Below are 57,671 nucleotides of genomic sequence, written 5' to 3'. Positions count from 1 at the left end.
TTATAAGAAGAAATATTGAGTTTTTGGTTACCCTCAAGGGATTGTAAGTAATAAGGCGAAGCCTGCTGATGCACCTCACTTCCGCTATTGTTAACATTTCCCTTTTGCTGTTTAGATGGCCTGGGAGCAAGGTTGTCCGGCGTAGCATTGAGGGAAGCTGCTGAGTTACCCATTGACGTATTTATTTGCGTATTTTCAGCTGAATAACCTTTGGGGCTTTCGCTTCTGCTATACGCCGGCTTTAATTTAAAAAGCGCTAGCAAAGCAATACAAAGACCTACGCTCCCTAGAATCAAAATTATAACGAGCTGGTCGTTATCGGCTTCGTTATTAGACGTATGGACTCTGTCATTTGTTTCCAAAGGTTCCTCTGCTTTTGGTGGGGGCGTTGTTGGCTGAGGCACAGGTTGTGACTCTTGCTCTGGCTCCGGCGAAGGCTCAGACTCGGGAGTGGGTACAGGTACTGGCTGTGGCTCTGGAACTTCTAGAGGCGGGCTCCATGCTCCCGTCACACCAACTGCATCCATCGCTTGATGTACCGCTACCCACTCTTTTGAGCCTTTACCGTGCAAAGCTTCGGCGGCTAAAGCATACGCAAAGCGCGCATCTTCAAAGTTAGCATTTTGAACAAGTAATTTTGAAGCCGCTTGCGCAACAATGCGTACTGCTGGGTATAATCCTATGCCGGTTACGGTACTCGTACTGGAATGGCGTGGGTGCTTGCCCCCGTTAGCCATTAAAAAGAATGCCATATTCATTATGGAAGAGTTTATATGAACACCGCCTCGGTCTTTCTTTATCGGCCAATTCAGAAAGTCATTCATATGGTCTGGGTAGGCACTCTCTCCAAAACTCAGCGAACTAGGATCGGCTAAGTCTCTTTCTGGACCCGAAGGCATTCGTAATAACCAATACTCTCTGGGAATTTTAGTTGAATTTGTCTGCTTGTTAGCATGCTCTAACCAAATGCGAAAGGCGATGCCGATTGAGTCGGCTATAGATTCATTCAGCGCGCCTGATTGAAAAGAGTATTCCAGATTACTGCCGTTTGAAACAATGCCGTGTGCCAATTCATGCATGGTAATTTCAATGTAATTAAGCCCCTCTTTCGGCACATATAGTGACTGTTTTCTCGACATCCACATGGCATTGAATACATCGCCATAACACTGAATAGTAGGCATGCCCTTTAAAAAGTGAACGTTGATAAACATATTTAAGCGCAAGCCATTCCCATCAATACTATCCATACCGAGCACGGTATCCATAAACTCATAGGCATTACCTAGTAATGCAAATGCGGTTTCTACAGAATCATCATTACTAGGTGCGCTGCCTTCTGTTCGCGCATGGGTTTTCATTGCACGCGCTTCAACTCTATCGGTTAGCGGTGGGATAAGTGGAAATTTAACTTTGAATTCTTCACAAGCTGCGGAAAAGTTGTTGATTTGGCGGTGCATGGCAGTGTGAAATAAAGGCTCCCGGTCCAATTCTTTACCTGTGGTAGCATTGACAAATACACGTTGAGAAAGAGCGTAGCCAAACGAGGAGCTAAACTCTCCTTCAAATTCATAAGCCAAAATATGCTGGCCCTGCGGCGAAGGCCAATATACGAGCCTCGATGCTACATCAGCCCCATTTGCAATGCTTAGTGTTGATAGTGCTTGTTCACTATTAAATGTGGCGGTCGCTGGTTCTAAGGGCTCAATATTACTATGTGTGCCTAATATATATATAGGTTGATGTCGCGCATTTAAAACCAAACGAGATGCTGAATTAACTACCGGAACATTTTGATATGTTTGGTTTACTGCAACTATTTTAAAGGAATGTAGTTGCTGCTCTGAAGTGGTGTGAAGTGCGCTCTCTTTACTTAAATTAAATCGTTCTGATAAGACAGTTTTTACCCACTCTTGTCTTTCTGCCTGCGTACTAAGCGTTGATTGCTCTTCCAGTGATTGAGGCGCGCGGTTAATGCCAATTTTCTCCACGCCTAACGCAGGTGCTATTAGATAGAAGCAAATAAATGCCAAACATATACTACTAGTTATGGTTCCTATATACCTTGATTGGCGTTCATTTTGTTTCATCTACAAGGCCTTCAGAAATATGTAGGCTAATTTCTTCAACAATTAAGGCGTTACTGCTGTCTAGGAATAGCATTACCTGTTCACCGGTTGCTTTTTCAACTTCAGCGCGCCATACAAGTAAGTAGTTGTCTCCTTTTTTGAAAATGATGAGCTGGGCTTGCTGAAGCATCCTTAATGTCGATTTAACCTCGTCTTCCGCTAACGTAAATGCTTCGTCAGCTGACAGTGCCGGAGTGGTGTCTATATTAATATCGTTAAGCGTTTTGCTATTTATGCTGGCTATCTTGTTTTCACGAACAAGGGTAATTGTTTCGGCCCCATAAACAGGTAAGCCTTTGTAGAACTGCTGGAGTTTAATTACTTGACTATTACCTATCTCACGGCCGCGGTTGGCTACTTTAAGTTCATCGTCTTCACCTAAGTCGCCTTCTTCTCGAAGGGCTTCCACCGTTTTCTCGATAGCATCATCAATACTTGATACGGGAATATCTGGAGTGCTTCTTCGGGTTTCGATATTTCCTGAGTCAGCAGAAGATGTGTCGGTTCCTATGACTTCTTTTGATGACTTTTCACTAGACTCAAGTGGTAAGTTATCCTGTTGCTTAGACTGACTATTTGAGTCTGAGCGGGGTAGAGGTATAGGCGGGTTAGCTTCGGAACTGTTAGCATTGCTTGTCTTTTGATGTGGTAGTGACGCACTGTCGATGCTGATAGGTCGACTCAGGAAGTAATATCCTAATGTAATTAGGATGATGAGCACCCCCAGCCCTAGCAGTAATTTGTACTGACTATGTGAAGATTGCTCTGCCGTGTTTTTTACCGTGCTGCTCTTAACGTCACTGTGAAATTGTGTTGGATCAATATTCTCTTCTGTAGGAACTTCAACACGATTTGATTCCTTCTCAGCGGATTCCGGCTTTAGTAGTTCAGGCTCGGGCGATTTAATGCCATATTGTTCCTGGGGCGTTGGCCCTGAACCTGCAGTTTCTTCAGGCCACAGTTTTATTAATATGGCGGTGGTATTGTCATGTTGATTTTTGTTGGCTAATTGCTGCTGTATCAGGGTGTCTAAATCCTTGTCGCTTTCAATGTTTTCAAGTACTCCCCCTAATGATTGTTGAGTGAATAACTCCCAAAAACCATCAGAGCAAACCAAAAACACGTTACCGCTTGTCTCGTAACGTTCAATTAGGGGGGAAGGGGGCTCACTACCGCCTAAACTTGAATAAATTTTGTTTTGGTCTGGATGCGATGCAATTTCATCATCTGAAATATCGCCTTTTAATGCATGAAGTTGAGCGAGAGATTGATCTACGGTTCGTTTAACGAAGCTTTCGTTTTTAAACTGAAATGTTCGACAATCGCCCACATGCATCGACATGAAGATACTTTGTGCTAGGTTGACATAGAGCATGCAGACGAGGGATTGGGCTTGTGCGAATTCTTCAATTTGTGAATCTAGAATTGCACTATGTGCGGAAAATGCCAATTCGGTAAGAAAATTTTCGGGTTCTTCAATACTATCATTTTCATTCCACTTTTGTGTGCAGACATCAACCACTTTTTGTGCTGCAAACGCCCCCCCTTTATGGCCTCCCATGCCGTCTGCAACCACACATAAAAACTCGCCATATTGTGGTTTTATTAATACCGCATGAGCATCTTGATTCTCTTCGCGATGACCAATATGACTAGCAGAATAAACGCGAAACTTGTTGTACATATTTCTCTTCCTTAAGAAAAACCGCTATTGAAAAGTCACCGTCGAATCAAGCAACTCAGTAGATTTACTGCAGGCTTTATCAGTTTAAAAGAAAACAAGAGAAGGCTTGATAACTGAGAGAATTGCCTATGTTTCCCTAAAGAAAAATGAGGAAAAGACAAAAAAGAGGGAGCTGAAACTATCATATTTGTACCTGTCCTTGGCGCCATTGAAATCGCAATTCATTATTTTTGTAAGTGCGTAGAACAACGAAAAGGCCTAAATACTTTTCACTAGCGCTGTGTAGTATTGATCGTTTTCCATACAAATACTACTGATCAAAAAATAAATACATAGTGTTTATTTAAAAGATTGATTCGTTATTTTCTTTGGTGTATATCTTTTATTGTTGTTTAAATTTTGATCAGATGATGTGTTTTTAGTGACATCAAAAGATGTTGACAACTGCGCCATTAATTAGAAAGAAAGTTGCACACTAAGGGCAGTATAAAGTGCGACACACAATGCAAATATACAGGTAAGTATTTACCACTGCAGAGGGAAGAATGAGCAGTCAGGTGCACAAGCTCGCGTTACCAGCTGGTACGCAACTTCAACAGTATCAAATAGAGTCAGTCCTTGGGGTTGGTGGGTTTGGTATTGTCTATCAAGCGCGCCACACGCATCTTGATTCCTTGGTGGCCATTAAAGAATTTATGCCGCAGCACTGTGCTACTCGTGATGGTCAGACCGTGTACCCTCTAAGCCAGTCAGACGAACTAGAATTTGAAACCGGTATTCAAAAATTTCTCGATGAAGCAAAGCAGCTCGTCCAGTTTGATGACCACCCCAACATTATTCGCTGCAAAGACTTCTTCAAATACAATGGAACGGCGTATCTAGTAATGAATTTAGAGCGAGGAAAAGAACTCGCTCAGATTCTTAAAGCCCACACAGCACAAGAATGTCCACTCACTGAAGCGCAAATAATAAAACTAATGATACCTGTGCTAGAAGGCTTGCAGTATATACACGACCAAGGTGTATTACATAGAGATATTAAGCCCGCTAATATCTTTGTTCGCTCAAGTGACGAGCGCCCATTGTTGATTGACTTTGGAGCTGCAAAACAAAACTTTGGCCACACGCAGAAGTCTGAAAATCAAATGCAAACTTATGGGTATGCTCCGTTAGAGCAGGTAGGTTCAGAGGGCGATCTAGGCCCTTGGACGGATATTCACGCAGTTGGTGCGATGATGTGGCGAATTGTTCTTAATGCCAACCCTCCCCGGGTTGAAGACCGTACCGCTCGAGTATTGCAAGGCCAAGCAGATCCTGCCCTAACCCGACTGGATGAAGTTAAAGAGCAATTCTCTGAAAATTTTATTAATACAATTAAAAAAGCAATATCAATTCGTATTAGTGAACGTTTTCAAACTGCTAATGAACTTATAGCTGCGTTACAAGGTGTACCCGTAACACCACACTTTGGGCTAGACGGCCAACAAACTACTCGGTTAGATTCATCGGCCTCAGCGTCTCAGTTTCCACCAAGCTATCCATCGCATGTTGCACATCCGCAGGACACCCATTCCAATCCTAGTTCACCCAAGTCACATAGCGCATCGGGGCCAAACATGGCAGGGTTTTCTACGTCTCAACCTATATCTGCTACTGGTAACTCGGGGGACAGTCCGGGGCCCGTTCCCAACAATGCTGGGGCGAACACGAATCAACATCAATCGACAACTCCCCCCACTAAAAATAACTTCAAAATGTGGGTCGGCGCGCTTTGTGCGGCGGTTGTCGTTCTGCTAGGCGGCTTTTATGGCTTGCAGTCGAGCAAAAGTAGCACTGGTTATAGTCAGATTTTAGTAAACGAAGAAATCGATATTATTTACTCTCTGATCACCAAAGCAGAGATGGATAACGACAGCAATACTATTGAAAACCGCATGCTATGTGCAATGGAAGAAATCGATGATATGGATGATGCTGGAACGAGAAATATTGAGCTACTTCGTTCTGGCATTGAAAACCGAACGCTAAATATTGAAAAGAATTTAGCGAAAGCCAGAGAACGGGCTGCCGATTTAGTATCTCGTCATCAATCAAACTCACAACATATTAATAATGTCTTCGACGAAGTCATAAAGTCGAGTAAACAAAAAGGGAAGTACGATAAAGCAGAATACCTAGCGTCGTTAAAGTTACTTGTCCAAGAAGCTTCTAAATTAAATGAAAAGAGCGAAGTCATTGAGTTACTAGAAAAACGAATAACCGTTGCTCCTAAAGCTTGCGGTTAAAGCCAGCCTAGAAATACGAACTTGAAAGACGTTTGTCAATTTAATAGGGATTTAAAAATGAATACGTTAAACAAAGTAGTACCAGTGACCATTGCATGCTTACTCATGACAGGGTGTGCAAATACAGCAGAAAGCTTGATGGGGGCTTTAACACCAGAAAGTAATCAAAGTAACACTAGCGAAGGCGGCATGGACTTCAGCTCGTTTGACGTAAGTTCGCCCGTTGAAGAGTTGGGTAAAAAAGATATTAGTACTTCACGAACGGTGGGCCAAATCATCGGTGCGATTGTGGGCGGCTATGCGTGTTATAAGAAATTTGGCGGAAATAAATTGCTTATGGCTGGTTGTGCTGGCATTGGCGGTATTGCCGGAGATCAGTTAGGGAAATATATAGGTGAAGCGATTGCAGTTAGACGTATGAATTATGCCAGTAACTATGAGTTTCTAGAGTCAGAAATAGAAGCGTCTGAAAATGCGATTCAAACCCGAGAAGAAGAGTTAGCAAAAACTAAGCAAAACATTTCAACGATGGAAGAAAGAATTGATTTACTTAAAAGTAAAGCATCACTCACTGAAGCAGAAATAGCAGAGGCACAAGCATTGCTTGCGGAAGGTAAAGCTTTACGGGCTGAAAATCAACTACTCGAAGACCGCTATACCGATACGCTTTCATATTTGAACAGTGCACTTGAAGACAGTGAAGAAGAAATTGCGTCACTCACCGAAGATAAAGCCAAGACACAAGAGGCCCATGAGGAGTTACTTGCCAAGCGAGATCAACTTTCCATGCAACTGGCTGCCATCCAAACTCAATCTTCCCAATTAGATGAGCAAAACACTGCACTTAACAGCTTAATTGTAGGTTAAGGAGCCACGAAATGAACAAGTTATATAAATTAGGTGTGGTGCTACTTAGCATAGTAGTAGTGGGGTGTGCGGTTTCGGCAGATCCCACAGAACAAAGTACTAGTGATCGTATCTGGGCGAGTGTAAGTGGCTTAGATGAAAAAACTATTGCGAGTATGCAAGAGAAGCTCGATGGGTTAAATAGCCGGGTGAAGGGAATCGATGAAGAAGTTGATTACTATATGAGCCAGCTTTACTTGGTCAAAAAAGAGCTGTCTAGCTACGAACTTACCGAGCAACAACTCACCGATTTACAGTTGGAAATTGAGGAAGTTGAAAAGCAAACCTTAGCATTGAATCAGAAGAATAAAGACAGTGCACTACTCATTGAGCAAAAGAATGCACAACTACAGGAGAAAGAGGGGAGTAAGGATGAACTGGTTGAAGACCTAAGGCATTTAGATTCGCAAATTAATAGTGTTGAAAGTCAAGTCGGCATTGTTTCTACCGGTATAAAAGACATTGTTGCCATGCGAACCCGATATGCGTTGGAAGAGTGATATGGCGTTTGCAACTTACACAGTAGGTAGGTCGAGCCAAGCTGATATCTGTATTGCCGACCCGAGTATTTCTCGCATTCACATGGAAATAACTGTCACCAATGACGGGCGCTACTTTTGCGCAGATCGTATGTCGACTCACGGCACTTTTTTAAAAAAAAACGGCGAATGGAAGCCGCTTAAGCAAGGCTACATAGACGGAGCCGATTCCCTCGTGTTGGGAACGAAAAAAATTAAGCTCAGTAGCATTATAAATTCGCCCGCAGTGGCTGGCTTTTTAAAGCAAAAAGAAGTGAATGAAGATGTCGAGCCTATGTCATTTAAGCCTATTCGCAACACTGCTACGGGTGAAATTGAATCGTCCTCGTAAATAGCTAACATGAAACATGGATTGGTAAACGTTATGAATTTATTGGAATCAGACGAGCAGAAATATCGGGTTATTGTGGCTTTAGTCGCCATATTTATCACCATATTTGTGGTTGGCGTATTTGCATTAATACTTCCTGTCAGCGAAGCCAAAACCGGTCAAATAAACGTGGGCGACGTATTGTTCGATCGCAGCAGTGGTATGTTTCCCGCTACCTTACAAAACCTAATGTGGCTCATGTTCTTTATCGGGCTAGGCGAAATGTGGGTTAGGCACAATCGTTCAGCCAAAGAGTTAGAGCAGCTTAAGCTTTATATTTTGCCTGAAGAAGACGACGTTATGCTGAGGGCGAAAGATCTGGTACCTATTTATACCGGTATATGCGAGCGCAAAGTTGCTCAACACTTCTTTGTTCAACGGCTCACCAAACGGGTGATCCTGCAATTCCAAGGCAGTAATTCAGCCGACCAAGCCAACTCCTTAATGAATTCTAGCCTTGAGTTAATGCAGCATGAAATAGAGCTCAAATTTAATATGTTGCGATACCTTGTGTGGTTAATACCTACGCTGGGGTTTATCGGTACTGTGGTGGGTATTGCTTTAGCTTTATCGTCGGCGGCAGACATGCCCGATGTATCAGACACAGACGCGATTCGTGAATGGTTAGGGTTGTTGACCACAGATTTAGGCTTAGCGTTTAACACCACGTTAGTGGCGCTGATCATGTCTGCGGTATTGGTTTTCTTACTGCATATAGTGCAGGCCAGAGAAGAAATGGCACTTAATAGTGCCGGTCAATATTGTATGGATAATTTAATTAATAGACTTTACGAAAACAAATAGAGGTGCACCATGGCGATTAAACGAGGCCCAGATGGCGTTCCAGTTGATATGCCTTCAGTCATAGCTCCTGGAGGTACAGCTCCTAAAGGTACGGCTCCAACCGAACCTGAAACGCGCGCGAGTGGTATAGGTAGCAATACCGCTAATGATGGGCCAACGGTTACCACACCTTCTCCCACCAATACTATGCCATCAAGTACAAGGCCTTCAAGGCCTGCAACGTCTGGTTTAATATTTGATGAACCTTCAACAACTCCAGCCAACCGCCAGCATACGACATCACCTGCTGAGACCGTTGATATTCGAGAAAACGCTGAAATATCAGAACACGATGACATTGATGCACTACCCACTGTGGTAGGGGGAAACAGAAGACCTAGTGCGCCGCCAGTCAGTACGACTGAAACCGCCGCGCAGTCACCACATTTTATGCCTGACCCTATGCAAGACCCCATCTCTGGTTGGCTTGTGGTGGTAAAAGGGCCAGGTAAAGGGCACTTTTTAAAATTGGGCTTTGGTCAAAATAGTATTGGGCGAAGTGCATCTGAAAGAGTCAGTGTTGATTTTGGTGATGGGCAAGTATCAAGGGCTAATCATGCCACTATCTCTTACGATCCTAGGGGTAACCAGTTCTATATTCAGCCGGGCTCAGGTACCAATATGACCTATTTAGATAACCAGCCTTCGCCCGTACTGCAGCCCATGATATTACCTGCTTTTAGTCATATTTCTATTGGTGAAACCACACTGAGGTTTGTGCCTTTGTGTGGCGAAAACTTCACTTGGGAAAGTATGGAAGAGGATTAATCATGTATTCGGTTCAGGTGGCGTGGTCTCAAATAATTGGTGCTCGAAAAAGCCAACAAGACAGTGCCTCAGTAGTAACTTGGCCTAACGGTTTCCGGTTGTTGCTGTTAGCTGATGGGATGGGGGGGCATGTTGGAGGAGATATCGCCAGTAGCTTGGTTATCGATACATTCAAACAGCAATTTATTGAGAGCGATGAACAGGATATTAAGCAGCGTTTAATTAACGCGTTAGATGCGGCCAACCTTGCTATTTATCATCAGGTAAAAGAAAACCCTGAGTTATCAGGTATGGGGACCACGTTAATAGCGGCAGTTTTTGATGGCTTACATCTACAGTGGTTAAGTGTAGGAGACAGCCCAATGTGGTTACTGCGTAACAAAACGTTGGTGCGACTTAACGAAAACCATTCTATGTCGGAAGTCTTGGCTAGAAAAGTGGAGTTAGGCGAAATATCAAGCGAGGAAGCAAGGACATCACCGGTTCGCTCTCAATTACTCGAAGCAGTAATGGGCGGAAATATTGAACGGGTTGATGCGCCGGACGATTCTAGAGAGCTTAAACCAAATGATTTGCTTATTTTGGCTAGTGATGGGGTGGAAAGTTGTAGTGATGAAACCATTATCGGGGTATGCCAACAGTCTTCAAATGATAGTGCTGAGCTAACAATGGCACTGTTAAATGCGGTTAAAGCACAAGAACGACCCAAGCAAGACAACGCGACGCTTATTGTCATGCAGGTAAAAGAACCTGTTGTAAATGAGCCCGCTACGGTGCAGCCGGAAGCGGGTGAAACATTAGAAGAGCCATCTACCCATTAACTAAATCAACTGATAGATAAATTGAGGAATACGCTTGTGTATAGAGTAGGGATGTTTATTACACTTTGGGTAATTTTTACTTTGCCATCCTATGCCTTTACTACCGTTCCTATAGAGGTGCTTGATGATGGAAAAGTAGAGCAAACAGGCATTGCTACGCTGGTTGCAAACGAAACCATCATCATCAACCAAAAACTGCTGGCGCAAGGCAATCAGTATGTCGTCACCGACCCTACCAGTAAGGCAAAGTTGATAGCTGACCTATCAGCAAAAGATGAAAGCTTAGACTTAGCTATTCTACATGTGAATGGACTATCGGGTACCCCTGTGGTGGTGGCGAAAGAGAATACTGCCATTGGTAGCAAAATCTATTTGGTGAAGCTAAATGGACTCTCTACGGCAGGCACTCTTCACTCCATACTTCCTGTAAATAAAAGCCACCCTGAACAGCGCTGGCAGCATACGGCATTATTAACTGAAGGGGAGTTTGGTGCGCCGCTAGTGAACAACTGCCAAGAGCTATTAGGCGTGAGTGTTAGCGATACCAAAGGGGTATTCGACAAGCGCCTTAAACTGTCTTCATCATTTTCAGCCGCAACCAACTTAAGAACGCTAACAGCGTTCCTTACTAAGCACAACATAGATTTCACAGAATCAGAAAATAGCTGTTTGTCTGAAGCTGACCAACTGGCTGCGTTAGAAGAAGAGAAGAAAAAGCAGCAAGCAACACTTGAGAAGCAAGAAGCGGAACGCAAAGCGGTGGAAGAAGAGCTTGAAAAGTTAAAGAAGGAAGCGGAAGCAAAGAAAAAAGCGCTAGAAGAAGCTAAAGCTGATACGACCCGGCAAGATGCAGAACGTCAAAAGGCCGAAGAGGCACTAGAAGAAGCCAGGCAGCAAACTATTGAGCAACAGAAAAAGCTGGAAGATGCTGAAAAAGCGATTAAAGAACAAGAAGAAAAAGTAAAAGAAACCGAAGCGAAGAGTAAACAAAAAGAGCAGGAATTCGAAGAAGAAAAGAAAAGTGAGCAACAAAAACTTATTTACTATGCAATTCCAATCATTCTAGTGCTGATTGTGGTGCTTATTGTTTTAAGCCGCCGTAGAAAAAAACTGCTTGAAGTAGAGCAAGAGGCCTCGGAAAACAAGCAACAACTCTCGGCAGAGAAAGCCAAAGTGGCATCGGCACAAGAAGCGCTCAGTATGGCGTCGGCAACGTTCGACGACATTATTCTAGATGGCAAAGATGAAGCAGGTGGTGAGCATCGTATTAAAGTTATTGGGTCTACTTTAGCCAGAACCGAAGGCGGCATATTAATAGGCCGTTCAGCACAAAAAGCAAACTACGTTATTAATGTGCCGGGTGTTTCAAGAGAGCATTTAAACGTTATCTTGATAGACAATAAGGTAATGATTGAAGATTTAAGCAGCGTAAATGGGACTGCCATAAATGATAAAGACTTAGCGCCAAACACGAAGGCCGAACTAAAAAATGGCGATACCCTTCGAATAGGAACGGTGACTTTTTCTGTCCATTTTTTACCGTCTTAGCTGAAAGAACAGGTGAAACCAAATGAAAGTGCGTAGCAGGGAAGTAAACGTATTTAGTATGTCGGCATTAGACTTATTTGCGTCTGCCATGGGCGCTTTTATGTTTTTAGCCATCATCGCACTGCCGTTTTTCCCCAATACGGGAGATTCAGCTGAGCGAGTGGCCGACATTAAAAGCGAGCTTAAAAAAGCGGAAGCGCAAATTGCCGAAGAACAAAAACAAAAAGCGGAGATAGCAAAGCAAAGGGATGAAGTTCAAAAGAAACTAGACGAAGAGCAAAGCACATCTAAGATATCTTTTCCTACCATGGATATGGTAATTGCGCTTGATACAACCGCTAGCATGGATAAACAAGTTAAGGGGCTGAGGGCTGAAATTGTCGACATCGCCAATTTGTTGATGAAGTTATCCCCTGATGCGGCACTTGGCGTCATTGATTTTAAAGACAGATGTGAGCCAAGAGGGGCAATAAAAAGTCACGATATCATTAAGCTAAATACGAGTTCAGTTAATCAGTTACAACGTTTTGTGAATACCATGCGCGCTGGTAGTCATAACTGTAACCAAGACGGCGAAGAAGCGATAAATCTTGCAATGAACAAAGCATTAGCATTGAAGTGGCGCGCCTCATCTAAATCAAAAACCATTATTTTTATTAGCGATAACGGTGCCTACGCTAGCGTTTCTTCACAAGTATTAGGTCAGGCGAGTCGGTTTAATCAAAGTGGTGAGAAAAGCCAAGTTTCAACGGTTTTCGTGCCAACTCAGAATGCCCTCGGACGTGCCTACTTAAAACAACTAGCAGAGACTGGGGGCGGTAAGTTTGTCACTGGTGGCGGATCTTTTGTAGGGACCGTGCTGTTGGCGCTAGCTGAATGATTGCCTTACTGTGTTGGCAAACGATTTTTAGCGCTGCATTAATGTCGAGGCTTTATGAAATTACGTAACAGGGAAGTCAACGTATTTAGTATGTCTGCACTTGATCTCTTTGCCTCGGCAATGGGGGCATTCATGTTTTTAGCCATTATTGCACTGCCTTTTTTCCCCAATACTGGGTCTTCACCTGAGTCTATAAGCGAGATTAAAAAAGAACTCGATGCTGCAAAAGAAAAAACAGCACAGACCGAAAAAGCGTTAGAGTCTACTCAGAAAAGTTTAGATGAGGCGAACAAAGAGCTTGCCGAGGGTATTGATAAATACCCCATCGAACTGATTATCACCATTGATATTAGTGGTTCAATGGCGGTGCCTTTGCAGCGCTTGAAAGACGCGATTAAGCGGCTCACCATTGAAGTGCCCAAAGTTACCCGTGAATTTAAGATTGGTGTGGTGGCCTATGGTGGAGATGGAAAATTTATCACTGTCCCAAGTGTTGTTATCACAAAGACGTCAAGAGAGAGGTTTATTCAACAGATAGATGCCCTTGAGCTCTTGCCTGGCGAAACCGATGTGCCAGAGGCGGTATCGAATGCCATGGCGATGTTCTCACCACCCAATGACAAAGTGCGCAAAGCTTACGTACTTATCGGTGATGTAGGTCCCTATGAAATGATTGGCTCTCGAAGCTTTGATATTTATGCAATATCTGAGGCTCAGGCAAACAGGTTAATTAATGCAGGAAGAGGCGTTCAGGTGAGTAAAAACTATGAGACTGAAATTTTAAATAGTATTGGCAGTTTTATATCGAGCAATAAATTACGTAGTGTAATGGCCATGTACACAGGTAACGCAACCCGCCGTGGGGATGCGTCGTATAACGTTATCGCACTCACTAAACCCCATAGCATCCCGTTCTTCAAAGCTGTGGCAAATGAAGGTGGCGAAGACAACGGGCATTATTCAGAAGAGCCTTCAGAGATGCTTTCTATGCTGCTTATTGCAGTATTAGCCGCGTCCTAATAACGCGGCTAGCACGCAATAACAAAATTGTAATAAGTAGCATTGAGAAATATGAATGAGCTGGCTGAAGAGTTAATTAGCCTCAAGCGTTAAGGCGACTCCGCTCTTTTTAAGCTGTAAATGTTGTCGACTATTCAGTAAAAACAGACGATTCGCGTCTACCGCAAGTTCATTTGCCAAGAAGTTTTTCACCGTTTTGGCGCGGGCATCAGCTAAATGGGCAAGTTCCCGCTTCGGTATGTCCATGGCACTTCTTACTTGATTGTACATGGCGATATAGAGTGCTTGTTCGACTTGCGCGGCATCAGGTGCTACTTGAACAGGTGTTGTTTCGCTATCTGCAGTATCTTTACCTGTATCTTCACCGCTTTGCTGCAATTTAGCTATTACCACTACGCGTTCTTCTTCTACTGTTTTGCCGGTGCTGCTAACGAATAACTCACTTAATGCGTCAGCGAGAGGGCCGCTTATCGGCATAGTACTTGGCGACAAGCTTTCTGGTAGCGCCTCTTGACCAGAAAGGGCCAACAGCTGTTGTTGCAGTTTCTGTTCTGCTAGTTCATAAGCGTCAGGTACTTCATCTACAGTGCCTTCAATATTCACGCGAAGTCCAGGGCGTTTTGTTAGCGCATCGGCAAGGGTAGCGAGTTTACTTGATGCAGCATCAGTTAACTGCGATGAGCCATGCGTGAAGTCAATTTCATTAAGCTCATCGTCGTCGCTGCCGACTAAGTTCGCCAACAACGAAAAGGGCGCAGTCACCGCTTTCGTGATTAAGTTACCAATTGCTTTTAATATAATAGAGCCGAACCCAAAGGTTGGGCTATCTAAATCACCCGACACTTCAAGACCTAGATCGATAACACCGTTTGAGTCTTCTAATAAAGCTATGGCCAGCCCAAGCGGTAAGCTAAGCGCTTGGTCAGAGTCTGTTTTCCTACCTAAGGTAAGTTGGTCAATGACTACATGGTTATTGCCCGCTAATTGGTTATCCTCCAATAAATACTGAATATCGAGGGACAATAAACCTTTATCAATAAAGTGCCCCATATAAGTACCTGAATAAGGGTTTACTGACGTAAGTTCCGCGCCTTCTACGGTGAAAGTGAGGTCTAAAAAGATATCTTTTATTAGCGGGTTAATCGCGCCGTACAAAGCAACTGGCGCGTAGCCATCTATTTTACCCTTTACGTCTACATTTGCGGCGGTGTCGGCATTTGATGAGAGTTTAGTAATGCTGCCGTTTAAGCTTTCAATTCCAGAAGCAAAGCGAGGGCGCAAAGAATTATCAGCAAAGTAGGCGCTACCATCATTAAAGACAATTTCACCAATGCGAATAACAAGCTCAGAGACTTCTTCGTCAGCGCTGGGGTGAGCTCCCTGTTTAGATTCAGGTTGGGTTTTGGTTTCTGGTGTCGAAATAGAGGGGGAGGCAGTTTGTTCTACTACAATATTACTGAAGTTAGTTTGCTTGTCTTCAGCGATTAATAGCTTAGCGTAGGGTTTATCCAGCGTGATTTTTTCTAAAGAAAGGGTGCTGTCAGTAGAATTATACTTAATACCTTTAATTTGAAGGTCGGCCCATTGCAGCAAAGGCTCTTGCTTTAAATCATCGATAACCGTGAGTGACGCTATGCTCGCCTGCCCATTAAATACTACTTTACTGTCACTATTGGCTTCAAAACTACCTGAAAGATCTGCACTGCCATCTTCAAGAGCAAGATTTAAATACTGCGCCACATAAGGCTGAAGTTGGGAAAGGCCGAATTGGCTGATATCAATAGTCCCCGACACGGCTTGTTCATTTGCCGAAATAGCGCCTTTACTGCTTATTGATGAAGCGGGTGTAGTTATCGATGAAGTGGCTGATAGGCTTGAAGTGGAAGACTGCGCTAGGCTGCCACCGAGCTTCATATCAATAGTGTAATCGATTGGGGTTGTAAGGGTAGAATCTATAACGCCCGTGCTTAAATTTAGCGGAAATACTCGCCAATTAACCCCGTTAGAAACCATATTTTCTCTTACGAGTATATCGGCGTCGTTTAACGCGAACGTTTGCAGTACTACCCGCCATGCCGCTTTATCGCTTTGTTTGGCATCGACGGAAGCTGAGTTCTCTGTGTTTGGTGCTGTGGCCGGCGTGCTCGAGGCCGCTTGCGAAACTTTTTCATCAAACCCTTTTGGGGTAAATATTGATACTAAATCTACGCCCGATTCGTCGATTTGAGCACTTATCCAAGGCTGCTCTAGGCTAATATTAGCAACATTAACCTGCTGCGTTTTGGTATCTAGGTTTATATCACCAACGCGTAATTCAGCAAGCTTAACTCTAGGGCTTTCTTTGTCAGAAATTACTAATTGAGACAAAGATAAGTCGGCATTATTTGCTTGAAAGCGAAAATCATTATTGTCTTGTGATAGATGATAATTGAGGGAAAAACTTAGGGCGCCGTTTGTTATTTTCGCATCAAGTATGTCATCAGATAATGGCCAAAGCGGGGCTAATGCAATTTGGCTAACCTCAAAACTACCCGCTATATCTATGGGAGACAGCTGAAACTGCCCATCGAATTGAACGCTGCCGCCTTCGGTGGTCGCTAGGGTAAACGAATAGTAGTTGGCTGATTCATCGTTGCTGCTATTTTCAGAGCTGTTCTTTGCACTAATAGCGCTATTACCAGCGGCACTAACCTGACTTTGGCCTGCATCTACATTTAAGGAAGTGGCTAGGGTATCAAGATTATTTAGCGTAAAAGACAACTCTGGGTAATCAAGCTGTGTGTCGGTGACATAATCGGCCACGGAGATGTGGCCATTGCTCAGGCGAAATTTCCCCAAGCGAATATGAGGTATTTCGCTTTGCTCTTGCGCTTCAGGCTCGGTTGTATCGTGATTAGCTTTAGCGAGCGTATCTATAATGTCAGAAAAATTAAATACGGTGGTATCTTGATCAGACGCTAGTGAAGTATCACCTTCCGATACCCGAGCAAAGCGTGCATAAGGGGCATTTAGATAAATGTGCTCTAGGGTAGGGGTAAAGCTGAATAGGGTGTGCCAAAAGCCCACATCAAGCTCAAGCAGTGTAAACGCAATAAATTCATCGTCGCTACTCGCTTCTTCAATAGAAAATCCAGACACCCTAGCGCGCAGCAAGAAAGGGTTAATGCGAATATTGTCGATACTGACATTTCGGCCTAACTGTTCACTCAATATTCTTGGTGCTTTGGATTCAAGAACCATAGGCGCAACAAGACCCAGTATTAACGCGTAGAATAAGTATGCCAACAGAAAGTAGGTAGCAATACGCCGCCATTTAGGTTGCTGCTTAAATGAAGTGGTTAAGTTTTTTATGGGCATAATTATTCTAGACGTATTAAAAAGAAGAGGAAAAAGCGGCGAATAAATGATGGCATAGGTCAATCACTCACTCAGCCGCCAAAATAAATATTAAAGCATTGAGGCTAAATTACCTAAACCAGACTGAAGTAAAGATTGTGTTTCTTCATTGCTGTTTAGGTAAGTGTTAATTTGTGTGATAAAGCTGCTTATCATATCTGCATCTAAACCCAGTGCATCGAATTGTTGCTTCAATTCGTTTATAGAACCTAGAGAGCTACTATATTCAGAGGCTTTGCTTAGCAAGCCTGACATAGTTGAACCGCCATTAGTAGAATCTGCCGCAACAGAAGGTACGTTTTCTAACAAAGAGTCTAACCCAGGGATGGCTCTGGCAAGTTCTGAATAATCAGCAGTAGTGAGGTTGCCTTTAGCATAATCAAAAATAGAGGCTAAACCACCTTCAGATTGCGTTTCACTTACGCCTAAATTTTCTGACACCATACTTACCAAACTAGACACATCTAACGAGCTAGCCTCAGCCGCTTCTGTGGTTTGTGAAGTGGATGTACTGGCATCACCCAACATACCTTTTAGTTTGTTAAGCGTGTCGTTGGCAGAAGCGTGTGCCGAAAATGATAATATAACGAATAAAGATAAGACTTTCATAAGATTTTCCTTTGAAGTAGAAATCTACCGGGCTGTAGCTAGTATGTCAGCAAACTAAGAAGCAAGGTTAGCGCTAGTCTAGCTCGATAGCGCAGTAGATAGTGTTTTACATAGTGAAATGGGTGAAATTTAGGCGGTATTCTGAAGCGCTATCCTAACGTAAATTTAGTGCTATTGCCTGAAATAAAGTGTAAAGCCGCTTTACATTCGTGTGGGGAAATACGAAGCGTGCAGTAAGTCATGTGGCCATTATCTTTTATAGAATGTGCGGATATTATTTTATATGAGACTAGGGCTTTCTATTAGGCTAAGGGCTTTGCGTCGACAGCATCGAGTAAAAGCACTGGGGGAAATATCGTGTACACACATCGTGTAGGGAAGTACTGCTTTAGGTTGTTACTTCATAAAGTAAAATTTCACAATAAATGATAACAAATCAAATAAAATGATAACAATGTTGAGGCTATGCAGTGGCTTTTGAATTAGTAGGAATCGGTCTTGGTGTGAGAATTTATCTTGTTGTCGGAGAAGAGCATGACAAGCATCAGCGGTATCGAGTTCGTTTCATGGGCTCTACCTATAACAGGTTTTGTATTGGTTATCGGTGTGTTTGTCATCAATCATTTTGGGCCGAAAATAGAAAGTTGGGGTGAAAAACATATCAAGAGGCAAGGTAATAATCATAAAATTTGAAGAATGTACTTTTTAGATGCATGTGGGCTTGAAATCTTTATCACGAAAGCAACCGTTACGATTTTTGTAGATCCATAACGCTCTTCGCGCTAATTAATGCTCTATTCAACTCCTAAAGCAACTAATCTAATTTCAAATTGTCAGTCAGACTCTAAAAATCCTCATTGTCAGACATGACATGTTCTTCTAGCAACGCCTCTTCTATTGCTGATAACAGTGAAGTTTCGTCATCGATTGACTAGCTCTGATATGGTTGAGAATTCCAAAAGCCGCTCGTTTATGCTTAGTATGCAACGTCGAAAATAGCACTTTTTGTTCGCTAGCGTCCCTATCATTAATAAACTTATCGGACTCTTCTTTTAACAGCTTGGCCTTTTCTGAACTGTTTGCTACAACATCAAAAATGTTATCAAATTCAAGATTACTTTCTGTCTCTGACTGCCTTTCCCCTTCCACTCGCTCAGCATCTTCTTGTTCGATAGTATAGGAAATATGCTCATTGTATTCGCAATCCACTGAGCCAAACTCTCGACCTACTGGACCACCGAGCGCTCCATGAAGTCCACGTTTTTTGCACCACGCGATAGCCATCTTATCCATGCCATCTGATGGAATATCAACAGACAATTGAGAAAAAGATTCATCATCAGTGTGCCCTCTGGTGATGTTAAATGAAGCCGGGTTATCAATAACAAGTTCTGCTGGATTTGAATTGTCAATTGTGTTGATAAGACTATCTTGAGCAGAAAATTCTTGGTGTAAACTGTGATCCGCTTCACTAAAAATCCGGTCAGTTTTCATCATCATAAATCCTATGTTTGCTTTAACACGGCCTGCGCTCTTTTTAACAATAAATCAGTTGAGAATTGTAAGATTTGGTTTAATTCAAAATCCGAACCGAACCTAGCAAATTATGTGTGAGTCAGTACAGTTAAAAGTGTACATTTTTAATAACACTACCACTCCTCATTTCATGTTGCAGCCATGAAATATTTCTGGCTTTTTGTATTCCTTGTTGAGGCCAACGTTCGCAACAGCCTGACCAAGCGGCGGCAGTGTGTCCGCTGAAGTCACAGCGATAGTTAATCATTCTAACGCCAAACTTGCTGCTTCTTAAATTTTAGACTTAATACTCTGGCACGAATCCAATACAGTAAGGTGGACCGCAATTTTAGCGCTCAAGCGTCTCCTGACTATCTTAGAAATATGAAATGACCAACTGCATATACGCGTCGTAGTTCAACAAAAAATAACGGTGTCCCACATAAATGGAATTAGTGGCGTGATTAATCTTAAACATGGTCCACGTAAGATGTAATTAGCAGTCAGACAGGAGAAGAAGTCAGGACGCTACAGTTATGAACTATCAAATCAAAGCGTAAACCTTCACCACTGGAATTCAATTAGGCAATCTATTAAGTATTTAACTCTTAGTGGCTGATACCGAGCAGAGGGATAGATCACATTTAATGCGGACTCTTGGCCTACAAATTGATTTAGTGCTGTCACCAATCGACCTTTCTTAATATCCTCATGTACGTCCACGCTAGATTTATATACTATTCCTTTTCCTCTTACGGCCCACTCTCTGGCAATGGAGCTGTTGTCAGTACAAAATTGGGAATTTACCTTCACTTGGATTCGTTGGCCCGACCGATTATAGAAAACCCATTCGTTATCTATCTTGTCTCGAACTTTATAACAGATGCAAGGTAGGTGAGATAGTTCTGAGGGGTGTTGTATATGGCCATGCTTGAGTATAAAGTCGGGAGAAACACATAAGACTCTTCTCTTATCGGATAGAGGACGCGCAACGAGTCTTGAATCACTGGGAATACCATACCTTATTGCTATATCAATATCGCCGGAATATAAATCTTCCACGAAGTCAGATGTGTTTACCCGAAAACGAACCTCGGGATAGATGGACAAAAAGGAGTCAAGAACCCCGAGAAGTCTCGTCTTGGCTAAGTCAGTAGGTGCAGCAATTACTATTTCACCGGCGAGTATTTCCGATTTATCTTTGACTTCTTCAAATGACTCTTCAAGCTTTGCAAACGCCAAACGACTTTGTTGATAAAAAGATCTACCCTCGTGGGTTTCTCTAACTACTCTCGTAGATCGTTCAAGAAGTCTCACATTCAACCGAGCCTCAAGCTTTTTCACTGAGTTGCTCACAGCAGTACTGCTCACTCCTAGTTTTTTAGCAGCGCCTATGAAGCTCCCTTGCTCCACAACAGCATGAAAAGCCCCTACTTCACTATAAATACTCATTTAACGCTTTAGATTATAAACCACAGGTTGATAGTAAAATAATAAATACACTGATTATTTTCAATAGAATTCGACATATTCTACAGCTCGGTCTAACAAAACAAGGAAAGTTGCTATGTCTGAGCGAATCCTCAATAGTGCAAAAACCTTTAAATCAGGTAAACAGCTGCTTAAAAAAATGTGGCACTACAATATCGAAGTACCGAGAACAAAGTTATTGTTTTTAATTACTATAGCAATAGGTGTAATAGGTTGGAGCATTTGGCAACCTCAGGTACTGCGAATGATAGACGTTTATCATTCTGGCACTGTTGAAGTATTTTATATGGTAGAAAGTATTCAGCAGGACTGGATTTCGCCAGAGCTATATTCTCTACTAATATGTATCGCAGTCGCAAAAATCGTTTGGGGTCTAGCTGTCGGACTAGCAGATTTGGTTTTCTTCAAACGCCTCACTGGCCGCTCTTTCGATTATGCGAATATGCTAAATATGGTTGTCGTTAACTCTCTTATTCTGTTTTTGGGTGTCTTCAGCTTTAGTCTTTTACCAGTAGAGAACTTAATTGATAGTTACGATTCATTTATTGTTTCAATTCCTACACTCGTTCATCTTGACGGTGTATCTGCTTTTTTAATCGCCATGTTACTTGGAGATTTCTGTTTTTATTGGTCACATAGGATGATCCACAATGTTAGGGTATTCTGGAACTTAGGTCATATATACCATCACAGAAATGAAAATCTGACTCAGCTTACTCACGGTGTAGAGCCACGATTTTTTCTGTTAAATGCGCATGGTATCGCTTCGTTGATGTTGCTCCCTCTTGTTGCAAAATTATTTACCAATGATTTTTCTAATGCAGGTTACTTCCTAATACCAATGGCTTTAATCAATCTTTGGATTGATCCCTCTCATTCAGTTGCGCTTTATGCGCTTGAAAATCGTTACAGACCGCTTAAATGGTTGCGCTTATTTTTCATGACGACATGTGTGCACTATACGCATCACTCTCGAGATCCAATTCACAACAAAAGAACCGGGTGCAACTTTGGAGCACGTTTGACGCTGTGGGATAGACTGTTTGGAACATATGTAGAGCCAGTAAATTATATTCCCGAGTCCGGATTATTTAGTAAACATACTGACTATTGCGTGAATCCAATGAGGTATATTCTGCTGCCATATATCAGGTTTATAGACGAGTTCAAAAAAAATAAGCTTCGATATTGGCCGAAAATTCTATTCGGATCGGTATTCTGGTCTCCACCAAACAAGTCTAAACTTAGCCACTAACAGTGCTACATGGCTTTAAGCATGAAGAATAAAAGGTTTATTTTTGCTCTTTTCGTGGCGCTCACACTGACTTGCAGTAGCTGGTCAGCCATTGCATCCTTTGAGCTTGATACAACAGGCTATTTTCGGCATGGATTTTTAATTGGAGTCGATAACGGGAATACAATGAACTGCAACAGTATGTTGAACGCTTTCGCAAAATCCAGATACGGAAACGAATGCGAAGGCTTTTTGGAATTCCAATTACATCCCTCCTATGAAACTGACGAGTTCACACTGTTAGGTGTCATAGGCTGGGATTTCTTGGATTTGCCTGGACAAGATCCATACTTACTCAGCGCCGACGAGCAGTTCTTACAAGTTAGATTTGCTTCTGGGTGGGGACTTTGGACGGGAAAAAGAAGTTATCAACGCCGGGAAGCGCATATTTATGATTATAAATATTATCACTACAGGGGAGAAGGTGTCGGTGGCTACTATGATGTAACTGAGGATATTCGAGTTACAGGTTCACATTTTTTTAGTGATACTCAGGGATCGAAGATAAATTCGACAGATTTACGTGTGTTGATTTCTGATCTTTTTGAGTATCTGGATAGCTCGTCACTAGAAATTATTACTACCTATGGAAACGATACTGATCATGGCATACATAGAGCATTTGGCATAGTCTTCACAACACGGGTGGATAGTGAACTGACTTACTTATTTGCAATAAAAAAAGCGAGCGGCCCGCTCGCACACCATGAATTTTCGCAACCTAGAGGAGTTAATCCCACTACTAATGGAATTCAAGTAGTGAATGAGTTGGTATACGACGCCAATTTATGGAGTCTGGGAGTGACCAATATATACGAAAAAAGAGAAAGCGGAACGCTGGTCTCAGAAACGCAACAGTGGTTTGGGACCGCATTAAGAATTATGAATTACCTGTCATCAGAAATTACGTTGGTTCAAGAGATCAGTTTTGACACATTGGAGCTCAAAGACAAGTACACGGCAAGACATAGAAAGTATTCTTTAGGCTTACAATATTCAAAAAACAAGACTTTTTATGATCGACCTGTATATCGGTTTTCATCACGGTCTTTGATGTCGATGACCCATACGAGGTTTCCACCGCTGGCATGAATGTGGGATTTCAATATGAAACGTGGTGGTAAGTGAAATAAGGAAACACTGTTTATGAACAATCCAAAAAAAGTATTTCTATATTATTTATCAAATGTTAAAAAAATTCTTGAAGAAAATGACAATGTAGATTCTCACTTAAAGCACCAACTCACAGATACCATGTTCCCGGCACATCAGCATATTAGCACCGCCGTGTCATTTACATTACGTTGTTGCTGTCAACTGGCCTCTAGAGAAATCCTCACGTTTTACAGAGGGACTGACCGAGCAGCACTAATTGATGAGCTGAAGAGTACGATGAGTTATCTTGATTCCATACCAGACAAGGAGTTGGAGAGCCAAACGTCTATGCAGTTTGGAATCACAGCAGGGTTTGCTGAACGATCCTTTGAACGTGATACGTTTATTAATATCTATGCCATTCCAAATTTTTTGTTTCATATAAGTATGGCTTATGCCTCACTCAAGGTAAGTGGCCTCTCACTAGGTAAAGCTGATTTTGATCAAATACACCAGTATCCAGATGGATTTTGTTTTGAATAAAACAAAGAAGTGAATCGACCAGACTTCTCTAGACACTTAATTGCTTTATAATTGTGTGTACTAAGGAGAAAAGATGTCTCAGCGATTTACAGAAGAATTTAAAATACAAGCCGTCAAACAAGTTACCGACCAAGGTTATTCGGTGGCAAGCGTTTCTGAGAGACTGGGAGTGACTAGCAGTTCGCTGTATAACTGGATAAAAGCCTACGGCCCAGAGAGTGAAGAACATAGGCAGTCTCAAGAACAATCCGACCGAATTAAGCAGCTAGAGAAAGAGCTTGAAATTCAAAACTCCATCACACAAAATCGAAAAGAGCGTTGCAGTGATCACTTGAACTTACAACCGTATTTTTCGCGGGCGAGTCAAAGAAAAATACGCGTTCATAAAAGCTAGGCTCAAGAATTACCCAATAAAACTCATGTGTGAAGCACTTTTAATACAACGAAGTGGCTTCTACGCATGGGTGGATAAACCGAAATCAAAGCGACAGTTAGAAGATGAGCGCCTGATGGGGTTAATTAAGCATTCTTGGCTAGAAAGTGGCTGTGTCTATGGGTATAGAAAAGTCACGAGTGACCTTAAGGATTTAGGCGAAGCTTGCAGCAAACATCGCGTAGCTAAATTGATGAAGCTAGAAGGTATAAAGGCACAAGTCGGTTATAAAAAGCATAAAGGACACTTCAGCGGCAAGCCTGCGGTTGTTGCCGATAATGTGCTTGATAGGCAATTCACGGTTGCCACACCGAACAGATACTGGGTCACTGATATTACCTACATCCGAACTCACGAAGGCTGGCTCTACCTTGCCGTCGTTTTAGACTTATACTCTCGCGCTGTTGTTGGCTGGTCGATGAGTTCTCGCATGGAGTCTGAGCTTGTTACTCAAGCCCTGCTAGCTGCGGTGTGACAACGAAAGCCTAAAAAGCAGGTACTTATACACTCAGATCAAGGGAGTCAATTTACAGGTTATGAATGGAGTGACTTCTTAACTGAACATAATCTCAAAGCCAGCATGAGCCGTCGAGGGAACTGCCATGATAATGCCGTCGCAGAGAGCTTCTTCCAACTACTTAAGCGAGAACGAATAAAGAGAAAAATTTATACAACACGTGAACATGCAAGAGCCGACATATTCGATTACATCGAAATGTTTTATAACTCTAGACGCAAGCATGGTGACGCGAATAATATGCCTCCACTGGCTTATGAAAAGCTAGAAGAATTCAAAAGAAAATCTGTCTAGTAAAGTCTGGTCGATTCAGGCAGCGCCCCCTTAATGTAAACGCAATGTAATTAATAATTTTCAAATATAAGGGCGTGGATAGTTTTATCCAACACTCATATCATACCAAAATTATTTATTATTCTTACACTTTGGTAAGTCTGTTGTGGTGGGAGTTTTCGTTGATGAGTATCTTCTAAAAATAGGGGTGTAGAGACATAAAAAAACCGCTTAAGGTGAATTAAGCGGCTTAATATTAAGTGATAGGTTTGAGCTGTCGACTTAACCGACTAAATGAGTAATAGAGTATCGGTCTCGGGTTTCGCTTGATTTCTTTTTAATTTCTTCCAAGGCTTTGGCCTCTGATGCTTCAAATAAAGCATTAATCAATCGATTAAAATGTCCATGCATGGCGGTTCGCGCGCTTTGTGAATCACGTGATTTTAACGCCATAAATATACGCTTGTGCTCTTCTAGCCGGTATTGACTACTGGTACCGCAAACGCTTTTGTACGACGATATGATTTGAGGTTGAGATTCTCTTAACTTCCAATAATGTTGAATAGATAACAACAGCGCGTTATTACGAGTAGCCTTGGCGATAATAGAGTGGAATTCTCTATCGGCTTTTTCCGGCTCGTCGTCATTTTCCATTGCAATAAGGGTGTCGTTAAGACTATTAAGCTCTTCATCGGTTATCGAAAGCGCCGCCAGTGCTGCCGCTTCGCCTTCTACCAGCGCGCGGGCTTGAGTAAGCTCAAAAGCACTAATGCGTTGTACTTCACTTTGTTGAGGCTGATTGTCTAGCACATACACACCAGAACTTACTTTAACTTCCACGCGGCCTCGCACCTCAAGTGCAATAATGGCTTCTCTGATGGTTGGTCTGCTGACGTCAAAATTTTCAGCAAGTTCTCTTTCGGGCGGCAAGCGACTTCCAGGGGGATATCGGCCAGCGTCAATTTGCGCTTCTATTTTTTCAACGATATGCCAGAACATGCGACGATTTTTCATCAACTAAACCTTATAACTGCAATAATTAGGTACAAACAGATACAACTTAATCGGTTAAATTGTACTTATTGTTCAACACAATTCAATTGCTTTAAAAGGTTCAAGCATACCGGTGCCTAGCTGCGTTTGTTCTGCTAAATCCGCTAACAAAACCTACCATTTAAAACAATCAATTCAGGATATCTACGTCTTATTCTACAAATACAGAAGTATTTGTTAAAAGAGGCTTATCAAATCATATATTTATATGCACCAAAGAGATTAAAATTATGCTGTTTACAGTCGAAGGCGCTCAAAAACTAAGGGTTTGAAGGATTTTACTTATTATTAGTTATAGCATACAGGGGTTATTGGTCAACAATTTGAGGTGGATTTCTGCGCTTTTAATTGTCAATTGGTTAACATTTTGTGTTCGTTTTTTTACTGGTTTCATCTGTTCAGCATTAACATAATTGATTACTCATAACAAAGTTTCGAAAACGGTTTCGAAGAAAATACGAGTGTGGAAAAGTTTAGCGGTATTCTTGAAGATTTCATTCCTAACGGCGTATACGGAGACAAGGTACCGGTTGAAGAGATGATAGATTTATATATTACCCCGTGGAGTAATGAAAAGGGGAAAGCTGCCTTCTTCCGCAATATGCGTAGACTGAATAAAGAATACACCCAAGCCATTGCGGGAAGCCTTCCTACTCTTACTCATGAAACATTGATACTGTGGGGAGATAAAGACGAGTTCCAAAAGCCGAAATATGCACCAATGTTAGCGGATGCTATTCCCGATTCTTCTATCAAGTGGATAGAGGGCGCTGCACATTGGGTTACTGATGAGCAACCTGAATCTGTGTCGGAGTCACTCGTAGCGTTTTTATAATTTCACCAACGTACTTCTGGCGGCTGAACACGGGTAAAATTGACGACTGCCTTGCTAGCCGCCTCCATCTTCTTCTCCTCCTTTTGAATGATTAAAACAGGGCTATTGCAGGATGTGTTTGTTAGCGAAGACTGTTTAGCATAAACACGTCTATTTTGTGTTTATGGTATTGCCATGTCGGGGTTTAAGAAAATATCCAGTGCCATCGTGGCCGTCTTTATCGTGTGTTTTATTGTCTTTTCCTGCGCGGTCTATTTCCAAATTCGCCAAAATATAAACGATGAAACATCCAGTGCGCTAAACCAAGTGCAAGAGATGCTTAAAGCGAATATGAATGCTAACGATATCAAGGCAGTTGCAGAGCAAAGCCCACACCTATCGGTATCAGGCTTTACTGGTCGGTTATCAATGCCTACTAATTATCATTCTGACAACCAACCTATCTATATTCCCATCCATGAAAATCAATATTTGGTAGTAAGAGCGCACAATACTGCCGAATTGGTGCAGAACATGAACCTTTTTTGGCTAGTGGTCGCGTTATTTTTTACAACCTTAAGCGTATTGCTATTTACGCTAAAAGTTGCCGTAGCGCAGCACTTGAAGCCTTTAAATCAATTGGGCTATGCTTTACAACAACTTGTAGAGGGGAAAGCGACGAATGATTTTGAAGACAGTGATATTAAAGAAGTTAAGCGTGTTATTGGGCAGTTTCAGCGCTTACAAGATTCACTCCAAAGCAAAGAAAGGCAGTTGGTTAAAATAGATAAGAAACTCGCGTTGTTACAAGAGCAAGAAAGAAGCTATCTTGCTAGAGAGTTACACGATAATGTGGGGCAACTACTTACTACCATCAAAGCTCACGCCTATATTTTAGTGAACTCAAATGAGCCCAGTGTGCTTGAGTTGTCTGCCCATAAAGTGCAGGCCATGAGTCAGCAAATTAGTGACGCCATTCGCCACTTAACGGTCCACCTTCATCCGTTAGTGTTAGACAGAGTATCGTTACAGCAATCCCTTGAAAAACTGGTATTCGAACAAGAATTAGCGCTACCTCAAACCCAGTGGCAAGTTTCTATCAATTTAAACAAATTTGCCCAAGAGCATGAGCGAGATATTCATATTTATCGCTTTGTTCAGGAGGCGATTAACAATGTGGTAAAACATGCTGATGCGTCAAAAGTATGGGTGAATATTGCTGGAGACCAGCAAGGACTTACTATCAATATTCGAGACAACGGCAAAGGGCTTGACGGAAACGCTGTTGAAAGTATTGGTATGTTATCTATGCACAGTAGAGCCAGATGTATAGGCGCTACCTGTGCTGTAAAATCACACAAAGAAGGTGGTGTAAGGGTACAGTTATCCCTAAGTTTACTTGGCACTGAAGACTTACGTCAGGTTAACGTGGCATGAATATCTTACTAGTAGATGACCATGCTGTAGTAAGAGAAGGTTATAAAGCTCTACTAAATGCCATGATGCCTGAATGTACGGTTTTAGAAGCGGCTGATGGGCAGCAAACTCATCGTCTACTTAAAACGCACAATATCAACACCTTGGTTCTGGATATTAATCTTGCGAAAGAGAGTGGCTTATTGCTCGCCGCTGACTTTTTAGCCACGCAGCCTAATTTGAAAATCATATTTTTTAGTATGTTTGAGGATTGCGCCATATTACAGCGGGCAATGCAAACCGGCGCTATGGGGTATATCAGTAAAAGTAGCCCGCCAGATACACTTATATCAGCCATAAAAGTGGTGGCCAAAGGGCAAAAATACATAGAACGTTCATTGGCGGTTAATTTGGCTAATCAGCTGTTAAACGCTGATGTCGATATTGCTGCAAAATTAACGAAGCGTGAATTTGAAATCTTCATCGCAACGGCGATGGGTAAAACCCGATTTGATATTGCCAATGAATTAGCCCTGTCTGCGAAAACAGTGTCAAACGCGCTAACAGTGATAAAGCGAAAGTTAAATACCATTCCTGCAGAATTTACCGAGCTGGCAACAAAACATGGTTATATTGGCAAGGCATAAACTTCTTTTCCCCTCCTAAAGTAGGAGCCAAATCGGCCTATCGCATTATGGTGGATTGGCTGCAAAAGTACGATTATCAAATGACACAGTAAGCGATAACTAGCAGCGTGTTGACGCGCTAAGCATTCAAAAAAGGTGTCATTATGATTTACGCAAATCCAGGAAGTGAAGGTTCAGTAGTCAGTTTCAAAGAAAGTTATGGTAATTTTATCGGTGGTGAGTGGGTTGCGCCAGTTAAGGGCGAATACTTTGTCACTACGTCTCCTGTAGATGGCAGTGATATAGCCCAAATTCCTCGTTCTACTGCAGAAGATATTGAGCTGGCTATTGATGCTGCTCATGCTGCCAAAAAAGGGTGGGCGGATACATCAGTCGCTGAACGCTCGAACATTCTGTTAAAAATAGCCGATCGTATTGAAGCTAACCTTGAAATGCTCGCGGTTGCAGAAACATGGGATAACGGTAAGGCCGTGCGTGAAACACTTAACGCCGACGTCCCATTAGCTGCCGATCACTTCCGTTATTATGCTGGCTGTATACGTAGCCAAGAAGGTACTATCGGCGAAATTGATAAGAACACAGTGGCTTATCACTTCCACGAACCATACGGTGTAGTAGGGCAAATCATTCCATGGAACTTCCCACTACTTATGGCGGCATGGAAACTCGCACCGGCTATCGTCACCGGCAACGTAGTGGTGTTAAAACCTGCAGAACAAACGCCAGTGTCTATTTTGGTTTTTGCTGAACTTATTCAAGACTTGCTGCCACCAGGTGTGCTCAATATTGTTAATGGTTTTGGTGCAGAAGCGGGGCAAGCGCTTGCTACAAGTACCCGAATTGCGAAAATCGCCTTTACTGGCTCTACGCCAGTAGGCGAGCATATTCTTCGTTGCGCGGCTGAAAATCTTATTCCATCTACGGTTGAACTAGGCGGTAAGTCGCCGAACCTCTTCTTTCCCGATATTATGGATCACGAGCCGGAATTTATTGATAAATGTGCCGAAGGTTTAGTACTTGGTTACTTTAACCAAGGTGAAGTATGTACTTGCCCATCTCGTGCGGTTATTCATGAAGATATCTACGATGCCTTCATGGATAAAGTGATTGAAAAAATTCACAAAATTAAGCGTGGCAACCCGCTTGATACCGAGACCATGGTAGGTGCGCAAGCGTCTAGTGAACAATTTGATAAAATCCTTAAGTACATTGATATCGGCAAATCAGAAGGCGCTGAAGTTGTCACCGGTGGTGAAAAAGAACAGTTACCAGGTTTAGATAAAGGCTATTACATTCAGCCCACCATATTGAAAGGGCACAACCAAATGCGTGTGTTCCAAGAAGAAATTTTTGGCCCAGTAATCGCGGTGCAAACCTTTAAAACCGAAGAAGAAGCGATTGAAATTGCAAACAACACCAGCTTTGGTTTAGGCGCAGGGTTATGGAGCAGAGATGCAAATATCGCCTTTAGAGTAGGCCGAGCTATTGAAGCTGGACGCGTGTGGACTAACTGTTATCACCTATATCCTGCCCATGCTGCATTTGGTGGTTATAAAAAATCGGGCATAGGCCGTGAAACTCATAAGATGATGATGGACCACTATCAACAGACTAAAAACTTGTTGGTGAGCTACGACATCAATCCACTTGGTTTCTTTTAATTAAGTGGGAAGGCAGCACCTAGGTGCTGCCTTATTTTGTTATGCTAAAAGCGTATCTACTACTTTGTATTTTGCTCTGTTTATCAGTAACCGCTGTAACGCCGGTTTTCGCACAATCCGACGCCACTGACATTCCCGAAGACGTACGCCAATTATTCCCTACCGCTACTCGTGTAGGCAATGCGCACACTGACATTAACGTAATACCGGTTTATCAATTGCAGCAATTGCTGGGTTACGTGTTTGAATCGAAAGACTTTGTCGACTTTATTGGTTTCTCAGGTAAACCAGTCAATGTGTTAATTGGACTGGACACCCACGGTAATTTTGCCGATCTGGCTATAAAAAAACACAGCGAACCCATTTTTTTGCATGGATTAGGTGAGCAGTCGCTAAGAGATTTTATCGCGCAATATAAAAGCCACAATGTGAAAGAACGTTTCGTGGTGGGTGGAAAAAGCCATGTGGGCAAAAATGCGACCTACTTTGATGGTGTGACAAAAGCCACAGTGTCGGTACTGGTGATAAACGATACTATTGTTACCTCTGCATTGGCGGTAGCACGGGCTAAGTTAGATGGTTTTGTATTGCCCAGCACACGCATTATTAATCCTGATTATTTTGAAACTCTCACCTTAGAACAACTAGTAGCGGCCGGTTATATCCAAAAACAAACCATTTACCGTAGTGAAATAGATGACCTTCCTACCGAAGTTATCGACGCGGCGAATGCTTTTACCGACCCTCAAGAGTCATTATTTTCCGAGCACTTTTTCGGCTTTCTCAGTTTACCTATTGTGGGGAAAAACCTATTACGGGAAGAGGAATATCTTAGGCTTCAAGAAAGCTTAAAACCTGGCGAAGTAGCCTTGTTGGTAATGAATACCCAAGGCTTTAGTTTCGTGAGTGATGAGTTTATTCCTCAAACTGCGCCAGAGTTTTTTCGCCTCTCGCAATCCGCATTTACTATTGATGCTAGAGACTTAGATTTTTATAGCTTTTACGACCCTAGTTTTAAGCAACCGATGCCAGAGTTTGAAACCATAAAGGTACTTAGGATTAAATCACAAGGTGGGCTGTCCCTCGACCAAGAAATGACGGTCTCGATTAGTTTGCCCTTTAGCCCTCGGTTTATGGAGCAAGATGAGCACCTGTTTAACCACACGTTTTTATTACCTGACGCGCTATTCATGGAAAACCCCGAAGCGCAACAACGTGCTAGCGTGCCGCTTTGGCAGCAGTTGTGGCAAAGCAGGTGGTTGGAACTCAGTATTACGCTTGTTTACTTAGTTGCGCTGTCGTTGTTCTTTGGTTTCCAACGAAAGCTAATGAAATATTCGCGCATGGTGCATGTTGTTAGAGGGGCATCATTGCTCTTTGTCTTGTTTTTTATAGGCTTCTACGCGCAAGGGCAATTGTCGGTCGTTAATATTTATACATTGCTACTAGATTTAGCCGATGGTTTTTCTATTGAAGTCTATTTGCTCGACCCTGTTATTTTTGTGTTGTGGTGCTTTGTGTTTGTGTCGCTATTTATTGTAGGGCGAGGGCTTTATTGCGGCTGGTTATGCCCTTTTGGAGCGCTTCAGGAAATTATGGCAATTGTTGCACAAAAGTTAAAAATAAGGCAGATTCGAATAAAGCCAAAGCATCATATATATGCGCAAAAGCTTAAGTATGTCGTGCTGGTTGGCTTAGTTGCAACGTCGTTTTACTCATTAACATTGGCCGAAAAATTAGCGGAAGTTGAGCCCTTTAAAACCTCGATCACGCTCCATTTTGTACGCTATTGGCCGTTCGTACTCTATGCGCTTTTACTATTAGGATTAAGTTTAAAAATTCACAAGGTATATTGTCGCTACCTTTGCCCGTTGGGTGCTGGATTAGCTGTTTTAGGCCGCTTCCCTTTTGTTAAGCTCTTAGAGCGTCGTAAAGAATGTGGTAGTCCATGCCAACTCTGTAAGCAGAAAAAATGCGGTATAGATGCCATCGAACAAGATGGCAGTATTGATTATGCTGAATGTGTGCAGTGCTTTGAGTGCGTAGTGACGTTAGATAATCCTAACCTATGCAAAATTGATAAATATAAAAAAAATAAGGTGCCAACACGTGTCAAAAACTTCCATCCTGTCCGCGCTGAGTAAGCCTGCCAGTCAGTCAGTGTCTGCGGTATATGCGGCGGCAGATGCGTGTCATGACGTTGCCAGTGAAATTCTATCTAAAACAACGTTAGATGAAATAGAACTGGTACTTTTTCATACTTCAACGTCGTTCGATTTAGATGAAGTTGCGCAGAATATGACATCACTGTTTGTCAATGTGCCCACGGTCGGTTGCACTAGTGCCGGAGAGTTTAATAAAAACGGGTATTGTACCGAAAGCTTAGTTGTTGTTGCCTTCTTAAAGCGTGATTTTTCCATAGCTACCGCGTTAGTTTCAAACGTAGATAAAATTAATTTTGACGAAGCCCATGACATTGCAAGTGGTCTGCGCCATACCTTGCAGGCAAGAGATAAGCGGTACGATACCAATCAGCACTTTGTCATTTCTGTGCTAGACGGGCTAACCCGACACGAAGAACATTTTTTAGAGACCTTTGCCACAGCGTTCGGCAATATTCCTCATTTAGGCGGCAGTGCTGGTGACGATTTAAAACTTGAAGCCACCTATGTTTTTTATCAGGGGAAATTTCATCAAAACGCAGCAGTGTTAATGTTGATAGGAACCGGTAAAGCGTTCTCTGTTTTTTCTGTCGATCATATCGACTCGCCAGTGTCTAAGTTGGTGGTAACCAAAGCTGATCCAGAGTCTCGTACGGTTTACGAGATTAACGGCGAACCCGCTGCGCAATACTATGCAAGTTTGCTTGGGTTAAAGGCTTCTGATCTAACCCCAGATGTGTTTTCAGTATTCCCATTGGCGGTACTAGTAGGGGATAGATATTTTATCCGCTCAATACAAAAAGTAGATTTGGCCACCAACGCTATAACGTTTTACTGTGCGGTTGATATCGGCATTATTCTTACCTTTGTGCAACTTGGTGATTGTATCGATGTTCTAGAGAACAAGTTAGAAACGCTAACTCAGGAGTTAGGAGAGGCCGAATTTGTGTATACCTGTGATTGCTTTTTGCGGCGTTTAGAAATTGAACAAAACAAAAAAGAATCTGAAATTCAGCGATTGCAGCAAAAATATCATGTAGGCGGGTTTAATGCTTATGGCGAACATATTCATTCGGTGCATTTAAACCAGACCTTCACGGGGGTGTACTTTGCTAAAAACTGAGCAGCACCAAACCATTGACTCTCAAAGTAATGAAGAGAACCTAGCGCGTAATAAGAATGAAGCGTTCCCAGAGATTGAAGAGGATAAAACGCACGAGGAAACTGAACTAGAGAAGCTACGTCGCGAACTCACACGCCAAATCGATGAAAATGAAAAGCTTGAAAAGATTAACGCTGCGCTTATGTATCGTATCGAAGAAGGTGGATTCAATCACCATAGTTACCGGGCCTTTGAACATGCCGTGCAGTTATCTGAAAAAGTAAACGAGAAAACCGAAGCATTGCAAATCGTGCTGCAGAAGTTAGAAAAGTCGAATACTGAAATTGCACGAGCTAATCAAGAAACTAATCAACTCAAGCAGCGCCTAAATGACGCTATCGAAAGTATCAACCAAGCGATGGTATTGCTTGATAGTAAAGGGGCAGTGGTTTATTTCAATCGGCATTTTGTAACTGTTTGGGACAACTATTCAGTTACGCCAAAGATTGGTGATCATTATTATGATATTACTCAACTTGCCAAGCATTTAGGGATTATCCGCCGTGTGCTTCCCCCTGACTCCGAAGGCCGAGTTATCTATCAGCTGTCTAATAGCCGGTGGTATCAACTGACTATTCGCCGTACTCAAGAAGGCGGGAAAGTTATCTTGTTTAACGATATCACTGAAGTGAAGTTAAATGAGTCAAATCGGTATGAGCAAGTAATAAAAGAGAAAAACAAACTGCTACAAAGTCTTATTGATAATGTTGATGTTGGTATCTTGCTTATTAACCAAGAGGGTGGCGTTGCCTTTTGGAACAATACGTTTATAACCCAATCTAATTTGTCGAAGCAGGCAATGTTTGATTGTAAGAATATTTATTCTCTGCAAATGCATGCTGACTGGAGCGGTTTAAACCTTGAGAAAGGTGGTGACACCACTCAAATTATTAACGAAAACTTGGTAGTCGATAGGCGAATTACTCTGCTTCCTGACGGAAACACCCTGTGTACTTTTACCAATGTGACGTCTCAGCATCAGTATGCGGAAACCTTGAAGCAGAACGAAAGTTGGATCCGCATGATTACCGATAATGTGCCCGCACTTATCGCCTATATCGGCACAGATAAAAACTTCTTATACACCAACAAGGGTTATCGAGATTGGTATGGGCTAGGAGAAGAACCCTTGTACGGCGTAGCGATGGAACAAAGCCACCTTAAACACGTCTATCCTCGTCTTATTCATTATGTAGAGCGAGTAAATAAAGGAGAGGTGGTTAGTTTTCAAAGTGAAGAAACTAACGCAAAAGGTGAAATCGGATTCTTACAAAAAGTCTATCTACCCCATTTCAACGATAAGAATGAAATAGAAGGGCATTTTGTTCTTGCTACTGATGTGTCACACCAAGTAAGAAGTAAACAACAGCTACAAGCAGCGAAAGACCAGCTAGAGTCAAATGTAGAAAAGCGTACTCGAGAACTCAATCACGCAAATATTGCGCTGCAAGAAGCGATGAATTCAAAGAGCAAATTCTTAGCGGCCATTAGTCATGACTTAATGCAGCCTTTAAGTGCGGCTATTTTATTTAATGAGTCTTTAAGAGATCAGGTACAAGCATCTGCTGAACCAATAGTAAGCGCCTTAGATAACTCACTATCCGACTTGAACAGTCTAATCCGTACTCTGATTGAGACATCGAAATTAGACGCGGGAGTGGTGCAACCTGACAAACAGCGAGAGGATGCACTCCCATTGCTAACGCAGTTAGCTGAGGAGTTCAGCCACATCAGTCACGACTATGAAGTAAATTTTCGTTATAAATTCCAAGACGCTATTGTGCATACTGATCTAAGTTTGCTGTCACGAATTCTTCGTAATTTACTAAGTAATGCCATGAAATACGGTGCAAAAGGGAAAGTGCTTTTTGTGGCAAGGACGAAAGGCAACCATCTTCGCATCAGTATATTCGACCAAGGGGTTGGAATAAGCCACGCCGATCAAGCTGTAATCTTCAAAGAATTTAGTCGATTGGAAAATGACTTTAACTATTCTTACAGTTTAGGACTTGGGCTTTATATCGTTGATAAAATGAGTCGTCTACTAGAGCATGATATCAAGGTTATATCTACGCAAGGGGTTGGATCTTGTTTTACTTTAACGGTGCCCCTTGCAACTATTCAAGACATTGAGCACGAGGCTTCGTTTGATGCAGTACCTCAAGATAGCTTGCCTGATAACCTTTTAGATAAACAAATTTGGCATATCGACAACGACACCAATATGCGGATAGCCATGCAGACGCTATTCGAAAATTGGGGTGTGGAAGTGGTTACGTTTTCAGGTTTTGCACAATGCATGGCGGTGATGGACCATTGCTTTGACGAGTGTGATTTGCTTATTGTCGATTATCATTTAGATGACGGAGAGAATGGGTTAGAAATTGCGAAGCATATTAAGCAAACCATGCCGGCTATGCCCATTATGCTGTGTACGGCCAATCATTCTAAAGCGCTAGAAAATGAATTAGAAGGGACAAATATACAGCTGTTGCACAAGCCGATTAATTCACTACGCTTGAAACAAGCACTTAAATCGGCTGTTTCTTAAGTGCTATTCGCATAAACCCATAGGTGGCGGACGCTAGGCACAACACACATATGCTGTGTACGTATTAGTTAAATACGTACTGATTAAAATCGATATTGGCAGCGCTAGCTACCACTTTAACTCGATTGCTTGCCCCTAATTTCTTCAAAATAGATGAGACGTGTGATTTCACGGTTGTTTCTGAAATATTGAGCTCATAAGCGATAACTTTATTAGCTAAACCCTGGGTTAAATATTTCAAAACCGCTAATTCTTTTCTGGTTAACGAGCGAATTTGATCAAGAGAAATAGCGTCTTCTTTTTTCACTCGGTTTCTTGTCGATGATGTACGTAAAATTTCAGAAGGAAGGCATACATTACCCTCAAAAATAGACTCCACTGACGTGGCAATTTCTTCTATTTTACTACTCTTTGATATGAATCCTACTGCACCATAAGAAATGGTTTGCAGAATGTTGTGCTTTTCCGTTTCCGCCGAGATGATAACGACAGGAAGGTTAGGGTGCTGATTCCGAATTTCAAGTAAGCCATTGAGCCCGCAGGTTTCTGGCATATTTAAATCTAGCATCACAAGATCGAAAGCAGCATCAGCTTCGAGTACCTCAAGCGCTTCAGAGAGTGAATTAGCTTCAATGGTTTGAGAGTCGGGAAATTTTTTGCCTAATATCGTCACCATGGCGTGACGAAAAATAGGGTGATCGTCAATGATAAGAATTCTTTGCATACTATTACTACCCTCGGCTTAGTAAGTACCCAAATGCACTCACACAATACGTAATCTACCGCTATGTTTGTTAAATTTATTTTAACAAAATAGTTACAACGTGGGCAAGCAAATACGACCGAAGTCTTATAACAAAAAAGCCTTAAAATTCATCATAAATTGCTTAAAAGCGCTTTACGCTTTTGTTCGTATTCTTCTTCAGTAATTAACCCCTCTTTTCTAAGCTTTTCAAGGGTTTTGAATCTTTTTATTAGCGGCTCTTCATTCGGTTTTAATGCTTCCTTAACAATGTCGGGCGACACTGGCGTTTTATGTAACTCTGCTACGTTTACGGTGACCCAATCAGTTCTAGTAGACTTCATGGTTACACTCGATAAAGTGAACGCTAGCTTTTCATTGAAAGGGAATTTTGATACTACTCTTTCACCATAATTAAAGTCGTATTCAACAAGCCCTTGGTTAGTGGGGTCGTAGGCCATTTCGTAGGCGCTGTTTGCTACTCGATTGTGTTCACCAATGATGAGATTAAGTAGGCCTTCGTTGAAAAATGCTCTACCTGCTATAAAGTAAGTTTGTTTTTTTAGTCCTCCTAGGGTTCTTTTTTCTTTCGCCAAGGAAAATAATATATCTTGATGAGGCTTTGCTTTTTTTAGGCCTATGCTTAAATACTTCGCGAGGTTGTTTTGTTGTTTCTCTGTAAATAGAGGTTCAGTTGTACTTTTATTTTTTATTATTTTTATACTAGATAAAAATTTTAATATGTCTTTTTCATCTATCTCGACTGGTTGAGAAGTTAGATTTTCGGTTAATTCACTCTCTGCGATGTCGCCATTTTTTAATTTTTTCCCATCAATATTGTTGTTTTGTATTTTGATAAGAGAATTTTCACTTTCACGCCATAAAATAGTATCTGATGAAAATGATGGCGTGGAGAAAAATACCATGATAATAATCACTTGAATTCTTAACATTAATCTCATCATAATTTAGTACCAAGTAAATATAAGCTTCGTTTAAAATTACTTACTCTTAAAAAACATCTAAATAAGGAGCAGAATTGCTCCCTATTTGAGTCGAGAGTTAGAAGAAAATGGTGCCACCTAACTGAATAAGCGTGAGATCTTCTGCATTATCATAAAGTGACTGTGCTGCTTCAGAGCCACTGACGCTGAGACTTAAATTTTCATACTTTGCATAAATGAGAAAACGAGAGCCAAAATACTGCTCTGCCGCAATCCCCCATTGATTAAGTTCAGAGCCTACTACACCGTCTAGATGGGCCATACCGTATTGGTCGTTATAGCTTGCGTATTCTGCGTAAAAAGCGGAGTCGCCAAAGGCGTTATATTGCTTGCGAACACCGGCTTTAAAGTAATAGGCATCTGTGTCGTCCCCTGAGCCGATGATCGCATCATCAGTTTCTTCCATTTGATAGGTGGCCACACCGAAAATACCAGATTCAAGGTGCATTACGCCGGTTTGAAATTGTAAGGTTGATGAGCCGTCGCCGCCTACATTAGTGCCGCCGTCTTTATTCACTGAATAGCCACCATGTAGGTTTGTTTTAAACCCGCCATGTTCGGCTGAGTACTTAACCGCGATGTCGTATATTTCATCATTGGCATAGCCAACTGCCACGCTAAAATTACCCATTTTAGGCAAGTCATAACGTACGCCGTTCCGGTAAATCCCATTACAGTCAAGGCCGATACCGAGCCCAGGTGTGGCTAAGCATTGTGCAAACTGACCCCAGGCAACATTAGTCGTACCTTCGTCAATGCCGCGAATGAAGAATCCATTAGCGCGGAATAATGGCGAAATGCCAGACCAAATAGTGCCTGATGGGTCTGCAAGAACAGCAATGTTATCGGTAGGCATACTTTGTAGGCCTATAGTTACTTTCCCCCAATCCCCCCCAATGTGAAGGCTACTACCTAGAAGCCCAATATCGCCGCCATTGAAGGTATCTAAATTATCTTGGTTTGCGAACAGAAGGGGAGTTTGGTGGCCGCCGCCTGAATAGTTAGGTGTACCTGAAAGCGGCTCAATAATGACTTCGAAACCCACATCTAATCCGTGCTCTTCTAATTTGTAATCACCAGAAAGGGTAATGCGGCTGCCAAGTGTGGTGCCATTATCTGAAAGTTGAGCGACATCACTTCCAATGCCATCATCGTAATACGTTAATCCTTCATTAATCCAGCCAGAGATATTCCAAGAGTAGTTTTCTTCTTCTGCGTAGCTGTTCAAACTTAACGTACTTAAAATAGCGATAGATAAATATGATTTAACAAGCAATTTATTTTTCATTTTACTGTCCCAGTGTGAGTGGTGTTTTTTAATAATGAGAATTTATTTTTCTCATGTGCCCTAATTTAAGTTTCGGGTGTCAGTAAAATTGATAATAGATTTATATAGGTTTTGAACCATTGGACGTAAGGCTTGTTAGCCTCGTTCTTTAGGACTAAGAAAAATTAGGCGCATGGCGCCTAATTTGTATTTTTAATTTATATTTTTAACTTAAAGCTGCGCTAAATTAAAATTTAGCTTTCACATTTAAACTTACCATTCTAGGTTGCGCTGGACCTACAAATAGGGGGCTTTCCACATCGGGGTAGATGTCTTCTAATACTTCATCAGCTTCGCCGTAAGTGCCGAAGGTTTCATACTCTTTATCGAATACATTGTTCACCCGTAATTGGGCACTAAATGTGTGATTAAACTGATGGTTTAAATAAAGATTAGTAACAACATAGCTATCTAAGGTGTCATTTTCATTGGCTTCATCACCACGGAAGTATTGGCTAGAGGCTGAAATGATTTCTGCACCCAAGGCGGTTTGTTGGCTAAACGCGTAGTCTAGGTAAAATTTGATATTGTGCTTTGGTTGCCCAGGAATGGTATCACCTGCCTCAACTTGTCTATTTGCTCCTAACGGATTGAATGGGCTGAAAGAAGTAAAGGAAGACTCAAAAGTCGCGTCTAAATAATTATAATTAAATCGATAATTCAGCTTTTTCCAAAATGAGCTAATGCTGAACTCAACGCCCTGTCTACGGGTGGCATCAATGTTAATAAAGTAGCCTCTGGATGCCACCGAGCCTGCCTGCTGAAAAATGATGTCATCTTCACTCTCACTACGGTAAACATTTAGCATCATGTCGATGTTGTTAAAGGTCGCGGCATAGTTTGCTTCAATGGTTTGTGTGACGACTTGATCTAACGGCGGGTCTGCAACAAAACCATTAGGTAGGCGGCATGGATCATCTTCGTCTGCACAGCTTAATTCCGCAGGGCTTGGTGTTCTAGATGACTGGCTAAACGCTAGGTTTAACTGCGACGTATCACTAAGCGCAATATCTAGCCCTATGGCAGGGTTGAACTGGGTAAATCTATGATCGCCATCAAGAGAGTCATCACCGTCTTCGCTTAAATCTTCCATTAGTACATGGTCGCGATTGAACCGGCCCCCTATGTTGAGTGATACTTTGTCAGTAAGCTGGGTAGTATTAACAAAGAGTAAGGACCACGCTGAGGTGTCTACATCAAGCCTAACTCGTGCTTCAGCAGATTGAAGCCCTTGAAGTGGTATGACAGTTCGGGAGTCGCTTGCCGTGTCATTTTCCAGTATGCCAAAGGTGGTATCGGCAGAGTAATTGATATCCCCTTTATTGTAGGTAGCGCCAATTACCAGTACCGATGGTTTGCCTAATAATTCATAATTGCTGGCAAGCTGGGAAGAAACTCCAAAGGCTTCTGAACTTGATAATCCAGTGTTGTAAGTGCCGTCTATCTCATCAGGAGATACATCTGAAATGTCAGATAGCGCAGTATTTTCATCGTATCCAATGAAAGCAACGGCTTCTACATCATCGCCAACGGTGGCTAGTTTGTCATCATCCTCTTCAAAATCGTCATCGTCATCGTCATCGTCATCGTCATCGTCATCATCTTCCAGTTCACACAAGGTGATGCGGCCATCTGTAAATTGACAGGCGCCAAAGTCGCTGTCATCTCCGTTTATGGTGGTGGTTTCATTGTCGCGATAAAAAGCATTGAACGAGAGTAGGTGATTGTCACTTAGCTGCAAATCGCCTGAAAGGCTAAAGTGATGTAGCTCATTATTGGTTTGATCTGGGTGGGTATAAACCGCTTCACGACCTTCAATTTCTAACAACTCAATTGGTGAAGCCCCATTGCCCAATAGCTCACTATCGGCATACAAGTAGTTAAAATCTATTCGTCGTTTACTGTCTTGATAAGACACTGCACTGAATACTTGGTTTACCTCTGAAGGCGAGTAATCACGCCATCCATCTTCTTCATAATGATTGGCATTAATGTAATAGCCCCAGTTACCATTGTTCCCACCTGATTCTATCGACAGCGCAGACTGGCCATATTGCCCTACGGTGGCATCTACCTCGTTGGCATCGAAGGAAAAGCCTGTTTTCGTATTTAATGCCAGTGCGCCCCCAAGTGTATTTTGACCGAATAGCGGGTTCGAGCCGGAATAAAGTGACACTGTATCGATAGCATCAAGGGGCATTAGATCCCAATTTACGGTATCGCCAAACGCCTCGTTAATTCTGCCGCCATTTAGGTATACCGAAATGCCCTGAGGCAAGCCTAGCAATGGAGACGCGGTGAAACCTCGGTATTGTAAATCGGGTTGAAACGGGTTGTTTTGTGCATCATTTAAATTCACGCTGGCAAGTTGTGATTTCAAGAGTTCTGGCAAAGAGCGACTTACACTTGCTTCTATTTCCTCTTGAGACAACGATTGAACGGTACCAAAAATTGGCGCTGCATCACTCCCAGTTTGTAGTGCGGTTGCTCCATGGATTTCTATTACTTCTACATCGTTGTTTGCTAGCAGACTGTCTGTTTTAGTATTGGCGGAGGCGTTACTGCAAAGCGCTAGAGACACGCTTGAAGCGATGAGTGCGTAAGCTAAAGGCGTTGTGTGTTTTATTAGCATGTTCCTGATTCTTCTATGAACGAGTATGCAATCAGTATCGTGTAGGTGGGTCCCGAAAAATATCCTCCTAAAGAGGGAGGAAAGCTCGTAAATTGGTACTACATGAAAATCCCAAGTAACGAATTTTTATTAAGTAGGGCTTTTACTTATACCAGTATTAAGGTCATTTTGGGTGAGCGTGTTTTTACACCAAACTTCGCGGAGCGACGCCTGCCTATCTTGCGCCCCATAAATAAAGATATGCTCATGAAAACGCGCTACCCCTAGTGCATAACATTCTCCGTTAGTACGAGGTTGCCAAAATGAGGCGCTAGTCATGATTACTATAAGATGGCGATGGAATTGGGCATCAACCCTGTATACCCAGTTATTGCCAATACTTTGAAACCGTTCCTCAGAATTTTGTGCCGCCTTAACAGGCGTTTCGGCGATCTTATGCAGTAATTTAGGTAATGCTGGTAAGTTTTCTAGTGATAATAGCGAGGAATAGTCGGCCGCAAGTTGCGCGCTTTTTTTGCCTTTTAACTCAACGGCAACCTCTGTTGTAGAAACCCAATTATTTTTTATGGGTCTGTCTGCGCGCTTACTTTTGTCATACGTCTCATGCTTACCTGTTCGGCAGACATGCACATTATCAAGGTAATCGGCAAACGGTCTTGTTTTTAAAGGCGAGTGTGGTTCGCTATACCGAGAATTCGCTTGCTGTTGATAATCTCGAATAAGTTGCTGTACTGCTTGGGGTAATTTATTGTCTGTAAATAAACGAGGTTTGGCTTCTACGTTGAACTCAGTTAATACCGACACCACTTTTTTATGCGTATCTGTACGCGCTTGAGTACTGGTCTTGGTATTATGCACAAATCGAAGAGCAATCATGCCTGCATGGTTTACTTCATCATCAATAAAGAAGTGGCCTAAAGCAATAAACCTGCTTTTAATCTGGTGTTCGACATCAAGTAAGTCGTAAGTAAATTCCTGTGGCACCCACCACGTAGACACATCGTTTTCGATAGGCTTCACTTGATGATTATTCGTAAGGTGACGTCTCATGTGGCAAACAGGAACTGAGGTATTTCGTTTCAAAGTACTTGCGGGCACTTCAGCGGCCTCATTAAGAGGCATAGCATCACATAACTTTGTATTACAGCCTTTGGCATTAATTTCTGCTATAGCCTGTCTACTTAATGAGATGATTTCATCGCCGTCAGTATCTGCACCACTGACTAAAAGGGTGATGTGTTCACCGTCATACCATCTCTTCTTATAATCAATGAGGTCGTCAAAACCAATTTTTAATACCGAATCAGAAAACCCTCCGGCATGTTTGTAAGCCATGGTACTGGTATCACTTCGGCGTATGGCCATGTTATTCAAATAATCGATATTGCGTTCAAGCAGCGTGAGTTCATTAACGAGAACGCCACTTCGCTCTGCTTCAAATTTACTCTTTTCGTAATGGGTATTCACTAGGCCGCTATACAGGTATTGAATCGCACTGATAAAAAGCGCTTGATTATAAGATTGCACATAAAAATACGTACAGCCTGAGTAGGTCGTCGCGTTTATCGACAAGGGTAGCAAAGCATTTGCTACAAAAAGCTCATGGTCGGCAGGGTAGTAAGGCGACCCACGAAAACACATGTGTTCAGCCAGATGAGATACGCCTGAGTGATCATGTGCTGGCGTATTGACAACAAATACACCCGTGAATGGTGATTTTCTGCATTCTAGATTGCTCATCTTATTTGGATTCGCCGCAATGCCTGTATTAGTGCCATTGCCAGAACTGTCATGAAACCGAGTACTACCTGCGCTGATTATGTGACTTGAGCTACTTGAGCCACCTTCAGGCCTTTTAGCATTGCGTGACACATACCGGATGTTAATCATCAAAAAGCGCTCAAGCGGTCACGTCTTGTATCATCTTTACAGGGATAGCATTTTTCACTGTGCGAAATTTTAAAGTAGAGCTTGCCGGTTGCCCGGCTTTATCGGTAATAGTTTTCATCAAATGGTGATCGGGTGACTTATCGCAAACCGGATCGGTTTTGTGCATATCCCCGGTCAGCAAAAAGGCTTGGCAACGACAACCGCCAAAATCCTTGTCTTTTTCATCACAGGTCTTGCATGGCGAGGGCATCCAGTCATCGCCTCTAAAGTGATTAAAACTAAAATCATGTTCCCAGATATGCTGTACCGATGAGTCTTTCACGTTAGGAAAGGTAAGAGGTAGAATTTTGGCACTGTGACAAGGAAGCGCACTGCCATCTGGGGTTACCGTTAAAAAAGTAGTTCCCCATCCATTCATACACGCCTTTGGCCTATTCTCGTAGTAATCGGGTGTGACAAACATAAATTTAGGGCCGCCACATTGCTGGTCTCTATACCGGTTAATGGCCTGCTCAGCTTCTTCTAGCTGGCTTTGTGTAGGTAGTAAGTGCTCACGGTTTTCATACGCCCAACCATAATATTGAACCGTCGCAAGTTCTACAAAATCGGCCTTAAGTTCAGTGCTAAGCGCCATGACTTCTTCAATTTCATGAATGTTTTGGGCGGTAATACAAAAATTCAGCACCATAGGGTAGTTGTAGGCTTTAACTAACTTGGCAATATTCAGTTTTTGTTTGAACGAGTGGCGCTTATGACCAATAAGGTCGTTAACTTCAGCATTGGCTGATTGAAAGCTAAGCTGTATATGATCAAGCCCTGCGTCTTTTAATCTGGCAATGCGCTTTTCCGTCATGCCAATGCCGGAGGTGATCAAGTTGGTGTAAAAGCCAAGTTCGCGGGCATAGGCGACTAACTCTTCTAAATCTTTGCGCAACAAGGGTTCACCACCGGAAAAGCCTAACTGAACCGCACCCATTTCCCTGGCTTCCTTAAACACCTTCTTCCACTGAGACGTAGTGAGCTCGTTAAAGGTTTCTTCCATATTCACGGGGTTAGAACAATAGGGGCAATGGAGCGGGCATTGGTAGGTTAACTCAGCGAGTAGCCATAAAGGTGGAGTAGTGGCTTTGGTAGGTTGTGAAGCCATGGTAGCGTGCGTTGCGTGGTTAGTCATACACCACCCACTTTTTTTCTTCAGCGTGTTGCAAAAATACGGTTACGTCTTCTTCTAAATCCTCAGGTGCATCGGGAAAGGCCTTTCTAAGCGCTGCTGCAATGTCATCTGTAGAGCGCACACCATCAACAAGGGTTAAGATTTCTGACGCCGAAGGGTTTAGCTTAATCATGCCCTCAGGAAATAGAAGCACATACCCATCTTGTACTTTTTCGTATTGTAAGCGAAACAAAGGGTTCATAGACGGCGTGTTAGATTTGTTTGTCATTAGAATCTCCCTGTATGGCAAACCTGTTGATTGGCAATGCCATCGAAAGGTTTTCTGCCATATTCATAAGCGAAACAAATAGCATCGGCAATGCTCCACAGAATATCTATTTTAAATTGAAGAATGTTCAAAGCACGCTCTTGTTGATTGCGGGTAACAAAGTGGTCGAGCGTTATTTGAAGGCCGTGTTCTACATCGCGCCTTGCTTGCCCTAAACGCATTTGAAAATAGGTAAACCCTTCTTGGTTTATCCACGTGTAGTGAGTGGGCCAGGTATCAAGACGGCTTTGGTGTATTTCAGGCGCAAACATTTCGGTAAGTGATGAACAAGCGGCTTCTTGCCACGATGCGCGGCGTGCAAAATTTACATAGGCATTTACCGCGAATTTTACGCCGGGCAATATGTGAAATTCATTAAGTAATTCATCGCGGTTAAGCCCTACCGCTTCCCCTAGACGGAGCCATGCTTCAATACCGCCTAAACTGGTATCACCTTCCCGGCCATCATGGTCGATAAGCCTCTGAATCCAAGTGCGTCTTACTTCTTGGTCTTCACAGTTTGCTAATATGGCGGCATCTTTAACTGGAATAGCCATTTGATAATACAGCCTGTTTGCCACCCAGCCTTGTATTTCTTCTTTACTGCAATGCCCTGCATTCATACGTTTATGGAAGGGATGATGGATATGGTAATACGCACCTTTTGCGCGTAATTGCTGTTCGAATTCTTCTTTTGTCCATGCAGGTTTCAACATGTTACACCTCTATTTGCATGCCATCGTAAGCCAGCTCAATATTCTGCTCTTGCAATGCATGAAAGGCTGATGAATCTTCATTCAGCACGGGGTTAGTGTTATTAATGTGAATAAGGACTTTGCGCTTAACATTAAAGCGGTTAAGCAGCGCAATGGCACCATTTTCGCCATTTACTGGCATGTGCCCCATCTGCGTACCGAGCTTTTGGCTAAAGCCATGGTCAATCATTTCTTCATTCACCCATAAGGTGCCATCGAAAAGCACGCATTCAGCGTCGGCCATAACCTGCTTCACGGTGTCGTTGGCTTGCATACACCCTGGCGCATAAAAAAGTACGTGACCTGTTTGAGTATCGGTAATTTTAAGGCCAATATTATTGCCCGGAACAATGTTATCGCGATAAGTAGAATAGGGCGGCGCGTTCGACTCTAATACTACAGGTTGGAATAAAAGCCCATCTGCGCCTTCGGGCACAAACGTATGGTGAAAGTCAGTACTAATGGAGCGTTGCTGAAGGCCGCCGTGCCAGTGTTTAAGCACGGTAAATAAGGGAAAGCTGGTGGTTAAATCTTCGTTTACTACATCGGTACAGTACACAGGAAGCGGTAACCCTTCTCTTAGTGTAAGTAAGCCGGTGGTATGGTCTATTTGGCTATCGGTGAGCACTATAGATGAAATACGTGTGCCACGGGCAACGTGCTCTTCAGGCCAAAGCTGAGGATGACTATTTATTTGTTCCCGTAAATCGGGAGAGGCATTAATTAATACCCATTTACTCCCGTCGACACTAACCGCAATGCTCGATTGGGTGCGGGGGGTTGTTTTAATAGTGTGCTGACGTGCGCCTTTGCAATTTTCGCAATGACAATTCCATTGAGGGAACCCGCCGCCTGCGCCTGCGCCAAGAATCAATACCTGCATAACTACTCCTTGGGTATTTGAAAAAGGCTGCAATAGCAGCCTTTTGATTACTTATCACGATGGCTTAGGTCTAACGGTTGCTGATATATAGCGTTACTTCAAAACCTAGGCGCATTTCAGTGTATTGAGGTTTAGTCCACATCGTCATTTCCTCTGTCTTTTTGGGTGAGTTCAATATGAGTATATGTTGATTATCTGTTAACAGATATCCTTCTAAAGGAGGAGAATTACCATGAATCATGATGATTTTTGGGCAGTGGCCAGGCGTTGCAAATAGCCCACCAGTAAGGGAATAGGGCGGCCGGTAGCCGAATTGGCAGTACCATATTTAAATGCGGTACCAGCCACATCCATATGAGCCCAAGGAAAACGCTTAGCGAAGCGGGACAAAAAGCAGCCTGCGGTAATCATACCTGGTGAGTTTTTCCCTGCGTTTGTCATATCGGCATGAGAAGAGGCTATAGCGTCTTGATATTCGGGCCATAATGGAAATGGCCAAATTGGATCTTGGGCGTGTTCACCAGCCTTAATTAGTGCTTGTTCTAGTGGGCGGGAATTACTCATTACGCAGCTGCACTTGTGCCCTAACGCCGTTATAGCAGCACCGGTTAGGGTTGCTATATCTATGACAGAGTGGGGGGCGAAACGCTCACTGTAACTTAGTGCATCGCACATTAGCATGCGCCCTTCAGCATCTGTGCTTATAACTTCAACAGTTTGTTTTGAGTGGGTAGTAATAATATCGCCGGGCCGGTATGCATTACCGCCAATACTGTTTTCAGCGGTAGCCAATATTCCAATAATGTTAATGTTTAAGCCGAGTTCTGCAACCGCTTTTATTACTCCAAGTACGCACGCTGCACCTGCCATGTCGTAAATCATGTGGTGCATATCTCCTCCTCTTTTTAAGGTAGTGCCGCCCGAATCAAATGTTACACCTTTCCCTATTAAGACTACCGGCTTGGTATTTTTGGCGTCATTGCTTTGCGTAGCGCCATTTCCTGAATAACGAATTACCGGCATAGAAGCAGGAAATGCCGATGCGCGATTTACCGCCAAATAGGCATTCATACCTAGTGCTTCCAATGTATCTTGGTTAATAATCTCGGTAGTAATTTTAGAATACGCATCTGCGAGTATTGTCGCTTGGTCGGCCAAATAAACTGGGGTACATAAATTCGCTGGCATGTGAGACAAATCTCGCGCTAAGCCCATACCATTTGCTAGTGCGGCCTCATAATTAACGCAGGCCAGTAGTGCATCTGAGGTATTGTCCGATGCTAGCGCAGAGTCTCCATTAAGTGCTTCGACTGAAGCTTCATTTAACGCCTTATCTAAAACTAGGTTAGCTGCCACGTTTGTTGACGATACTTGTATGTTTAAGCTAGGCATTACGTTAGATAACAAGTGAGGGGAAGATTTATATCCTTTAAATTGATAGCAACAAAAATGAAAAGCTCGCAATAGCTGGCGAACCAGCGCTATACCCAGTTCTCTCTGTTTGCTTGCGCTTTGCATAGTGAGGGAAGTAGTGTGGCTGATAGCACTGTAAGTCGTTCCCCAAGGCAGTACCAAAGTGATTGTTGCCGCCTTTAACGACAGCGCGTGCTTAAACATATCAACAAATAGCTTACGTGTGCCGTGAGAAGCTGAAGGATGATCAAAACTAAGGCTGATATTTTCTTCTAAATTACCCACTCCCCATATAAGCCATCGTTTTGCCGCGGTCTCTACAGGCCGGTGAAGTAACACTTTTTGGCCTTGCGAGCCTACAAACTCTTCATCGTTAAATATCTGCTGAATGAATACTTGAGTGCTATGTGGCATGTTTTCAATGGTGGGGTGTATATCGGTGGGTGAGCAAAGCCATATTACGCAATCGGCGACTACTTCGTGTAAGTTGCGGTGAGGTGCTAATGTTACGTTTGTCATGGGCGCCCTTGTTAGTTTGCTTTTATGCGCTGTTTTTTCCCATGGCTCTTATTTCCAGCCGCCTTGTTTCCAGCGCTGTTAATTGAAAAGCTAGCAGCAGGTTTTGGCCTAAAGCTTCTTACGGCGAAGGTAAAGGTAATTAGAGTGAGCACAAGTACAATCACTAGCTCTTTTGCTGCAAGCTTTTCATACAACCCAAAGCGGAGTAGCTCAACGCCACTGGTAAAAGGATTAAAGGCGCACACTTGATACAGCCATTCGCTTGCTTCTTGCATTTTCCACAATGGATAAAGCGCACTTGAAAGGAAAAACATTGGAAAGATAACGAAGTTCATCACACCAGCAAAGTTCTCTAATTGCTTAATGGAATTCGCCAGCAATAAGCCCAGCGAGCCAAGAAAAATAGACAGTAATGCAATGATAGGAAGCGCGTAGATATAACCCATTAAGGGTAATTGCACGTCAACAAGTAAAGCAAAGCAAAAGAATAAATAAACCTGTATTGCTGAAACCAGTGTGTTGGCCACCAATTTACTACAAAGCAGAAATGAACGGGGGACTGGGCTCATTAGTAGTACCTTCATACTGCCCATTTCTCGGTCGTAAACCATAGATAGCGAGCTTTGCATACTGTTAAACAACACAATCATGGCGGCTAACCCTGGTACAATGTATTCCTCATACAAAATGTAAGTTTCGTAAGGCGGTATCATAGAAAGCCCTAATGCCGAACGAAACCCCGCGGCAAACACAAATAGCCATAACAAGGGGCGAACTAAGGCACTTAACAGCCGAGAACGTTGCTGCCAAAATTTCAGCATTTCTCGGTTTAATACACCCATAAAACAGCGCCAGTACATCATGCCGGAACCTTAGTCTGTGTAATTTGCTTGCACTTATAGAGGGTATTGATATTAGTTTGCACGAGTTAATACATCCCAAAGCTGATGAATATCCGAGACCTGATGTTTAGTAAGCAGCGCCGAGCAAATATCTCGTTCTACTAATTGCCCATTTAGTAATATGGCGAGGGGATCCGTCGGCGATACTTCTTCAAATAGGTGAGTAGCCCACAGCACAGTCACGCCTTGTTTCACTGCTAAGTCATGAACCACCGAATGAATTAACCGCCGAGAAGCAATATCTAACCCTACGGTGGGTTCATCGAGTAATAAGGTACTAGGTTGGTGAATAAGGCATCTTGCCAGCTCAACACGACGGCGGTGGCCACCATTTAAATAACGGATTTTAGTGTTCAGGCGGTCGCTAAGATCAAGTTTCGTCAATAAATCAGTAATACGTGAAATTGATTTGTCTGGGGCGAGTCCGTGAAGCGAGGCAAAATAGGCTAAGTTTTGCTTTACGGTAAGGTCGATATCTAGCGTACTTTGCTGAAACACCACGCCGAGATTTTTCATAATCGAAGCGCGGTTTTTTGTTATCGGCTTGCCATTAAATAAAATATTTCCTTGGCCAATTCGTTGTAACCCTGTGAGCAACCCAAATAGGCTACTTTTACCTGCGCCATTAGGGCCAAGTAAAATATTAAAGCCCGGTTTAAGGGTCAGTGAAATTTCATCAAGGGCTGCTACTTTGCCGTAAGTGTGGGTAACCCCTTGGATATCTATTTCCATTTAACGGCAATTCCCCATGGGTAACGTCCCACCTTAATCGTTTTTTCAACATCGAGAGTTTCAGTATTAATAACCGACACGTCGCCGCTTACCCCGTTTGTGGTGAGTAATAGTGACTGGTCTTGGTTAAAGGCTAATTGCCACACGCGCCGTCCTACAACTATGTATTTCTCTATTTCAAACGTACTAGTGTTTACCACAGCAACGCGATTTGCTGGGCCTAGGGCGACAAACGCGTAAGGGGAGTCTTTCATCAGCAATATACCAACGGGTTGTATTTTGTCGCGGTACACGCCTTTAACTGCAAAAGACAAGGTCTGTACTTTTTGCTTGGTTTGAGTATCAAATATGGTGACTGTGCCGCCAATTTCAGAACTTACCCAAAGGTACTTATCGTCAGCAGTAAAGTGAGCGTCTCGCGGGCGAGCATCTACTAAGCTATTAGCAATGTTCTCGTGGGTGTTGGTGTCTATCCAGTGCACCATGTTTGTTGTTTCTGAAGTAACCACCATCATGCGGCCGTCATGGCTTACCGCTAACCCTTCAGGTTCAACCCCTACATCTATTTGTGCAATTACCTGGCTGGTGGGAATATCAATAACGGTGAGCAGGGCATCGTCTTCATTGGCGGTGTAAATGGTAGTGCCATTGGGGTGAAGGGCAATGGTTTCAGGATCCTCACCTGACGGTAAATCACCGACAATAGTATGGGTGTCTAAATCGATAATTTGAATGCGATCGGAATCCGAGGCGCAAATGTAAGCATGGGCTTGGTCAGCGCTTAATATAAAGCCCCTTGGACGCTCACCAATGTCTAATGTATCGGTGACTTCAAACGTATTCATATCAATGACTGATAGGGTATTGTCTTTTTCATTGGTTACATATGCCTGTGGCAATGCACTGGCACTATAACTACTTGCCCAAAAGCTCATTATCAAAAAGCTGTTTGCCATAAAGCGGTTTTTCGTGAAGCGAGAAATCATAGTGGGTCCTTACAGGTTTTATTCGTTTCACCCAGGGTGTCTAACTCGTCAGATTGATGTAAAAAGCCGGGCAGCGGGGCATGAATAACTAGGGCTTCTTCGTGGGCTAGCGCAATGGGTTGTCGAAGTTGGCGTGTGCCTTTTCTGAAAGTTAATTGTCTGCCTTTGTAGGCTGCAATACTAAGCTGCTCCTCTACCAAAGCGTTAAATAATTGCGTGCCGATTAAGCTATCGTTAGCACTGCTACCAGTGCCACTCAGTTTACTTTGCTGTATGGCGGTGGAAACGGCGATAATGGCTGCATAAGCAGCAAAGTCTACGTCATTCATATTGCGCGAAAACTTTTCCTTAAAACGATTTTGCAGCTGCCTTGCGCCCCATTGCTCATGAGTAAAATGCCACCCTAAGGGTTTCAAACCTGCCGACCCTATAATGGGCACAATAAGGTGGGTATTAAAGGGTAAGCTGTAGGCATACTGACCTTGGGTGTCGGCAGCAAAAATAGCGTCGTAAGGTTTCTTAGTTCGAGTAAAAAGGGGAATTTCAGAAAATGCAGAGCGTCGTAAGTCAAAACTTGCCTGCCATATCTTCTCTTCAACAATATTTAACTTAAATTTCTTCGCGGTACGTAAAAACGCGTCTAAGTAAGCCTGATCACTTTCATGGGAGCCGCGCAAGGTAAGCACAGAGCTCAAACGCTTAGTTCTAAGCCACTGACCAAGCGCATCGGTTTTCATTTGGTAGCTAGGGTAGGTGTGCAGTACGTTAAGTTCGCAGTGCTGTTGACGAAAAGCATCCTTGCCACTGGCTACATTCACCACTAATGCGCTGGGGTTAATAGACACTACCGAACGAACGGCTTTTTCATATTGAGCGTCTGGGCTATCGATAAGCACCACAGAGGTATTGGCAATCACATCGGTAGCCGCTGAGTCAAAAGCGTCAAGGCGGGCAAGCGACAGCGAATAGCCCAAAAATTTTCCTGTAATATTGGCATCTTCAATGCCAATTTCGGCACCCGCAATTCCTTCGTCATTAGGACGGGTTAAATACGAAGGCGTTCCTGCGGGGGGAGGGCGCTCCACGTTAATATAGACAATGTTCGTAGTGCTAGGTTGGGCTTCAGCTTGCCCTACATATTTATTTTCTGGCTGACTCCCCGATTGGGCATGAACATTGGCATGCAAGGCCGATACGCTTATCAATAGGATTGATACTCCTATCCATATTTTTACTTTTTCCATGAACCAGCGAAGGGCTTTTCTCACACTTCTTTTCACACTTTTTTTAAAAGTGTGCCTTTTGTCAGTCGCGATACAAAAAGGGTATATGGCATTATTCCCGAATAACATCCTCCTAAAGGAGGAATGCTATGGCGCTAAAGTAGCATTCGTGAATGCCTGTCTGCGCATTAGTATTGAAAGTACTTAGCGTCAAGAGAGTTTCTCGTAGTGACTTGTTTGCGAACCTTTTATTTTATTCCCTTCATACTTTTAAGTTTTTTAAGCTTGAGTGTATTAAGCACCAGTGTTTTTGCTCGATCTTTTGATGACATTATCGAAAGTAAGAAGATTAATATTGCGGTTTATAATGACTACCCACCTTACTCATACATGGAAGCGGGTTCAGCGAAAGGAATAGATGTTGATATAGCTAAAGAAATTGCTGCTAAATTCAATGTGGAATTAGTGTTAACTTGGATGACCCCAGGGGAAACGACGGAAGACGATTTTCGTAATTTTTTGTGGAAAGGGCACATCATTCACAAAGTTAAAGCCGACTTAATGATGCGTGCTCCCTACGACCGTTCTTTTTCCCAAAAACGGGACGATATTGGCTTATTAGCGAATGAGTTAGTTCACATGTTCGCACCGTATCAACAAGAAAGCTGGCAAATAATTCACAACACGGAGCAATTGCCAGAGGTAGAGACCATGGCGATGTTTCAATACCATACTATCGGCGCTGAAATAGACAGTATTCCTCATTTTTACCTCACCTCGGCCTTTGGCGGAAGGTTACGAGATAACACCTCTCAGTATGCCAGCAATGAACTTGCCATCGATGCTATGAAAAAAGGTGATGTTGATGCGGTAATGGGCCTTCGAACACAAATTAGCTATTTGTCTCAGTTTCTTGATAACACAAAATTCAAACTCGCTAGCAACGCGTTCCCTCTTATAGGAAAACAGAAGTGGGACTTAGGGATAGCCGCGCACAACGACTACCGAACCCTAGCGTATGAAGTTGGCGATGTAATTACCGAGATGGTACTGACCGAAAAAATGGCGCACATTTTTAGTCAGTATCATGCCGCCTATGAAATGCCTGATTACTATGCTGTTGAGTAATGCCGGCGAGCAATGCTATTACAATAGCTCCACTTTTATTAGGCACATTTCCTGTTAATTCCTCCTCCTAAAGGAGGGGACAATTCACTCAGCCGTTCCATAGGCACGCCCATCGGGCACCGCTATTCTAATTCTATCGAATAGTCTGAAAATCAGACACATTCATGGCCAATACGCAATTAGGAAACGTTATGAATAAATCACTACCATTAAAAAGAATTGCTTTAGCTTTATTGGTTTGTGCGGGGGCAATTTCCCCCGTTCAAGCTAACGTGACCGATAACGACATACAAAACGACCAAGCCACTACTGACGATATCGTATCGTATGGCATGGGATTACGCGCGCAGCGCTATAGCCCACTATCTGCAATTAACAAAGACACCATTGAAGAAATTCGCCCAGTTTGGGCATTTTCGCTTGGTGGCGAAAAACAGCGGGGCCAAGAGTCTCAGCCTATGGTAAAAGATGGCGTTATGTATGTGACGGGTTCTTACTCTCGCGTATGGGCCATTAATGCGATGACTGGCGAAGAACTCTGGCAGTACGAAGCTCGTTTGCCCGATGGTATTATGCCTTGTTGTGATGTGATTAATCGCGGCGTAGCCTTGTACGATAATTTGGTCATATTCGGCACCCTTGATGCCAAACTGGTAGCCCTTGATAAAGATACGGGCAAAACCGTATGGAAGAAAAAAGTAGAAGACTACAAGGCTGGTTACTCCATTACTGCCGCGCCTATTATTATTGATGGTATGGTGATAACGGGTAACTCGGGTGGTGAATTTGGTGTAGTAGGAAAGGTATACGCCTTTGATGCTAAAACTGGCAAACAGATTTGGGTTAGACCTACTGTTGAAGGCCACATGGGTTATATGTGGAAAGACGGTAAAAAAACCGAGAATGGTATTTCTGGCGGCGGGGCGGGTAAAACTTGGCCTGCAGATTTATGGAAAACTGGCGGTGCTGCAACCTGGCTAGGCGGCACTTATGATGCTGATACAGGGCTGTTATTCTTTGGTACAGGTAACCCATCACCTTGGAACTCTCACCTTCGCCCTGGCGATAACTACTTCTCTTCATCTCGTTTAGCGATTAACCCTAAAACGGGAAAAATTGTATGGCACTTTCAAACTACGCCACACGATGGCTGGGATTTCGATGGTGTAAACGAGCTTATATCGTTTGATTATGAAGAGGCAGGTAAAACGGTGAAGGCCGCTGCCACTGCAGATAGAAACGGCTTCTTTTATGTATTGAACCGTGAAGATGGTGATTTCATTCGAGGCTTCCCGTTTGTAGATAAGCTAACGTGGGCCAAAGGCCTAGATGAGAATGGCCGCCCACTTTACATTGACGAAACGCGTCCTGGTAATCCGTCACTTTCAGACGATGGTAAAAAAGGCGCACAGGTTGTCGCTCGTCCTGCTTTCTTAGGTGGAAAAAACTGGATGCCTATGGCGTATTCACCTGATACGGGTTTGTTCTATGTACCTTCCAACGAATGGGAAATGGATATTTGGAACGAAACCACCTCATATAAAAAGGGCGCTGCTTACTTAGGTGCTGGCTTTACTATCAAATCTGTCAATGAAGACTTTATAGGTGTACTTCGCGCCATTGACCCTAAAACCGGTAAAGAAGTATGGCGTTATAACAACTATGCGCCACTATGGGGTGGGGTAATGACTACAGGCGGCGGTCTAGTATGGACAGGCAACCCAGAAGGTTACCTAATGGCCTTTGACGATAAAACCGGAAAGATGGTTTATAAGTTCCAAACCGGCTCAGGCATTGTAGGGTCGCCAGTAACTTGGGAGATGGAAGGCGAGCAATATGTGTCTGTGTTGTCTGGCTGGGGCGGTGCAGTGCCTTTATGGGGCGGCGAAGTTGCTAAGCGGGTTAAGCACCTAAACCAAGGTGGTACGGTGTGGACGTTTAAATTACCAAAGCGTTATGAACAAGTGGCTAAGAACTAATTTGTTTTAAATACGATAGAAGCCGATACCTTTGTAGGTATCGGCTTTTTTATATCTGAAATAGCCTTTATCCTCCCAAAGGAGGAGCCTTTCAAAACCAAAGTAGAGTTACCCCAATTATCACATTCAGTATAATTTTTTCATCAGCTTGAGAGGATGTATGAATGATGAAAGTAAAAGTATCTCTTTTAATTACAACGCTTTTTCTGGCCTTAACGGCGCACAAGTTAGCAGCACATGGCAACGTGACGCCACAAGGCGCTGACAGCTCTGAAATGCAAAAAATTACCGATGGTGATGAGTCTGAAGATGGCTGGGTGTTTGAAAACCCTTATCGTAATTTAGATGAAGAAACTCACAAGAAGGTGTATGAATTTGGCGAGTCAGCCTACTCAAATAACTGTGCCGTTTGTCATGGTCTTCATGCGCAGTCAGGTGGCATAAACCCAGATTTACGTTTGCTCGACCCCGAAAGTATGGAAGACGATGAATGGTATGTAGAGCGCCTTCGTTTTGGATCATCAAAAGGCATGCCTGCGTTAGGCGGTATTCCAGAAGGGCAGTCTGAACCCATTTTAGATCAAGAGACACTATGGGCCATAAAAACCTATGTAGAGGCTCGTAGAATAGTAGCAATTGAAGAAGGTGAAATTGAAGTAGACTAACTATATTCCCGTTTTGTCGGCCGGGTCGAGAAATCGCCCGGCTTTTTTATAGGCCAACTATTTTTCAAAAAGTGAAAGTAGACTAAGCACACCCACTTATCAAAATAAACGACTTACATTATTTCAAATAAATCTGTGCAAAATTAAGTGTTTGCAGCTATTATTTTGGTAGTTCATTGGACGAAACGACTTATTTTTAGGCCTTAAATGCACATCCTGCGATTCCTTTTCTTTTTAGTTTTTATCACGAGTATGCATGTTGAGGCCCAGCACATTGATGCCCAACAAGTTGATATTGGCAAGAAAGGGGATATCGATGCGTTAAAAGCATCTATTCGTACTGAAAGGGAGTTAGGAGACATTGAGAAAGCAGAGTTGTTAACGCAAGATCTGCAACGCATAGTAGACCATTCACAAACGCCCGAATTACAAGCTGATCTAGCCACTATTACAGCCGAGAATGAGATCAGCCGAACTCGATACTCACACGCTATCGAATTATTGAAGTCAGCTGAGTTAATGTATTCTCGTTTGTCTAACGATTTTGCATTAGCTCATGTCTATACCATGCTTGGTTACGCCTACTACAGCATGTCTGAATATCCCTTGTCCCTTGATTATTACCATCGCGCGGAGCGGATTTACAAGGCCTTAGATGATAAAAAAAGCCTAAGTATTGTCGGCAGTTATATGGGCATGGCGTTGGGCGCTATCGGTGATTATGAAGGGGCTATTATGGCGTACCAAACCGCGCTCGCTCATGCTGTAGAACAAGGCAGTGATGCTGAAAAGTCACAGGTGCTGTATAGCTTAGGGGGTCTAAATGCCAAGATGGGGGATCACCGCAGTGCATTAGCGTATTTCTATAGCTCTCTGGAGATAGATACCAAGCGCGGCATGATTCAAAATATTGCATTCAACAATGCCTTAATTGCTGAGTCATTATTAGCGCTGTCAGATTTTGAAGCTGCCGAATCACATGCTA

At 42.8% G+C, this 57,671-nt stretch carries 47 protein-coding genes and 1 pseudogene (1 of these 48 running past the window's edge); 26 read left to right on the top strand and 22 right to left on the bottom strand.

Annotated elements, in window-relative coordinates:
• A protein-coding gene (locus tag AAC006_RS16495; RefSeq protein WP_339350396.1) for a M4 family metallopeptidase crosses the window boundary here: on the bottom strand, nucleotides 1-2,033 show its 5' portion. Its footprint begins 253 nt before the window's first position; only the first 2,033 of its 2,286 coding nucleotides appear in the window; the start codon lies at nucleotides 2,031-2,033; the stop codon falls past the left edge of the window.
• Between the two features lie 43 nt (nucleotides 2,034-2,076).
• Nucleotides 2,077-3,813, bottom strand: coding sequence for a PP2C family serine/threonine-protein phosphatase (locus AAC006_RS16490; RefSeq protein WP_013782693.1), 1,737 nt, complete (start codon nucleotides 3,811-3,813; stop codon nucleotides 2,077-2,079).
• Nucleotides 3,814-4,358: 545 nt separating this feature from the next.
• Here AAC006_RS16490 and AAC006_RS16485 point away from each other — a divergent pair.
• The 10 genes from AAC006_RS16485 to AAC006_RS16440 all read left to right on the top strand — a co-directional run bounded on the left by AAC006_RS16485 (nucleotide 4,359) and on the right by AAC006_RS16440 (nucleotide 13,793).
• Nucleotides 4,359-6,098, top strand: a complete 1,740-nt coding sequence (locus AAC006_RS16485) for a serine/threonine-protein kinase (protein WP_339350398.1) — start codon at nucleotides 4,359-4,361, stop codon at nucleotides 6,096-6,098.
• 57 nt (nucleotides 6,099-6,155) lie between these two features.
• Nucleotides 6,156-6,965: a hypothetical protein gene (locus AAC006_RS16480; protein ID WP_126872603.1), complete on the top strand. Its 810-nt coding sequence runs from the start codon at nucleotides 6,156-6,158 to the stop codon at nucleotides 6,963-6,965.
• Nucleotides 6,966-6,976: 11 nt separating this feature from the next.
• Nucleotides 6,977-7,504: a hypothetical protein gene (locus AAC006_RS16475; RefSeq protein ID WP_126872602.1), complete on the top strand. Its 528-nt coding sequence runs from the start codon at nucleotides 6,977-6,979 to the stop codon at nucleotides 7,502-7,504.
• A 1-nt stretch (nucleotide 7,505) separates the two neighbouring features.
• A complete protein-coding gene (locus AAC006_RS16470; protein ID WP_013782697.1) occupies nucleotides 7,506-7,874 on the top strand; it encodes an FHA domain-containing protein in 369 nt (122 codons plus the stop codon).
• Between the two features lie 33 nt (nucleotides 7,875-7,907).
• The gene (locus AAC006_RS16465; RefSeq protein ID WP_126872601.1) at nucleotides 7,908-8,717 is read left to right on the top strand and encodes a MotA/TolQ/ExbB proton channel family protein; all 810 of its coding nucleotides are present in this window, start codon (nucleotides 7,908-7,910) and stop codon (nucleotides 8,715-8,717) included.
• A gap of 9 nt (nucleotides 8,718-8,726) precedes the next feature.
• Nucleotides 8,727-9,524, top strand: a complete 798-nt coding sequence (locus AAC006_RS16460) for an FHA domain-containing protein (RefSeq protein WP_208806263.1) — start codon at nucleotides 8,727-8,729, stop codon at nucleotides 9,522-9,524.
• Nucleotides 9,525-9,526: 2 nt separating this feature from the next.
• Nucleotides 9,527-10,345, top strand: a complete 819-nt coding sequence (locus AAC006_RS16455) for a protein phosphatase 2C domain-containing protein (RefSeq protein WP_126872600.1) — start codon at nucleotides 9,527-9,529, stop codon at nucleotides 10,343-10,345.
• 51 nt (nucleotides 10,346-10,396) lie between these two features.
• Nucleotides 10,397-11,893: an FHA domain-containing protein gene (locus AAC006_RS16450; RefSeq protein ID WP_126872599.1), complete on the top strand. Its 1,497-nt coding sequence runs from the start codon at nucleotides 10,397-10,399 to the stop codon at nucleotides 11,891-11,893.
• A 22-nt stretch (nucleotides 11,894-11,915) separates the two neighbouring features.
• Nucleotides 11,916-12,773, top strand: a complete 858-nt coding sequence (locus AAC006_RS16445; protein WP_013782702.1) for a VWA domain-containing protein — start codon at nucleotides 11,916-11,918, stop codon at nucleotides 12,771-12,773.
• Nucleotides 12,774-12,863: 90 nt separating this feature from the next.
• A complete protein-coding gene (locus tag AAC006_RS16440) occupies nucleotides 12,864-13,793 on the top strand; it encodes a VWA domain-containing protein (RefSeq protein ID WP_208806264.1) in 930 nt (309 codons plus the stop codon).
• Nucleotides 13,794-13,865: 72 nt separating this feature from the next.
• Here the strand turns inward: AAC006_RS16440 and AAC006_RS16435 are convergent, their stop codons facing one another.
• Nucleotides 13,866-17,150: a DUF748 domain-containing protein gene (locus AAC006_RS16435; protein ID WP_208806265.1), complete on the bottom strand. Its 3,285-nt coding sequence runs from the start codon at nucleotides 17,148-17,150 to the stop codon at nucleotides 13,866-13,868.
• Nucleotides 17,151-17,240: 90 nt separating this feature from the next.
• Nucleotides 17,241-17,798, bottom strand: a complete 558-nt coding sequence (locus AAC006_RS16430) for a DUF2780 domain-containing protein (RefSeq protein WP_126872595.1) — start codon at nucleotides 17,796-17,798, stop codon at nucleotides 17,241-17,243.
• Nucleotides 17,799-18,332: 534 nt separating this feature from the next.
• On the opposite strand from AAC006_RS16430, the gene AAC006_RS16425 reads away from it, so the two are divergent.
• Nucleotides 18,333-18,491, top strand: a complete 159-nt coding sequence (locus tag AAC006_RS16425) for a hypothetical protein (protein WP_185864160.1) — start codon at nucleotides 18,333-18,335, stop codon at nucleotides 18,489-18,491.
• Nucleotides 18,492-18,692: 201 nt separating this feature from the next.
• Here AAC006_RS16425 and AAC006_RS16420 read toward each other — a convergent pair whose 3' ends face one another.
• Together AAC006_RS16420 and AAC006_RS16415 are read right to left on the bottom strand one after the other, a co-directional pair.
• Nucleotides 18,693-19,295: a hypothetical protein gene (locus AAC006_RS16420; RefSeq protein ID WP_126872594.1), complete on the bottom strand. Its 603-nt coding sequence runs from the start codon at nucleotides 19,293-19,295 to the stop codon at nucleotides 18,693-18,695.
• A gap of 582 nt (nucleotides 19,296-19,877) precedes the next feature.
• Nucleotides 19,878-20,765 carry a LysR family transcriptional regulator gene (locus tag AAC006_RS16415; protein WP_013782708.1) on the bottom strand — a complete coding sequence of 296 codons (888 nt, stop codon included), beginning with the start codon at nucleotides 20,763-20,765 and terminating at the stop codon, nucleotides 19,878-19,880.
• Between the two features lie 115 nt (nucleotides 20,766-20,880).
• On the opposite strand from AAC006_RS16415, the gene AAC006_RS16410 reads away from it, so the two are divergent.
• The 4 genes and pseudogenes from AAC006_RS16410 to AAC006_RS16395 all read left to right on the top strand — a co-directional run bounded on the left by AAC006_RS16410 (nucleotide 20,881) and on the right by AAC006_RS16395 (nucleotide 24,980).
• Nucleotides 20,881-22,059 (top strand): sterol desaturase family protein, encoded by a 1,179-nt coding sequence (locus AAC006_RS16410; protein ID WP_013782709.1) that lies wholly within the window; start codon nucleotides 20,881-20,883, stop codon nucleotides 22,057-22,059.
• 21 nt (nucleotides 22,060-22,080) lie between these two features.
• The gene (locus AAC006_RS16405) at nucleotides 22,081-23,190 is read left to right on the top strand and encodes a carbohydrate porin (RefSeq protein WP_339891913.1); all 1,110 of its coding nucleotides are present in this window, start codon (nucleotides 22,081-22,083) and stop codon (nucleotides 23,188-23,190) included.
• Between the two features lie 54 nt (nucleotides 23,191-23,244).
• Nucleotides 23,245-23,736, top strand: a complete 492-nt coding sequence (locus tag AAC006_RS16400) for a DUF1993 family protein (RefSeq protein WP_208806267.1) — start codon at nucleotides 23,245-23,247, stop codon at nucleotides 23,734-23,736.
• Nucleotides 23,737-23,809: 73 nt separating this feature from the next.
• Nucleotides 23,810-24,980 (top strand): annotated as a pseudogene (locus AAC006_RS16395) (IS3 family transposase).
• Nucleotides 24,981-25,241: 261 nt separating this feature from the next.
• Here the strand turns inward: AAC006_RS16395 and AAC006_RS16390 are convergent.
• On the bottom strand, nucleotides 25,242-25,973 hold the full coding sequence (locus AAC006_RS16390; protein WP_013782715.1) for a FadR/GntR family transcriptional regulator: 732 nt from the start codon (nucleotides 25,971-25,973) through the stop codon (nucleotides 25,242-25,244).
• Between the two features lie 502 nt (nucleotides 25,974-26,475).
• On the opposite strand from AAC006_RS16390, the gene AAC006_RS16385 reads away from it, so the two are divergent.
• From AAC006_RS16385 to AAC006_RS16355, 7 genes are all read left to right on the top strand, one after another.
• The gene (locus AAC006_RS16385; protein WP_013782716.1) at nucleotides 26,476-26,847 is read left to right on the top strand and encodes an alpha/beta hydrolase; all 372 of its coding nucleotides are present in this window, start codon (nucleotides 26,476-26,478) and stop codon (nucleotides 26,845-26,847) included.
• A 174-nt stretch (nucleotides 26,848-27,021) separates the two neighbouring features.
• Nucleotides 27,022-28,263 (top strand): sensor histidine kinase, encoded by a 1,242-nt coding sequence (locus AAC006_RS16380; protein ID WP_339891911.1) that lies wholly within the window; start codon nucleotides 27,022-27,024, stop codon nucleotides 28,261-28,263.
• On the top strand, nucleotides 28,260-28,889 hold the full coding sequence (locus tag AAC006_RS16375; RefSeq protein WP_013782718.1) for a response regulator transcription factor: 630 nt from the start codon (nucleotides 28,260-28,262) through the stop codon (nucleotides 28,887-28,889). The genes AAC006_RS16380 and AAC006_RS16375 overlap by 4 nt, the downstream gene beginning before the upstream one ends.
• 143 nt (nucleotides 28,890-29,032) lie before the next feature.
• The gene (locus AAC006_RS16370; protein ID WP_126872591.1) at nucleotides 29,033-30,550 is read left to right on the top strand and encodes an aldehyde dehydrogenase family protein; all 1,518 of its coding nucleotides are present in this window, start codon (nucleotides 29,033-29,035) and stop codon (nucleotides 30,548-30,550) included.
• A 41-nt stretch (nucleotides 30,551-30,591) separates the two neighbouring features.
• A complete protein-coding gene (locus tag AAC006_RS16365; RefSeq protein ID WP_339891921.1) occupies nucleotides 30,592-32,694 on the top strand; it encodes a 4Fe-4S binding protein in 2,103 nt (700 codons plus the stop codon).
• Nucleotides 32,660-33,835 (top strand): nitric oxide-sensing protein NosP, encoded by a 1,176-nt coding sequence (gene nosP, locus AAC006_RS16360; RefSeq protein ID WP_339891909.1) that lies wholly within the window; start codon nucleotides 32,660-32,662, stop codon nucleotides 33,833-33,835. The genes AAC006_RS16365 and nosP overlap by 35 nt, the downstream gene beginning before the upstream one ends.
• Complete coding sequence (locus tag AAC006_RS16355; RefSeq protein ID WP_339891907.1) at nucleotides 33,822-36,425, top strand: ATP-binding protein; 2,604 nt, start codon at nucleotides 33,822-33,824, stop codon at nucleotides 36,423-36,425. The genes nosP and AAC006_RS16355 overlap by 14 nt, the downstream gene beginning before the upstream one ends.
• Nucleotides 36,426-36,489: 64 nt before the next feature.
• Here AAC006_RS16355 and AAC006_RS16350 read toward each other — a convergent pair whose 3' ends face one another.
• From AAC006_RS16350 to AAC006_RS16280, 15 genes are all read right to left on the bottom strand, one after another.
• Nucleotides 36,490-37,149 (bottom strand): response regulator transcription factor, encoded by a 660-nt coding sequence (locus AAC006_RS16350; protein WP_013782723.1) that lies wholly within the window; start codon nucleotides 37,147-37,149, stop codon nucleotides 36,490-36,492.
• Between the two features lie 152 nt (nucleotides 37,150-37,301).
• Nucleotides 37,302-38,132 (bottom strand): SHOCT domain-containing protein, encoded by an 831-nt coding sequence (locus AAC006_RS16345; RefSeq protein WP_339891905.1) that lies wholly within the window; start codon nucleotides 38,130-38,132, stop codon nucleotides 37,302-37,304.
• Nucleotides 38,133-38,229: 97 nt separating this feature from the next.
• Nucleotides 38,230-39,459, bottom strand: a complete 1,230-nt coding sequence (locus AAC006_RS16340) for a porin (protein ID WP_339891903.1) — start codon at nucleotides 39,457-39,459, stop codon at nucleotides 38,230-38,232.
• Nucleotides 39,460-39,685: 226 nt separating this feature from the next.
• Nucleotides 39,686-42,130, bottom strand: coding sequence for a TonB-dependent receptor (locus AAC006_RS16335; protein ID WP_339891902.1), 2,445 nt, complete (start codon nucleotides 42,128-42,130; stop codon nucleotides 39,686-39,688).
• A gap of 129 nt (nucleotides 42,131-42,259) precedes the next feature.
• Nucleotides 42,260-44,020: an insulinase family protein gene (locus AAC006_RS16330; RefSeq protein ID WP_339891919.1), complete on the bottom strand. Its 1,761-nt coding sequence runs from the start codon at nucleotides 44,018-44,020 to the stop codon at nucleotides 42,260-42,262.
• Between the two features lie 10 nt (nucleotides 44,021-44,030).
• A complete protein-coding gene (pqqE, locus tag AAC006_RS16325; protein ID WP_221885329.1) occupies nucleotides 44,031-45,194 on the bottom strand; it encodes a pyrroloquinoline quinone biosynthesis protein PqqE in 1,164 nt (387 codons plus the stop codon).
• Entirely contained in the window at nucleotides 45,187-45,462 is a 276-nt protein-coding gene (gene pqqD / locus AAC006_RS16320) for a pyrroloquinoline quinone biosynthesis peptide chaperone PqqD (RefSeq protein ID WP_126872584.1), read from the bottom strand. The genes pqqE and pqqD overlap by 8 nt, the downstream gene beginning before the upstream one ends.
• A complete protein-coding gene (gene pqqC / locus AAC006_RS16315) occupies nucleotides 45,462-46,217 on the bottom strand; it encodes a pyrroloquinoline-quinone synthase PqqC (RefSeq protein WP_013782729.1) in 756 nt (251 codons plus the stop codon). Before pqqC ends, pqqD begins: the two co-directional genes overlap by 1 nt.
• Before the next feature lies 1 nt (nucleotide 46,218).
• On the bottom strand, nucleotides 46,219-47,139 hold the full coding sequence (gene pqqB, locus AAC006_RS16310) for a pyrroloquinoline quinone biosynthesis protein PqqB (RefSeq protein ID WP_013782730.1): 921 nt from the start codon (nucleotides 47,137-47,139) through the stop codon (nucleotides 46,219-46,221).
• Nucleotides 47,140-47,209: 70 nt separating this feature from the next.
• Nucleotides 47,210-47,281 carry a pyrroloquinoline quinone precursor peptide PqqA gene (gene pqqA / locus AAC006_RS16305; RefSeq protein WP_073324441.1) on the bottom strand — a complete coding sequence of 24 codons (72 nt, stop codon included), beginning with the start codon at nucleotides 47,279-47,281 and terminating at the stop codon, nucleotides 47,210-47,212.
• 95 nt (nucleotides 47,282-47,376) lie between these two features.
• Nucleotides 47,377-49,071 (bottom strand): leucyl aminopeptidase, encoded by a 1,695-nt coding sequence (locus AAC006_RS16300; protein ID WP_339891899.1) that lies wholly within the window; start codon nucleotides 49,069-49,071, stop codon nucleotides 47,377-47,379.
• A gap of 11 nt (nucleotides 49,072-49,082) precedes the next feature.
• Nucleotides 49,083-49,931 carry an ABC transporter permease gene (locus AAC006_RS16295; RefSeq protein ID WP_339350952.1) on the bottom strand — a complete coding sequence of 283 codons (849 nt, stop codon included), beginning with the start codon at nucleotides 49,929-49,931 and terminating at the stop codon, nucleotides 49,083-49,085.
• Between the two features lie 54 nt (nucleotides 49,932-49,985).
• Nucleotides 49,986-50,705: an ATP-binding cassette domain-containing protein gene (locus AAC006_RS16290; RefSeq protein ID WP_013782733.1), complete on the bottom strand. Its 720-nt coding sequence runs from the start codon at nucleotides 50,703-50,705 to the stop codon at nucleotides 49,986-49,988.
• Nucleotides 50,696-51,640, bottom strand: coding sequence for a PQQ-dependent catabolism-associated beta-propeller protein (locus AAC006_RS16285; protein WP_260563497.1), 945 nt, complete (start codon nucleotides 51,638-51,640; stop codon nucleotides 50,696-50,698). Before AAC006_RS16285 ends, AAC006_RS16290 begins: the two co-directional genes overlap by 10 nt.
• 47 nt (nucleotides 51,641-51,687) lie before the next feature.
• Complete coding sequence (locus AAC006_RS16280; protein ID WP_339891897.1) at nucleotides 51,688-52,959, bottom strand: hypothetical protein; 1,272 nt, start codon at nucleotides 52,957-52,959, stop codon at nucleotides 51,688-51,690.
• A gap of 183 nt (nucleotides 52,960-53,142) precedes the next feature.
• On the opposite strand from AAC006_RS16280, the gene AAC006_RS16275 reads away from it, so the two are divergent.
• The 4 genes from AAC006_RS16275 to AAC006_RS16260 form a co-directional block, all read left to right on the top strand.
• On the top strand, nucleotides 53,143-54,042 hold the full coding sequence (locus AAC006_RS16275; RefSeq protein ID WP_339891895.1) for a transporter substrate-binding domain-containing protein: 900 nt from the start codon (nucleotides 53,143-53,145) through the stop codon (nucleotides 54,040-54,042).
• 191 nt (nucleotides 54,043-54,233) lie between these two features.
• Nucleotides 54,234-56,021, top strand: a complete 1,788-nt coding sequence (locus tag AAC006_RS16270; protein ID WP_339891894.1) for a PQQ-dependent methanol/ethanol family dehydrogenase — start codon at nucleotides 54,234-54,236, stop codon at nucleotides 56,019-56,021.
• Nucleotides 56,022-56,185: 164 nt separating this feature from the next.
• The gene (pedF, locus tag AAC006_RS16265; RefSeq protein ID WP_013782738.1) at nucleotides 56,186-56,686 is read left to right on the top strand and encodes a cytochrome c-550 PedF; all 501 of its coding nucleotides are present in this window, start codon (nucleotides 56,186-56,188) and stop codon (nucleotides 56,684-56,686) included.
• A gap of 252 nt (nucleotides 56,687-56,938) precedes the next feature.
• Nucleotides 56,939-57,671: tetratricopeptide repeat protein (locus tag AAC006_RS16260; RefSeq protein WP_339891892.1), on the top strand; the 733-nt coding region annotated here is incomplete at its 3' end.

The organism is uncultured Alteromonas sp. (genome assembly GCF_963976965.1).
In the GTDB taxonomy this organism is placed as follows: Bacteria; Pseudomonadota; Gammaproteobacteria; order Enterobacterales; family Alteromonadaceae; genus Alteromonas; species Alteromonas naphthalenivorans.
The sequence above is the reverse complement of the archived record's forward strand: the minus strand, read 5'-3'. Positions and strand labels throughout refer to the sequence as shown.

What these genes read in the sequence shown, in the direction of transcription:
- AAC006_RS16465 (WP_126872601.1), top strand. Translation starts at nt 7,908, where the DNA reads ATGAATTTATTGGAATCAGACGAGCAGAAATATCGGGTTATTGTGGCT.
- AAC006_RS16370 (WP_126872591.1), top strand. Translation starts at nt 29,033, where the DNA reads ATGATTTACGCAAATCCAGGAAGTGAAGGTTCAGTAGTCAGTTTCAAA.
- AAC006_RS16435 (WP_208806265.1), bottom strand. Translation starts at nt 17,150, where the DNA reads ATGCCCATAAAAAACTTAACCACTTCATTTAAGCAGCAACCTAAATGG.
- AAC006_RS16430 (WP_126872595.1), bottom strand. Translation starts at nt 17,798, where the DNA reads ATGAAAGTCTTATCTTTATTCGTTATATTATCATTTTCGGCACACGCT.
- AAC006_RS16450 (WP_126872599.1), top strand. Translation starts at nt 10,397, where the DNA reads ATGTTTATTACACTTTGGGTAATTTTTACTTTGCCATCCTATGCCTTT.
- AAC006_RS16470 (WP_013782697.1), top strand. Translation starts at nt 7,506, where the DNA reads ATGGCGTTTGCAACTTACACAGTAGGTAGGTCGAGCCAAGCTGATATC.
- pqqE (WP_221885329.1), bottom strand. Translation starts at nt 45,194, where the DNA reads ATGACTAACCACGCAACGCACGCTACCATGGCTTCACAACCTACCAAA.
- AAC006_RS16375 (WP_013782718.1), top strand. Translation starts at nt 28,260, where the DNA reads ATGAATATCTTACTAGTAGATGACCATGCTGTAGTAAGAGAAGGTTAT.
- AAC006_RS16335 (WP_339891902.1), bottom strand. Translation starts at nt 42,130, where the DNA reads ATGCTAATAAAACACACAACGCCTTTAGCTTACGCACTCATCGCTTCA.
- AAC006_RS16340 (WP_339891903.1), bottom strand. Translation starts at nt 39,459, where the DNA reads ATGAAAAATAAATTGCTTGTTAAATCATATTTATCTATCGCTATTTTA.
- AAC006_RS16380 (WP_339891911.1), top strand. Translation starts at nt 27,022, where the DNA reads ATGTCGGGGTTTAAGAAAATATCCAGTGCCATCGTGGCCGTCTTTATC.
- pqqD (WP_126872584.1), bottom strand. Translation starts at nt 45,462, where the DNA reads ATGACAAACAAATCTAACACGCCGTCTATGAACCCTTTGTTTCGCTTA.
- AAC006_RS16405 (WP_339891913.1), top strand. Translation starts at nt 22,081, where the DNA reads ATGAAGAATAAAAGGTTTATTTTTGCTCTTTTCGTGGCGCTCACACTG.
- AAC006_RS16475 (WP_126872602.1), top strand. Translation starts at nt 6,977, where the DNA reads ATGAACAAGTTATATAAATTAGGTGTGGTGCTACTTAGCATAGTAGTA.
- AAC006_RS16345 (WP_339891905.1), bottom strand. Translation starts at nt 38,132, where the DNA reads ATGATGAGATTAATGTTAAGAATTCAAGTGATTATTATCATGGTATTT.
- AAC006_RS16420 (WP_126872594.1), bottom strand. Translation starts at nt 19,295, where the DNA reads ATGATGAAAACTGACCGGATTTTTAGTGAAGCGGATCACAGTTTACAC.
- AAC006_RS16455 (WP_126872600.1), top strand. Translation starts at nt 9,527, where the DNA reads ATGTATTCGGTTCAGGTGGCGTGGTCTCAAATAATTGGTGCTCGAAAA.
- AAC006_RS16295 (WP_339350952.1), bottom strand. Translation starts at nt 49,931, where the DNA reads ATGTACTGGCGCTGTTTTATGGGTGTATTAAACCGAGAAATGCTGAAA.
- AAC006_RS16480 (WP_126872603.1), top strand. Translation starts at nt 6,156, where the DNA reads ATGAATACGTTAAACAAAGTAGTACCAGTGACCATTGCATGCTTACTC.
- AAC006_RS16270 (WP_339891894.1), top strand. Translation starts at nt 54,234, where the DNA reads ATGAATAAATCACTACCATTAAAAAGAATTGCTTTAGCTTTATTGGTT.
- AAC006_RS16485 (WP_339350398.1), top strand. Translation starts at nt 4,359, where the DNA reads ATGAGCAGTCAGGTGCACAAGCTCGCGTTACCAGCTGGTACGCAACTT.
- AAC006_RS16460 (WP_208806263.1), top strand. Translation starts at nt 8,727, where the DNA reads ATGGCGATTAAACGAGGCCCAGATGGCGTTCCAGTTGATATGCCTTCA.
- AAC006_RS16440 (WP_208806264.1), top strand. Translation starts at nt 12,864, where the DNA reads ATGTCTGCACTTGATCTCTTTGCCTCGGCAATGGGGGCATTCATGTTT.
- AAC006_RS16285 (WP_260563497.1), bottom strand. Translation starts at nt 51,640, where the DNA reads ATGAGCTTTTGGGCAAGTAGTTATAGTGCCAGTGCATTGCCACAGGCA.
- AAC006_RS16490 (WP_013782693.1), bottom strand. Translation starts at nt 3,813, where the DNA reads ATGTACAACAAGTTTCGCGTTTATTCTGCTAGTCATATTGGTCATCGC.
- AAC006_RS16410 (WP_013782709.1), top strand. Translation starts at nt 20,881, where the DNA reads ATGTCTGAGCGAATCCTCAATAGTGCAAAAACCTTTAAATCAGGTAAA.
- AAC006_RS16290 (WP_013782733.1), bottom strand. Translation starts at nt 50,705, where the DNA reads ATGGAAATAGATATCCAAGGGGTTACCCACACTTACGGCAAAGTAGCA.
- AAC006_RS16300 (WP_339891899.1), bottom strand. Translation starts at nt 49,071, where the DNA reads ATGACAAACGTAACATTAGCACCTCACCGCAACTTACACGAAGTAGTC.
- pqqB (WP_013782730.1), bottom strand. Translation starts at nt 47,139, where the DNA reads ATGCAGGTATTGATTCTTGGCGCAGGCGCAGGCGGCGGGTTCCCTCAA.
- AAC006_RS16350 (WP_013782723.1), bottom strand. Translation starts at nt 37,149, where the DNA reads ATGCAAAGAATTCTTATCATTGACGATCACCCTATTTTTCGTCACGCC.
- AAC006_RS16365 (WP_339891921.1), top strand. Translation starts at nt 30,592, where the DNA reads ATGCTAAAAGCGTATCTACTACTTTGTATTTTGCTCTGTTTATCAGTA.
- AAC006_RS16330 (WP_339891919.1), bottom strand. Translation starts at nt 44,020, where the DNA reads ATGATTAACATCCGGTATGTGTCACGCAATGCTAAAAGGCCTGAAGGT.
- AAC006_RS16400 (WP_208806267.1), top strand. Translation starts at nt 23,245, where the DNA reads ATGAACAATCCAAAAAAAGTATTTCTATATTATTTATCAAATGTTAAA.
- AAC006_RS16390 (WP_013782715.1), bottom strand. Translation starts at nt 25,973, where the DNA reads ATGAAAAATCGTCGCATGTTCTGGCATATCGTTGAAAAAATAGAAGCG.
- AAC006_RS16425 (WP_185864160.1), top strand. Translation starts at nt 18,333, where the DNA reads ATGACAAGCATCAGCGGTATCGAGTTCGTTTCATGGGCTCTACCTATA.
- AAC006_RS16445 (WP_013782702.1), top strand. Translation starts at nt 11,916, where the DNA reads ATGAAAGTGCGTAGCAGGGAAGTAAACGTATTTAGTATGTCGGCATTA.
- pqqC (WP_013782729.1), bottom strand. Translation starts at nt 46,217, where the DNA reads ATGTTGAAACCTGCATGGACAAAAGAAGAATTCGAACAGCAATTACGC.
- AAC006_RS16415 (WP_013782708.1), bottom strand. Translation starts at nt 20,765, where the DNA reads ATGAGTATTTATAGTGAAGTAGGGGCTTTTCATGCTGTTGTGGAGCAA.
- pedF (WP_013782738.1), top strand. Translation starts at nt 56,186, where the DNA reads ATGATGAAAGTAAAAGTATCTCTTTTAATTACAACGCTTTTTCTGGCC.